Here is a 57,671-nt window from a genome sequence, read left to right on the forward strand (position 1 = left end):
GCACCGATCCCGGCTGAGCCTCAGGCACCGATCTCGGCCGAGTCTCAGGCACCGATCCCGGCTGAGCCTCAGGCACCGATCTCGGCCGAGTCTCAGGCACCGATCCCGGCTGAGCCTCAGGCACCGATCTCGGCCGAGTCTCAGGCACCGATCCCGGCTGAGCCTCAGGCACCGACCCCGGCTGAGCCTCAGGCACCGACCCCGCCTGACGCCCAAGCACCCGCCGGGGCCGAGCCCCAGGCTCCCACCCCAGTGGTATCCGGACCATCGGCGGCCGACCCGGCTACCGCACCGGCGCAAGGCGGGGCCGAACCGCCCGCACAACCCGGCGCCGCCGCCACGACGGTTGCGGCCGCCGCTGCGGCTGGGGCGGCGACTGCAGCCGCCGTAGCCGTGAGCGCCGGCAGCACCGGACCTGCCCCGGCGGGACAGCCGGCATCCATGGCGGCCGGACAAAGCCCAGCCGCGATCGGGCAAAGCCCAGCCGCGATCGGGCAAAGCCCAGCCGCGATCGGGCAAAGCCCAGCCGCGATAGGACAAAGCCCCACCACGCCCGGACAAGCCTCCACCGCATCCGCGCAAGGCCCCACCCAGCACCCGGCGACCGCCCTGACCCGCGACGCCCCGGTGATTGCCGACAACCGGGCCACCAGCGGGATGGCCGCCGGTGCCCCGCTCAGATCGGCCGAGGACGACCGCGAAGACCCCGAACGCCCGGAGTCCGCGGCCTTCCTGAGCGAGGACGACCGTTCCTGGGCCGAAAAGCAGCAGCAACAGCCTGCGGACGACTACGTGCCGGTGGTTCGCCCGGACGAGGAGGACGACGACATGTCCGGTTGGGACGACGCGGACGCGTCCTGGCTTACCGCGGCGGACAACCGATGACCGGGCGCGCCGTCTGGCGCCGGGCCACCCCGGCCGGTCAGGAGACGAGCGGGGATGACCGCCTGCGGTGCGGCGGCCCGGAGATGTCGGTCGAGGAGCGCTACCAGATGATGCGTGAGCGCCGCCTGGCCGCGAAGAAGGCGCCCGAGGAGAAGCCGAAAGCCAAGGACCACGACGACGAGGAGGACGAGCTGAAGGCGGCCGAGCGCTTCCGCAACGATCGATACGCCGTGAAGCTTCTCAAGCAGGACGACGACGCCTGGGGTGGCGGCGCCGACAACACTGGGACTCTCGGATGAGCACCGTCACCGTCAAGCGACCTCCGCGCGCGGCCGGGCCGGAGGCGCCCGAGGGGCGGATCGAGTTGCAGGAGCCGCCGCTGATGGCGGAGGAGGCCCCGCTCGACTTCCGGTCGTTCGCGATGATCGTGCCGATGGGTCTGGGCATGGGCGCCATGATGGCCATGTTCGGGCTCTACAGCCGGGCCCCGGTCATGTATGTCATGGGTGGCGCGATGGCGGCCGGCATGCTGCTCATGGGTGTCATGCAGATCGGCCGCGCGGCCAGTGACCGCAAGCGGAAGATGCGCGGCGAGCGGCGTGACTTCCTGCGCTACATCAACCAGTTGCGTAAGCAGGCCCGGACGGCGGCCGATCAGCAGCGGCGGCACGTGTTGTGGAACAACCCGCAGCCGAGCTGGTTGTGGTCGCTGGCGATGAGCAGCCGGTTGTGGGAGCGGCGCCCCAGTCACGACGACTTCGGCCGGGTACGGATCGGGTTGGGCCGGCAGAACGCCATGCTCACGTTCAGTCCGCCGTCGACCAAGCCGATCGAGGATCTGGAGCCGCTGGCCTCGATCTCGTTGCGGCGGTTCTCCGAGGCGTACCGGACCGTGAACGGCATCCCGATCTCGGTCGGGCTGCGCAGTTTCACCAGCATCGAGTTCGAGGGTCCGGTCGACCCGGCCATCGACCTGGCCCGGGCGATGGTGGCGCAGCTGGTGACCTTCCATGCGCCGGACGAGTTGCGGGTGGCCGTGCTGGCCGAGGAGGTGCACAGCGGCCCGTGGGAGTGGGTGAAGTGGCTGCCGCACAACGCGCACCCGACGGCGTTCGACGCGGCCGGGCCGGTGCGCCTGTTCGCGGGCACCCACGACGACCTGATGGAGCTGCTCGGTCCGGAGATCAACGACCGGGGCGACCACGACCGTACGGCCCGGCCCAGCGCCACCGAACCGTTGCTGGTGATCGTCGCGCACCTGGCCGAGTTGCCCGACAGTTCGCGGCTGCTGGGTGCCGGCGTACGCAATGTGGCTCTGCTGGATCTGACCGGTGACATGCCGGGCGGCCCGAAGGTGCTGCGGCTGACCATCGACGGGGACGAGGTGCGGTTCCCGGCCGGCGACACCACCGGCTCGGCCGCCCGGGACGCGCTCGGCCCGGCCCAGTGTGACGCGCTGGCCCGGATCATCGCGCCCCGGCGGACCAGCGGCACGCTCGACGTGGTGGACGAGCCGATGGAGTCGAGTTTCGAGCTGACCGCGCTGCTCGGCATCCGGGACGCGCACACGTTCGACGTACCGGCCCTGTGGCGTACGCGTCAGCCGCAGCGCAACCGGCTGCAGGTGCCGATCGGCGTGACCGAGGACGGCGAGGTCATCGAGCTCGACCTGAAGGAGTCGGCGCAGGGCGGCATGGGCCCGCACGGCCTGCTGATCGGGGCCACGGGATCCGGCAAATCCGAGCTTCTCCGTACGCTCGTGTGCGCCCTCGCCGCCACGCACAGTTCGGAGATCCTCAACCTGGTGCTGGTCGACTTCAAGGGCGGCGCGACCTTCCTGGGCATGGAGAAGCTGCCGCACACGTCGGCCGTCATCACCAACCTGGCCGACGAGTTGCCGCTGGTCGACCGTATGCAGGACGCGTTGCAGGGCGAGATGACCCGCCGCCAGGAGGTGTTGCGGGCCAGCGGCTACGCGTCGCTGTTCGACTACGAGAAGGCGCGCGCGGCCGGCGCCCATCTGGTCCCGTTCCCGGTGCTGCTGATCATCGTCGACGAGTTCAGCGAGCTGCTGTCGAGCAAGGCCGAGTTCATGGACCTGTTCGTCTCGATCGGACGTCTGGGCCGCAGCCTCGGCGTACACCTGCTGCTGGCAAGTCAGCGCCTGGACGAGGGCCGCATCAACCGCGTCGAGGGCCACCTGTCGTACCGGATCGCTCTGCGCACCTTCTCGTCGATGGAGTCGCGCTCGGTGATCGGCGTGGGCAAGGCCTACGAGCTGCCGCCCGAACCCGGCAACGGCTATCTCAAGCTGGACACGACCAACCTGGTGCGCTTCAAGTCGGCGTACGTGTCGGGACCGTATTCCGGAACCGGAACGCTCGGCGAGCGCCTCGACGACGACGTGCAGCCCGAACTGGACGTCGTTCCGTTCACCACGCGCCAGGTTGACGTCCGCCGCGATCCCGGGCGTCAGAAGCCCGCGACGCCCGCGCCGGTGGCCGACGAAACCGGGACGAGCCTGGTCGAGGTGTTGCTCGACCGTCTCGCCGCGTCCGGTCCGCCCGCCCGTCAGGTGTGGCTGCCGCCGCTCTCGGCCGCCCCGAGTCTCGACTCGCTGCTGCCGAGTGTCATTCCCGATCCCGTACGGGGCATGACGGTCGAGGAGCCGGACGCCCGGGGCCGGCTCCGCGTTCCGGTCGGCGTGGTCGACCGTCCCCAGGATCAGCTGCGTGAGCTGCTCATCGCCGACCTGAGCGGCGCCGACGGCCACGTCGGGATCGCCGGTGCCCCGCAGAGCGGCAAGTCCACCCTGCTGCGCAGCCTGATCCTGGGTCTGGCCTTCGCCAACACCCCGGAAGAGGTGCAGTTCTACGGGCTCGACTTCGGCGGCGGTGGTCTGTCGTCGATCGCGGGTCTGCCGCACATCGGCTCGATCGCGACCCGGATGGAGCGCGACCGGGTGGTCCGCACGATCCAGGAGATCGGCCAGGTGATGGAGCAGCGCGAGGCCGAGTTCGCGGCGCGCGGGCTCGACTCGATGCACGCCTATCTGGCCGCCCGCCGGCGGGGCGAGATCGAGGACCCGTTCGGCCACGTGTTCCTGGTGATCGACGGCTTCTACACGATGAAGCAGGACTTCACCGAGCTCGACTCCCGGTTCCAGGAGCTGGTCTCGCGCGGTCTGTCGTTCGGCATCCACGTGATCATCACGGCCACCCGCTGGTCGGAGATGCGCACCTGGCTGCGCGACCTGATCGGCACCAAGCTCGAGCTGCGGCTGGGTGACGCGATGGAGTCGGAGGTCGGCTCGCGCAAGGCGGCCACCGTGCCCAACCAGCCCGGCCGCGGCCTCACCGCCGACGGGTTGCACTTCCTCGGGGCGCTGCCCCGGATGGACGGCAGCTCCGCGGTGGACGACCTGGCCGAGGCGACCAAGTCGGTGACCGAGGAGATCAGCACCTTCTGGCCCGGGTCGCCCGCTCCCGGCGTACGGATGCTGCCGACCCGGCTGCCGGTGGAGCAGTTGCCCGTACCGGAAAAGGAATTCAAGGTCTGTCTCGGCCTGGACGAACAGCGGCTGGCCCCGGTCTGGCACGACTTCATGGCCACGCCGCACATGCTGGTCTTCGGCGACAACGAGACCGGCAAGTCGAACATGCTGCGGCTGGTGCTGCGGGCGATCCAGGAGCGCTACACCCCGGAGCAGGCCAAGGTGGTGCTGGGCGACTCGCGGCGCGACCTCGACACCGCGCTGCCCGCCGCCTATCAGGTCGGTTTCGGCTTCACCGGCGACAAGCTGTACGAGCTGGCCGGCCAGGCCTCGGTGTCGATGAACCGGCGGGTGCCCGGTCCCGAGATCTCCTCCGAGCGGATGCGCCGCCGCGACTGGTGGGAGGGGCCCGAGCTGTTCGTCGTGGTCGACGACTACGACCTGATGACCAAGGGCAGCGGGGCCGGCTCGACCCTGGATCCGCTGCTGCCGCTGCTCGCGCAGGGTCTCACCATCGGCCTGCACGTGATCGTCGCGCGCAGCACCTCGGGCGCCATGCGGGCCATGATGGACCCGGTCATCCGCCGCCTGTGGGAGCTGGGCACCGCGGCCACGCTGCTGTCGTACCCCAAGGAAGAGGGCAAGTTCCTGGGCGAGGCGCCGCCGCGCCGGCTGCCCCCGGGACGGGCCCAACTGGTGACGCGCCGCGGCGTGTCGTTGATGCAGACCGGCATCGTGGCATGAGAAGAGGACAGCGCGGATGACCACCGCCATGGACCGGCAGCTGTGCCGGATCACCGTCATCGGCCCGGACCGCCGGATCGACCTGGCCGTGCCGTCGGCGACCCCGGTCTCCGGGCTGCTGCCGGTGCTGCTGCAGCACACCTCGTCCGGCCGCCGGCTGGAGAGCGACGAGCCGGAGGGCGCCTGGGTGCTGCAGCGCCTGGGTCAGACGCCGTTCGAGCTGACCGGCACCCCCGAGAGCCTGGACTGGCTCGAGGGCGAGGAGCTGTACCTGCGGCGGGCCGAGGATCCGCTGCCCGAGCTGGACTTCGACGACGTCGCCGAGGGCATCGCGACCACCGTCAACCGTCGCTCCGACCGCTGGCAGCCGGAGTACCGGCGGGTGCTGTTCCTGGTGCTGTCGGTCGTGGCCATGGCCGTGCTGGCCGCCGTGCTCACCGACCGCGGTCCGGTGCTTCCGCAGGTCATCGCGGCGGGCGTGCTCTCCGCGGCATTTTTCACGGCTTCCCTGGTGTACGCCCGTAAGGTCCCCGACGGTGCCTTCGCGCTGCTGTTCGGCCTCGGGGCGGCGGCGTTCGCGGCGCTGGCCGCGTCGAGCGCCATGGACGGCGATCCGGAGGCCATCGTCGTGACCGGCCCGGCCCTGCTGGCGGCGGCGACGGCCGTGGCCGGGGTGGCCGCGGTGCTGCTGATCGCGCAGCGCACGGTGACCCCGCACCTGCCGTTCGCCCCGATGCTGGTCGTCGCGGTGACCGCGGCCGTGGTCGCGGGCGTGCTTCTGATGCAGAGCGGCTCGGGCATGACCGCCCCGCGCACCGCCGCGATCGCCGTCGCCATCGTGCTCGCGGTCATCGTGGTGTCGCCGCGGGCCGCGGTGAAGTTCGCCCGGCTGCGCGGTCCGCAGCTGCCGAAGACCGGTTCCGACATGACGTACGACATCGAGCCCGCCTCGTCCGAGGTGGTCCGCCGCCGCACCGACGACGCCGACACCTATCTCACCGTCGCCCTGGTCACGTCGGCGCTGGTGCTGCCCGTGCTGTTCCACTTCGCGATCCGCTCGCCGGGCTGGCCCGGCTGGACGTTCGTGCTCGTGGTATCGGGTGCAATCCTGTTGCGCGCGCGTACCTTCCTCGGTCTGTGGCAGCGGCTGGCCCTGACCCTGGCCGGTACCGTCGGCCTCCTCATGGTGATCATGCGACTGTCCTCGATGCTGTCCGGCGGCTGGCGCTGGGTGCTGCTGTCCGGACTGCTCGCGATCGTCGTGCCGCTGGTGCTGGCCGCGATGCGGCCCTGGCCCCGGCGGATGCTGCCGTTCTGGGAGTACACGGCCACCTTCCTCGACGTCGGCACGGGGGTCGCCGTCCTGCCGATCCTGGCGCAGATCCTGGGGCTCTACGCCTGGGCCCGCGGGCTCTTCGGGTAGGCCGCCGTGCAGACCCAGCGCGACCACGTCCACGCCCACACCTTCATGATGGGCCGGCTCAGTTCGGCCCTGGTCGAGGGCGATCCGACCGGCGCCGAGATCCCCGGCCGCCGGGCCCAGACCGGGCTGCTGGTCGGCCTGATCCTGCTGGTGCTGCTGGTCGGCGGGTTCGCGGTGTACGGCTGGATCGTCCCCGGGGGCAGCAAGGCGTATCGCCAGGCCGGCGCGATCCTGGTCGAGAAGGAGACCGGCAACCGCTACGTCTATCTCGACGGCGCGCTGCACCAGACCCCCGACCTGACCTCGGCCATGCTGATCCAGGGCAGCGCCGGCAAGATCAAGCTGATCTCCCGGAACTCGCTCAAGGACGTGCCCCGCGGCCTCCCGCTGGGCGTCGCCGGCGCTCCGCAGCAGATGCCCGCGGCCGACGCGCTGACCAAGGGCCCGTGGCTGGTCTGTTTGCCCGGCTCGGTGGTCACCGGTCGGAAGGTCAGCGGGCTGGGCGTCAACCTCGAACCGGCCACCCCGGCCACGCCCGTCCCGACGGGACAGTTCCTGGTCGTGCGCGGGCCCAACGGCGTCCCGTACCTGCTGGCCAACTATCTCAAGTACCGCATCGACGACGACGCCGTGCTGGTCGCTCTGGGTGCGGCCGCCATCAACCCGCCGTCCGCCCCGGCGATGTGGCTCGACTGGCTCGGCGACGGTCCGGCTCTGGCCCCGGCGAAGATCCCGGGCGCGGGTTCCGACGGGCCGCGGGTGGGCGGACGGGCGTACGCGGTGGGAACGCTCTTCCGCCAGGGCGATGACCAGCACTTCGTGCTCAAACGGGACGGCCTGGCCCCGATGAGCCGCACCGAGTTCCTCATCGCCGACGCCAAAACCCCAGGTCCGCCCGTACGCGTCGACCCGGCCGACGTGGTCGGCACCCGGCGCTCGGCCGACCGTTCCCTGCTCGACCGCCTGCCCGACCTCGCGTCGCTGAGCCTGGCCGACTCGGCCGGACAGGCCGTCTGCATGCAGCAGCGGCCGATCGCGCCCGAGGTGGTCGGCAGCATGGTCGTGCTCGCGCCGACCTGGGCGTCCGGCGTCTATGCCGACGGCCAGACGACCGTGCTGGCCCGCCGGGGCAGCGGCATGGCGGTGCTGCCGGTGCCGCTCGCGTCCAAGGTGGCCGCCAAGAAGATCTCCTTCATCTCGGACGAGGGCACCGCCTACCGGCTGGCCGACCAGACCACGGCCGCCTCGCTGAAACTCGCGAGCACCGCCCCCGTCCCGTTCCCCAAGGAACTGCTCGCGAGCCTGCCGCAGGGGCCCGTGCTGAGCCGTGAAGCCGTCACCAGCCTGGCGAGAGGATAGAAACCGTGGTGTCCATCCGAAGCCTGATGCGCGGCGACCGCAACCCCGGTCAGGGCGCGTTGCAGCACACTGTCGGCAACGCGGTCGTGCTGCACACCGAGGAGGCGATCAGCGCCGAGGCCCAGTCGCTGGCGTTGACCGTGGTCGAAGACCTCGAGAACGACGTGGTGGTGCTCGACCTGGGCGAGGGCCTGCCGATCACCTCGTGGGAGTCGATGGCCGGGGTGCTGCCCCGGCGGCGTCGCGGCATCCGGCTGATGGCCTGCGGCGAGCAGCGCAACGCGGCCGCGATGGCCGGGCAGTGGTTTGCCGAGCGGCTCGGCCGTACGGTCATCGCGCCCGACGGCGACCTGATCCGCGGGGCGGCCGGCGGGCTGTTCGTGCACTCTGTCCCGGGCAGCGGCTGGGTGCGTTTCCGGCCCGGCAAGCCGCCCGCCTGGCACGCCAAGCGCTACCCGACCCCGCTGTGGGACCAGGCGGTGACCGAGCGGCGGGCGTCCAGCTCGACCGGCGAGATCGAACCGCTGCCGGGCGGGGTGTGGATCCACGACACCCGCGAGCCCGAGGTCGTGGCCGGGCACCGCGAGCGGCTGGTGGCCGACGTGCCGTGCCAGCCCGAGGTGATGACCGTGCTGCTGGGCTGCCCCGGCACCCCGGCCCTCTCACTCGACGACGTGGTTCGTTTCTGGCGCGAGCTCGACGAGGAGAGCCGGACCCGGGCCCGCTTCGTGCAGTACGGCGACATCCGGCTGCCCGAGGGCGAGGCGTTCGGGCAGGCGCTGGCCGATCTGCTGGGCACGGCGGTGATCTGTTACACCGGCGTGCCGATCGGTTCGCCGGCCAAGTTCGAGATTCGCACCGTACGCGAGGACGGGGTGCTCGGCTGGCCCCCGTTCGCGCTCGAGCTCAGCTATCAGCCGCGCGCGCACCCCAACTCGAAGGGTCGCCGCCCGTCCATCCTGAGCCACCGCGGCCCGCTGCGCTGGGTCGAGGAGGTGGAGAACCGCGTCTACTGGTACGCCCCGGACGCGGTGATCGAGGTCGTGCAGGCCGGCCTCTGGGTGCGCCCGGCCGAGGAACCGCCGAACGCCGAGCGGGTGCGGGCCACGCGGCTCGACCCCGAGGGCAGCACGCTCATCTTCGACGACTCGCTGAAGGAACGCACCGGGCGCATGCGCGAGCTGGCCGAGGACCTGGCCGCCCGCGTCGACCCCACCCTGGGCGACGAGAGCGCGCTGTTCCCGGCCTCGGTGCTGGTGCCCGGGCAGAAGCCGGCCGGCCGGGCCGACGCGGTGCTGTCGGCGGCCCTGCCGGTGGCGCCCGAGCCGATGGCCCCGATCGAGGCGCCCGTGGCGGCCCCGGCGTTGCCCGCACCGCCCCTGTCGCCGGTCTCGGTGTCGCCGGTGGACTTCGCACCGCCCGTCGAGGCCCCGGCCCCGATCGCCGTCCCGGCAGCTGCCGCTCCCCTTGCGCCGCCGCCGGTCGCGCGCCCGTCCGTCCCGCCGGCCCCCGTCGCGCTGCCATCCGTCGCACCCGCACCCGCGCTACCCGTCGCGCCGGCGCTGCCCGCTTCCGCGACGTCGAACGTGCTCGCGACGTCGAACGAGGTCGCCGCCCCCGCGAGCGAGGTCGCCGCCCGCGTGACGCCGATCCAGCCGACGCCGTTGGCCGCGCCGCCCGTCCCGCCGGCCGCGGCGGTGGCGCCGGCCGAGCCGGTCGTCATCCCCGAGCCCGTCGTCCCCGCGATCCCGGCCGCCCTCATCCCGGCTCCGCCGAAGACCGCGCCGAAGACCCCCGCGAAGCCCGCCGAGCCGGAAGCGGCCGTCGACGAGGTGCGGCGCCAGCCGGTGCCCGCCGCCGCGGCCTCGGCCCTGCTGCCCAAGCGCCGCGCCCTCGACGAGGAACGCTCCTGGCTGCGCCGCACGCTCAGCCGCGAGTTCGACACGATGGCCAGCTCGGTCGCCCGCATCATGTCCGAGCACCCCGGCCTGCAGGGCTCGGGCGCGGTCAGCGCCGACGACATCCTGGCCGACTCGGTCGCCGTCCGCCTCTACCTCTCGCGCCGGGGCGCCGGCATCGACAACGGGCTGCGCTCGGGGGTCACCGGCCCGCATGTGCCGCTGGCCCGCTGCGCGGTGGCCGGCCTGTCCCGGCTGCCGTCGTTCCGCGGCACCACGGTCTATCGCGCCACCCCGGACGGCGCCGAGTGGGACCGTTACCGCGAGCGCAAGCTGGTCACCGACTGGTCGTTCGTCAACGCGCTGACCGGCCCGTGCGAGAGCCAGGAGGGCGACACCGACGTGCTGGTGTGGTCGATGACCGCCCGGCGCACGGCGCTGCTCGAACCGGACGGCGACGAGCGGGTCGAAGACCGGGTGCTCTTCCTGCCCGGCACCCACTTCAAGGTGCTCGAGCTGCGCGAGCCGTCCGGCGACGAGCGCGGCGCGGTGCTGATGCGCGAGATCGGCGCCAACGAGATCGGCGAGGACGGCCGGGTCGACCCCGACCGGGTCTCGCTCGACGAGCTGGCGGTCACCTCGCTGCGGCGCAGCATCGAGCGCTGGGCCACGGCCGACCCCAAGCGGCGGGTCGGGGCGGCCGCGGGGGAGCGGTTCGGGCTGTTGCCGGGCCTGGAGCGGGCGGGGGTGGGTGCGCGATGACCCGGCACCTGGTGGTCGGCGGCGGGCAGCCCGGCGCCTTCTCGACGATCGGCGCCGCCCTGGCCCGGGCCGAGGCGGGCGCGACCATCACCGTGCACACCGGCCGCTACGCCGAGAAGCTCGTGGTCGGCAACCGGGTCACGATCAGCGCGGCCGGCGACGGCCCGGTCGAGGTGCGGGTCGAGGAGGGCAGCGTGCTGGTCGTCCACGGCGAGGGCGCCCAGCTGCGCGGGGTCACCCTGGCCAGCGCCGACCCCAAACTGGCGGCCGTCGACGTCTACGCGGGTGAGGTCGCGCTCGACCACTGCGCGATCACCGGTGCCTCCTGGACGACGCTGCTGGCCCGCCTGGACGGTTCGCTCGCGCTGCGCGACTGCGAGGTGCGCAGTCCGTCCGGCGCCGGCGTGGTGGTCACCTCGGCCGCGCCCAGCACCATCGAGGACACGGTGGTCACCGACGTCGGCACCTCCGGGGTGGTGGTCACCGACAAGGGCCAGCTGACCCTGCGGCGGTGCGCGGTGCGCAACACCGGCGCCAACAGCGTCTGCGTCAACGGTGACGGCCGGCTCACCGCCGAGCAGTGCGAGATCAGCGGGGCCGGCAAACCCGCGGTCGTGGTCGAGCAGCAGGGCTGGGCCCGCATCCAGCGGCTCACCGTGACCGGCAGCGGCAACGTCGACCTCTTCCTGCGCGGCGACATCGACGTGCTGATCGGCGACTCCCGCTTCACCGGGGCCACGCTGCAGTCGGCGCACATCGCCGACCGCGCCGCGCCCCGGTTCGAGCGCTGCGTGTTCGACGGCGCCGGGCACACCGGCGTGCACGTCACCGGCAAGGCCAGACCGCGGTTCACCGGCTGCACGGTCGAGGGCGCGCCGGTCGGGATCAGCGTCGACGACGAGTCGGCGCCGCACTTCGAGAGCACCACGCTGCGCGGCGGTGCGGTGTTCGCCGGGGCGTCGTCGGCCGTCGTGACGAAGCTGCGCGCCGGCACGGGCGGCCTGACCGTCAAGGGCGGCGCCACGGTCGACGGCGGCGAGCTGGAGATCGAGCACAGCACCGCGCTCGACCTGGCCGAGGGCGCGAGCGCGACGATTCGCGACGCGCGGTTCATCGGTTCCGTCGTGCTGTCCGGCTCGTTCCTCGATCTGCGGTCGGGCATGGTGTCCACGGCCGGCATCCGGGTCACCGACGGGCAGCTGCGGCTGCGCGACACCGAGATCGCCGACGCGCCGGCCGACGGCATCGAGGCCGGACCGGGTGCGGTGGTGCTGGCCACCGAGACCCGGATCCGCCGGGCCGGGCGGCACGGCGTCGCGCTCGGCGGCGGCAGCCGGGGCGAGTTCACCGACTGCGAGGTGCTCGGCAGCGGCGGCGCCGGGTTCGACGTCGAGACGACCGAGCCGGTCAGGCTGACCCGTTGTGTGGTGCAGCAGAGCGGCGGCGAGCAGGTGCACAAGGCGGCCGGCGCCGACGTCACCGGCGAAGTGCTGAGCGCCGGTCGGGCCGCGACCACGAGTTCGGCCCCGACATCGCCGGCGCCGTCCTATTCGGCTGCGGCCGAGGAGCCGGACCAGGAGAACGCCGGCGAGGAGCCGCCGGGTGAGCTCGACGGACCGCTGCGCGAGCTGAACGGCCTGATCGGCCTCAGGGGGGTCAAGCAGGAGGTCACCGCGCTGATCAACCTGATCAAGATGGCCCAGGTGCGGCAGCAGATGGGCCTGCCGATGCCGCCGATGAGCCGGCACCTGGTCTTCGCCGGCCCGCCCGGCACCGGTAAGACCACGGTGGCCCGGCTCTACGGCTCGGTGCTGGCCGAGCTGGGCATCCTGAGCAAGGGCCACATGATCGAGGCGGCCCGGGCCGACCTGGTCGGGCAGTACATCGGCTCGACCGCGATCAAGACCACCGAGCTGGTCACCAAGGCCCTCGGCGGGGTGCTCTTCATCGACGAGGCGTACACGCTGTCGCAGGGCACCGGGGGCGCCGGGCCCGACTTCGGCCAGGAGGCCATCGACGCGCTGATGAAGATGATGGAGGACCACCGCGACGAGCTGGTGGTGATCGTGGCCGGCTACTCCGAGCTGATGGAACGGTTCCTCGAGTCCAACCCCGGCGTGGCTTCCCGCTTCACCCGTACGGTCGAGTTCCCCAACTATTCCGTCGACGAGCTCGTCACGATCACCTCGAACCTGTGCGGCAAGCACTACTACGAGCTGACCGACGACGCCGTCGACGCGCTGCGCGCCTATTTCGCCCGGGTCCCCAAGAACGCGACGTTCGGCAACGGCCGCGTGGCCCGCAAGCTGTTCGAAGCCATGATCAACAATCAGGCGTCCCGGCTGGCGATGGCCCCGCCGAGCAAGGACAGCGAGCTCAACCGGCTCACCGCGCTCGACCTCGCGCCCGAGCTCGAGCTGCTCGACAACCTGCCGGTCGAGCAGTCCGACCAGCCCGACGTGGCCGGCAACCCGGCCGCGGCGATCAACGCCACCCGCAGCTGGCGCCGGGTGTGCGGGCTGGTCGGCGCGACCTCGGTGCGCGACGCCGTCGGCGAGGCCCTGCTGCAGGTGTGTGAACTCCGGAACCGCCGACGGGCGTACGGGAAGAACGCCAATGTCTTCTTGACCGGGCCCCTCGGGAGCGGGCGCCGGGAGTTCGCCCGGCTCTACGCGGCCGGACTGTCCGAGCTCGACCTGGTGCCGGTGGGGCAGCTCATCCGGGTCAGCACCGGGCGCGAGCTGGCACCGCAGTGGCCGGGTCAGATCCGCAGCCTGGTCGAGGCCGCGATGGCCGACGCCGAGGGGGGCGTGCTGCTGGTCGACTACGCGGGGGACGACGGCACCGGCAGCGGTCCGGACATCGTGGCCGAGCTGGTCGACGGCATGCGGCGGGCGCCCGGCGACCCGGTCGTGCTGCTGCTGGCCGAGCCGGACGCGGCCCGCGAGCTGACCACGGCCGTACCCGCTCTGGACGAGGTCTTCGGCCGGCGCTGGACCATGCCCGCCTACACCGCGCCCGAGCTGGCCGAGATCGTCGTGCGGCACCTGGTGCGCCGGGGCCACGAGGTGCCCGACGACGTGCGGGCGGCACTGGCCGAGATGGCGTCGGGCCTGTCCGACCGTACGGTCCGGGCCGCGCACCTGCTCTCCTGGGGCCTCACCCGCACCGCGGCGTCGCGCACCCTCGCGCTCGCCGACCTGACCGTCCAGCGGCACAGCGTCGGCCTGGCCGCCGTCTCCTAGGAGGTTCCGTGCCGGGCATGGAGGAGTTCTTCGAGCGCGCGCAAGCCCTCGAGAAGCAGATGCGCGACGCCCAGGGCGATCTGGAGCGGTCGCTGGTCACGGGCCGGTCGGCCGACGGCACGGTGACCGTGCTGGCGACCGGGATGGGCAAGCTGCACGGCGTACGGGTGGATCCGTCGGTCTTCGATCAGCGCGACGCCGAAGCGTTGCAGCAGGCGATTGCCGAGGCCGTACGGGCGGCGGCGGCCAACGCCGGACGTCTGGCCGAGCAGAAGATGGGCCCGGTCGAGATCACTCTGCACTGACGCCGCACTCGGCCAGCCGCCGCTTGACCCGCCGGACGTCCCACCCGGCGCCCAGCTGCTCGAACAACTCGACCGCCTCGCCGCCGGTGCGGGCCGCCTCGTGCGGGCGGCGGCTGGTGGCCAGCAGCACCGCGGCGTCCTCGAGCGCGGACGCGAGCTCGGCCACCCGGCCCGCCGCCCGGAACTGCGCCACCGCGGCCAGCGCGGGCTCCGGATCGCCGGTGAGCAGCGCCCGGCACCGCGCGGCGGCGGTGAACGCGCGGGCCGGCCGCACCTCGCGGGCAGCTTCCTCGGCGCAGATCCGGCCGGCCTGCTCGGCGATGTCGCGGCGCCCGGCGGTCAGGGCCAGCCGGGTCGCGGCGGGCAGCCACTGGTGGCGCAGCATCAACGGGGCATACTCGGGCACCAGCAGCGGGCCGAGGATGTCGAGCGCCTCGTCCGCCCGGTCCTGCTGCTCGGCCACCAGGGCCCGCGCCACCAGCAGGAAGTCGCAGCTCTCCCGTTCCGCGTCACTGGCCGGCAGCGTCTCGGCCTGCTCCAGATGGGCCCGGGCCAGCACCGGGTCGTCGCGCCGGGCGGCGATCAGCGCGCCCACCCCGTGCAGCAGCATGCCGACCGCGCCGGGCTCGCGCAGGCCCAGATAGGTGAGCCCGGGCGCGTCCTCGGTGACCGCGCTGACCTCGGCCATCGCGTCGTCCCAGCGCCCGCGCCAATAGAACTGCACCGCCGCCGCGACCGGCAGGCCGGACTGCAGGCGGTGCCGGATCCCGTAGAGCGAGGCGGTCCGCAGGGTCTGCTCGGCCTCGTCCAGCCGGTCCAGGTTCTGCAGCGTGAACATGCGGTTGTCGAGCAGGTCGAGATACATGCCGGGCAGGTCGCGGTGGTCGACCATCAGCTCGAGGGCCCGGTCGACATAGGCCAGCGCCTGCTCGTGGTCACGCCGGATCGAGTTGGTCAGCCACGAGGTCTGCAGCGCGTACGCCGCCTCGTAGAGCCGCCCGCTCGCCAGGGACCGCTGGTGGATCGTGGTCGCGGTCCGGTCGGCGCGGTCCAGGTCGTCGAGCGATCCGCGGTGGAAGTTGGCCAGCAGCACACGGTGCCGGGTGTGCCAGATGGCCGGCGTCCGCGCGTCCGACATCGCCCCCTCGAGCAGGTGGATGGCCGCGGCCGGTTCGCCCCGGCGGAACACCATGGCCGCCAGCAGTTGGCGCATCTCGGCCCGGTCGGACGGGTCGGTGGCCAGGGCGGCCGCCTCGCGGGCCTCGTCGAGCGGCCACCGGTCGTACCGGAAATCGAGCCGGACCAGCGCGACCAGCAGCACCTCGCGCTGCCCGGGGGTGGCCCGGCCGCTGCTCAGCGCGGCGCGCAGCAGGTCGCCGGCGGTCTGCGGGGCCCGGCGGACGACCTCGGCGTGGTGGCCGACCAGCCAGGTGACCACCCACTCGTCGATCACCGGGGTCTCGGCCGCGAGCTGCTCGGCGACCCGGATGACCGCGTTCGGGCCGCCCCGGGCCAGCACCTCGGCCATGTGCCGGTGCAGCCCGGCCCGCTCGTCCACCGGAATGCCGTCGTGCAGTGCCTGGCGCAGGAACGGGTGCCGGAAGGCCAGGGCCGGGCCGGCGTCCACCACGATGTTCGCGCTGAGCGCCTCCTCCAGATCGCCGACCAGGTCGAACGGCGGCCGCCCGGTCACCGCGACCAGGTCGTCGACGGCGAACTGAGCGCCCAGCAGCGCGGCCATCCGCAGCACCTCGCGGGTGGCCGGGGAGAGCAGGTCGACGGTGGCATACATCATCGCCAGCAGCGACTCGGGTGCCTCCACCTCGATCGCGCCGGGGATCTCGGCCACCCCGTCGCGGATCCGGATCACACCGCGGCGGCGCAGGGCGGTGGTCATCTCGCGGGCGCAGAGCGGGTTGCCGCCGGATTTCGGCACCACGGTGGCCAGGTGGGGCCCGAGCGGGGCGCCGGCGAGGCGGACGACCAGCTGCTCGATCGCGGCGGGCGGCAGCGCACCGAGGCGGATCAGCCGCCCGTGCCGGGCCTGCACCCCGCGGCGCAGTTGGGCCAGTTCACGGCCGTCGGGCTCGGGCCGGGCCGCGCTCACCAGCAGCAGCGGCAGCCGCCGGGTCAAGGCGACCAGCCGGTCCCAGAACCGCAGGGTCGAGGTGTCGGCCCAGTGCAGGTCGTCCACGACCAGCAGGAGCGGCGCGATCGCGCAGGCCGCCCGCACGTAGGCCAGGAGCCGGTCGGCGGCCTCGTCCTCGCTGCCGGTCTGCAGCGCGACCGCCACCGCCGCGACCCGGTCGTCCGGCGAGGACGGTTCCAGCCCGAGCGCCCGGACGAGCACCTGGAACGGGACGTGCCGGTCGAGTTCGACCGTGATGCCCCAGGCGACCTGGCCGATCGACGCTCCGGCGTCGCCGAACGCGGCGGTCAGCAGCTCGGACTTGCCGATGCCGGGCTCGCCCTCGACGAAGACGGCGGCGCCCTGACCCCCGGCCAGTTCGTGCACCAGGCCGCGGAGCCGGCTGACCTCGCTCTCCCGGCCGACCGGCGGGGTCCCGTCGCCGAGCGCCCGGGTGACCTGGGGTGGCATCAGCGACGGCACCGGCCGCTCGGCCGCCGGGGCCCGCATCCGCTGGTAGGCCTCGGTGAACCCGGCGCTCGGCTCGACCCCGAGCTCGGTGCGCAGCGTGTGCCGGGCCGAGCGGTAGACCTCGAGCGCCTCGGCCCGGCGGCCGGCCCGGTCGAGCGCGGTCATCAGCAGCTCGTGCAGCGGTTCGTGCAACGGGTGGTCGCGGACCAGCCCGGCCAGTTCGGCCACCACGCCGTCGTCGCCCAGCTCGGTGAGCAGCCGGGCGCGCTGCTCGACGGCGGCCAGCCGGCGCTCGGCCAGGTGGGCCCGGGCCAGCTCGAAGCGATGACCGGACAGCCCGGCGTACGCCTCGTCGCCCTGCCACAGCCCGAGCGCCTCGTCGAGCAGCACCGCGGCCTCCTTACCGGTGCGGCCGGCCGCCTCCTCGCACAGGGCCGCGAACCGTTCGCTGTCGACGTCCTCGGGGGTCACGTGCAGCGCGTAGCCGGCCGGACCGGACAGCAACCGGTCGGCGCCGAGCGCCCGGCGCAGACCGGAGATGTAGGTGTAGACGCTGCCGGCCGCGGTGGCCGGCGGGGACGCGTTCCAGATCCCGGCGATCAGCTCGTCCCGGCTCACCCAGCGCCCGGCCGCCGTGGCCAGCAGGGCGAACAGCGCCCGCTGGCGGGCCGCGCCCAGGGCCGGTTCGTGATCGCCGAGCCGGGCCCGGACCGGGCCGAGCAATTGGACGGTGAGGCGCTCGCCGGTCATGTGCGGTCGCCGACCAGGGCCGGCTCGGGCGTGACGCGGGCCAGCAGCTGCCGGAGCGCTTCGGCCCAGGTCGGGGTGATCCGCTGTTCGCGCAGGGCACCCCGGGCGATCTCGGCCGCGACCTCGAACCGGCCGCGTTGCTCGTGCGACCGGGCGGCGATCCAGCGCATCTCGCCCTCCATCTCGGGATCGGTGGTGCGGGCGGCCACCCAGCCCGCCTCGGCCGCCGCGTTGCGCCGCTCGCGCAGCAGCAGCCGGGCCAGCCACGCGGTCAGCGGCAGGCGGCGGGCCGGGGCCAGGCCGTGGTGGGCGCGGACCCGCTGGAGCACGGTCACCGCGATCTGCGGCGACCGCCAGGCCAGCGGCTCGACCTGGACGGACAGCCAGGCCGCGATGCTGTCGTCGAGCGGGACGTCGCCGGCCAGCAGTTGCGCGACGACCAGCTCGGGCGGTCCGCCGGCCGAGGCGAGCCGGTCGGCGAACGAGCGGTGCAGCGCCGTCCGCAGCGCGCCGGGAGTGCTCTCGTGCAGGGTGCGGGCGACGACCCGGTGCCGGAACTCGGCCCTGTCGTCGTCGAGGATCAGCAGCCCGGCGTCGCGGGCCGGGCCGAGGGCCGCGGCCACCTCGTCCGGGTCGCGGTCGCCGGCGGTGGCCAGCTCGGACAGCACGCAGGAGACCGGTTCGGGGCCGGGCCGGGCCAGCGTCCAGGCGCCGAGGAAGGCCACGCCACGCAGGGCCATCCGGGTCGCCTCGGGCAGCGGCGCCAGGTGGGCCTCGACCGCGGCGGCCAGGCTCGCGCCGGTGCGGTCCTCGGCCAGGTGACGCAGGTAGTACGGGTTGCCGCCGGCGTCGTCGAGCATGCTCGTCAGCCGCCGGGGCTCGGGCGGTTCGGGGGCGGCGGCCCGGATCAGCGCGGTGGCGGCGCCGGGGTCGAGCGGGCCGAGCGCGATGACGTCGGCGGCCGGGCCGCGGGCCTGCCGGGTGGTGGCGACCAGCAGCAGCGGGACCTCGTCGAGGCCGGCGGCCAGGGCGGCCCACACCCGGACGGTGAGCGGGTCGGCCCAGTGCAGGTCGTCGGCCACCAGGATCAGGGGTGCCGCGGCGGCGGCGTCACGGACGAGCCGGGCCGCCCGGTCCACGATGCCGCCCGCGTGCTCGTCGGCGGCCAGGGCGACGAGGCGCCGGGCCAGGTCGGGGTCGGCGTCGGTGGCGCAGTCGAGCAGCACGCCCAGGGGCAACCGCTGGGCCAGCTCGTCGCCGACCGCCCAGCCGACCCGGTCCAGCCCGTCGAGCGCGGCCGCGACCAGCACCGTCTTGCCCGATCCGGGACCGCCCTCGATCCGGACGCTGCGGCCGCGCCCGCTCATCGCCTCGGTGGCGGCGCGGCGCAGGTGCCGGACCTCGGCGGTGCGACCGCTCAAGAACAGCCGCTGCCGGGCGACCGGGGGCCGCCGGGCCGGGAGGGGGACGTCGGGGGCCGGGCGGGTGGTGCCGCCGGTCTCCAGTTCGGCCATCCGCTCGGCCGTGGCCAGCCGCAGCTCGGTCAGCCGCAGGCGCTGGGCCGCGGCGAACGGTCCGGGCACCCCCTCGAGGGGTTCGGCCTCGTCCCAGAGGGCCAGGGCTTCCCGTACGGCGTCCAGCTCACCCGCCGCATCCCCGGCCGCCCGCCGTTCCCGGGCCGTCTCGCGCAGAGCCTCGAACCGCAGCACGTCGACCGATCCGGGCCGGATGTGCAGCTCGTAGACGCCGCCGCCCGAGGTGAGCAACTGTCCGGCGGCCCACCGGTCGCGGGCCGGTTCGAGGGCCTGGCGCAGCGAGGAGACGTACGTGTAGACGTTGGCGGTGGCGCTGGCCGGCGCGTCCTCGCCCCAGACTCCGGCGATCAACTGCTCCCGGGAGACCGCGCGTCCGGCGTGCAGAGCCAGCACACAAAGCACGGCCGTGCGGCGGGCCGAACCGAGGGCGAATTCCACGCCGTCGCGCGACGCCCGCACCGGCCCGAGCAGACGAAGGTCCATTCCCTCGTGCACCGCCGACATTTTCTGTTTACCTCGTCGCTAGGGGATCGCTCCCACTTCCTGGCCGCATAAAAACCGGTCAGGCACTCACCCCATGAACTGCGTCCTACATTCTTAACCGCCTTTCACGAGTTTTTACAAGGGCTTGCGCACGATGTTCGCTCGGGCGCCCACCGGGGGTAATCGGGGCAGCGAACCGCGAAAGCGCTTCCCCGGCGGCCGGTCGGCTGGTGCACTCGACAGGTGCCGGCCCGACCCGACATCCCCGCCGACCCCTTCGCGGGAGAGCTGTTCCGCTCGCTCGCTGCCGAGGGGCGGCTGCGGCTGGACCCGGGGCAGGCCGACGCGGCCATCGAGTCCCTGGAGCGCACGTTGGCCGAGGTGCGGACCCGGCTGCGTCTGCTGCAGCGCCGGCGGGAGGCGTCGCCCGGCGAGGCGGGCGAGCTCTCGGACCAGACGGTGGACGCCATCTTTGCTGATCAACTGGCCCCCGGACGTCTGGAACTGGCCACAGTGGAGATCCCGAAATACGTCGAGGCTTTACGGTTGGCACGCCGCCAACAGCCGTAACCGTGTGATTACAGCACCGTTACCCATCGATGAGCCTCATTGTGAATTCGGCTGCCTATTGACGCCGTGAAGGGGGCTTGGAGATTTTCTGAAGATGTCCTCCGTTGACTGGCCGCCGTCCCCTCAACGCAGACGGAGGTTTCGGTGGAACGAGTTCGGGTGGTCCTGCAGGCGTCGGACCCGCTCAGCCACGCGGGCCTCGCCAACCTTCTGCAGTCGGCTCCGGGCATCTCGCTGCTGCGCGCCACCGACCGCCGGGACGCGAACGTGCTCGTGTTCGCGTACGAGCAACTGACCGCCGACGTGGTGACGGTCCTGCGCCGCACGGCCCTGGAGACCTCGCTGCCGGTCGTGCTGGTGGTCAACGAGATCAACGAGAGCGAGCTGCTCACCGCGGTCGAGAACCGGGTGGTGGCGATCCTGCCCCGCGGCGCGGTCAGCGCCGAGCGGCTCGTGCATAGCGTGATGGCCGCGGCCACCGGCGGCGGCGTGCTCCCGCCCAACATGGTCGGCGAGCTGCTCAAGCACATCGAGCGGCTGCAGCGCGACGTGCTGGCGCCGAACGGGCTCAACGCCTCCGGCCTGACCCCGCGCGAGATCGACGTGCTGCGCCTGATGGCCGACGGCAAGGACACCACCGAGATCGCCGGGGAACTGTGCTACTCGGAGCGCACCGTCAAGAACGTCATCTACAACCTCACCCACCGGCTCAAGCTGCGGAACCGGTCGCACGCGGTGGCGTACGCGCTGCGGGCCGGAATGATCTAGCTTGTTGCGCAGACCCGTGCCGGTAGCACCGCTGGGCCGGCACACCGTCGGCCACGCGCTGGTGCTGCACGCGCGCGAGAAGATCGGCGCCGAGGCGCTGTCGATCGCCATGGCTGTCCCGGCCGACGAGGACAACGACATCGTCGTCCTCGACCTGCACGACGAGCTGCCGATGGGCCTCTGGGAGGCGGTCGGCCGCGAGTTGCCGCGCCGTCGACGTGGGCTGCGCCTGGTGGTCTGCGGCGCCGCACCGGACACGGTCGCCCTGGCCGGGCAGTGGCTCTCGGACCGGCTCGGCCGCCCGGTCACCGCGCCGCACGGGCACGTGCTGCGGGGGAGCGCCGGCACCCTCTTCGTGCACGCCGAACAGGACAGCGGCTGGGTGCGGCACCACCCCGGCCGCGGACCCGGCTGGGCCGGCAAGCGCTACCCGCGCCCGGCCTGGGACGCATCCGTGGCCGGCCTGCGGCCGACCGGCGCCAACGCGGTGGCCGAGCCGCTGCCGGGCGGGGTCTGGATCCGCGACAGCCGGGACGACGCCGCCGTGGCCGCCCACTGGCAGTGGCTGACGTCGGCCGTGCCGTGCCAGCCCGAGGCGATGACCGTGGTGCTGGGCTGTCCGGGCACGCCCGAGCTGCCGCTGGACGACGTGGCCCGGTTCTGGCACGGACTGCCCGAGGATGGCCGGCACCACGCGCGGTTCGTCCACTACGGTCCGGTGCGGCTGGCCGGGGCGCCGCTCGGACAGGCGCTGGCCGACCTGCTCGACGCCCCGGTCGTCTGCTTCACCGGCATCCCGACCGGCAAACCGGCCCGGCCGCAACTGCTGACCGTTCCGTTCGACGGGCGGCACGGCTGGGCCCCGTACACCCGGGAGCTGAGCTATCTGCCGCGCTCGGGCACCACGGTTCCGTTGGTGGTGAGCCACCAGCCGCCGGCCGTGCTGACCGAGGAGGTCGAGCCGCGGGTCTACCGCTACACCGACGACGCGGTGGTCGAGCTCGTGCAGTCCGGCCTGTGGATCCGCCCGCCCCGGGCGCCCCGGCACGCCGCGCGCATCCGGGCCCGGGTGGCCGACCCGGCCGGGCACGCGGTGGTCGTGGACGACGCCGATCCGGCGCTCGTGCCCCGCCTGCGCGAGCTGGCCCACGACCTGGTCGACCGGCTCGAGCCGGCCGCCCGCGACCGCAGTGTGCTGCACCTGGCCTCGGCCGTGGCCGGGTCGGCCGGTCGGTTGCCGGCCGCCGCGGCCCTCGTCGAAGCCACCGTCGAGATTCCCGTCGTGGCCGCCCGGCCGTCGGTGGTCTTCACGCCGCTGCCGGCCCCGGAGCCGCTGCCGGGCGTAGAGCCGCTGCCGGGCGTAGAGCCGCTGCCGGGAGTGGAGCCGCTGCCGGGCGTAAAGGCCCCGGATCCGCTTCGGCTTGTCGTGGCGGCCCTGGACGCGCCCACCGCCGCTCAGGAAGTGATCAAACCGCGCCGGGTCGCCTCGGACGCGGCCTCCCGCCGGTTGGCCACGCCCATCTTGCGGAGGATCGCCGAGACGTGATGGTGCACCGTCTTCTCCGACAGGTGCAGGCGGGCGGCGATCTCCGCGTCCGGCTCGCCACGCCGCAGGAACGCCAGCACCTCGGCCTCCCGCCGGGTCAGTGACGCCGGATGCCGCGCCGTCTCGGCCCGGGGACCGCGGGGCACGTCCCGCACGCCCAGGGCTCGCAGGCGGCGGCTGACGATCGCGGCCGCCGGCTTGGCCCCGAGACGCTGGAACTCCGACAGGGCCCGGCGGAGATCGCCCTCGTCGTCCGAGCCGGCCAGGGCCAGGGCGGCGTCGTACGGGCACCCGAGCCGGGTCCACTCAGTGGCGGCCGCCCGCTGCTCGCCGGCCAGTTGACGGGCGTACGGGGAAACGGTCTTGATCTTGATCTCGGGCCCGCCGGCCAGGCGTCGCAGCCAGGCCAGCTCGCCCGACACCCAGCGCGCGTCGCGTTTCACCGCCAGCGCGAAGGTGTCGTTCTCATCGGTGCTGGTGCGGCCGTCGAGCCAGGCCGCCTCAGCGCGCGCGGTCGCCACCGGAGCCAGATATTGCAGCTCGGTCTGCCCCTTGGCCAGGGTGAGCGCCTCGTCCAGCGCGGACCACCGGTGCGGATCGCCGCGGCGGGCCCGGGCCAGGCCGAGCACGGTGAGCGCCAGCAGGCGGAGCAGGGGCACCGACCGGGCCGACCGCAGCACGTATTCGGCGTCCTCGACGGCTTCTCCGGTGCGCCCGGAATCGAGGTGGAAGCGGGCGCGGTAGACCACCACGTAGTACTCCCAGGCCTCCAGCCCCAGCTTGCGGCACGCCTCCAGACCGCGGTCGAGCCAGGGCGCCAGGTGGTAGGCGCGGGTGCGGGTCATGGCCCAGCCGAGGTGGATGTAGGCCCGTCCGATGTGGTCGTCGAGCCCGGCCGCCTCGGCCAGTTCCAGGCTGCGGGACAGATTGTCCCAGCCCTCGGGCCGGCCGGTCAGCAGCTGCATGGTGCCGAGATTGTTGAGGCTGTGCACCTGCACCGTGGGGTCGGGGTCCCGTAGCGCCCGCTCGGCCCACGTCACCGTCTGCTCGAAGCGCTCGGCGTTCATGTGGGTCGCGGCCAGCACACTGCAGGCGTCGGCCAGTTCCGGTCCGGGTGGCTGCGCCTCCAGCAGGCGCAACGCCTCGCCGCCGATCCGGTTGGAGTCGCTGGTGCGGCCCAGGCACCACAACTCGCGGGACAGCTGCGACATCGCCGCGCCCCGCCGCACGTGGTCGCCGGTGGCCCGCCACAGTTCCACAGCCTGCTCGAGGGCGTCGATCGAGGCGTCCATCTGGTCGGTGAGGTAGCACTCGTACGAGCGTCTCTCGAGCAACTCGGCCCGCTCCTCGGCGGGCAGCGCGCCGCCGAACCGGAGCGCCCGCGCGTACTGGGCCGCGGCCTCGCGGTGCGCGCCGCTCGAGGCCGCGCGCCGGGCCGCGGCCGGAGCGAACCGGAGCACGGCGGCGGTGTCGCCGGCCGCCTCGGCGTGATGGGCGAGTGTGGCCGGGTCGCCGGGGGTCTCGAGGGCACGCCGGTGCAGGGCGACCCGGCGGCTCGGGGTCAGCGACTGTTCGATCGCCTGCCGCGCCAGTTCGTGGCGGAAGGCGACCCCGCCCGGGCCGTCCTCCACGATGCCGGAGTTCAGCGCCTCGCCGGGATCGTCCGGGGTCAGCCCGATCGCGATCTCCTCCAGCGCGGCCGTGGCCTCCGGGCTGAGCCGGGACGCGCGAGCCATCACCGCGTCCCGTACGGTCGCGGGAATTCTTTCCTCCGGTGTGGCCAGCACCTCGGTCACGAAGAACGGGTTGCCGCCCGTGGTGCGGTGCAGTTCGGCGGCGTCGACCCCGTACGGCTCGGCCAGCCCGGCGACGGCCGCGGCCGACAGCGGCGGCACGCTCAGACGCCGGGCCGTGGCGGTCTCGCCGAGCAGCCGGCGCAGCGGGTGGAAGCGGTCGAGCTCGTCGTCGCGATAGGTCACCACGACCAGGGCCGGGATCGTCTCGATGCGCCGGCCGAGCAGGCTCAGCACGTCGAGGGTGGCCTCGTCGGCCCAGTGCACGTCCTCGACCACGATGATCGTGCCGGGCGCCGCCTCGGACGCGCGGACGAGCGCGTCGGCGATCCGGTAGGCCCTGGCCCCGCCGTCGACGAGTTCGAGCAGCTCACCGCCGGTGCCCCGGGCCATGTCGGCGAACGGGCCCAGCGGACGCGGCGTGAACAGCGGGTCGCACGACCCCCACAGCACCCGGGGGCGGCCCGCGGCGAACCGTCGCAGCAACGCCGTCTTGCCGCTGCCGGCCTCACCGCCGAGCAGCACGAGCACGCCGTGCCCGGCCGATGCCGCCTCGCCCAGGGCGGCCAGCTGGCCGTCCCGTTCCGCCAGTTCACCCACCGTTCCACCCTGCCCGCCGGCCCGGCCGCCGTCGACGGTTGTGTAGGCAACCCGACCCGGCAACTTGGGTAATCGCTGCCGATCCGCCCACCGGTGCCCGCTCCTAGCGTTTGAGCAGGCCGGATGCCCCGGCCGGGAAGCGAGGAACGACCATGCTCCGCAGACTTCTGGCCCCGATCTTCAGCGCCGCGCTGCTGGCCGGGGTCGCCACTCCCGCGTACGCGTCCTGGTGCCATCACGACCTGGAACGCCTCAAGCACGCGACGGCGAAGTACAAGTCGGTCCCGGTGGCCGAGAAGGCCGGCTACGGCCGGTTCGTCGACGTCAACGGCATCGCCTGCATCGACATGCCAGGGATGGGCGCGATGGGCGTCCACTACGTCAACGGCGACCTGGTCGGCGACGGCGCGATCCGGGCCCGCACCCCCGAGGCCATGGTCTACGAACCCGACCACTCGGGCCGTCTCAAGCTGGCCGCCGTCGAATACGTGGTGATCAAGCAGGCCTGGGACGCCAAGCACAAGAAACGGCCTTCCCTGTACGGACACAGGTTCGACTACACCGCCAGTCCCAACCGCTACGGGCTGCCGCCGTTCTATTCGCTGCACGTGTGGGTCTTCAAGCACAACCCGGCCGGCACCTTCAGCATGTGGAACCCGCGCGTCACCTGCCCCGGCGGTCACATGGGACACCACGCATGATCCTCGCCGTCGTCCTGGCGCTGGGCGCGCCCGTCCCGGCCCACCTGGATCTGCCCGACCCGGCCCAACGGACGGTCGAGGTTCAGGTCATCGAGCACGATCCGGCCGCCGAAGCCACCCGGATGGCCGCGGCGGCCGGCCTCGGCGCGGCGGCGTCAGCGGCCGTCCTGCTGTCGTCCCGCCGGTTGCGCCGCTTGACCTTGACACTGTGACAAGGCCTTGACTGGGCCGCATGACAACGGCTCTGAGCGCCCCCGACTCGTCGACCCGGCTGCAGGCGGCCCTCGCGGCCGGCTCCCGGCCCGACCCCGCACGGCTCGAGCCCCTGATCGAGCGGTGCGCGGTCGAGCCCGACTTCTTCGTCCGCGACATGCTCACCTGGGCCCTGACCCGGCTGCCGCCCGAGCTCACGGTTCCCCGGCTGATTCAAGAGCTTTTCGCCGTACGGGCCCAGGCGCGCAGCCAGGCATTGCATACGCTCTCCAAGGTGGGGGACCGCAACACCTGGCCCGCGATCACGACGGCGCTGCTGCGGGACGCCGACGACGAGGTCGCGCGGACGGCCTGGCGGACAGCGGTGGCCCTGGTGCCGGACGAGGAACGGGAGGGGCTGGCGGTGGAACTGGCGACCCAGCTCGGCCGTGGCGACCGGACCGTGCGGCTGAGCCTGAGCCGGGCCCTTGTCGACCTCGGCGACGTCCTCTCGTCCGCGCTCGGTCCGGGGCTTGTCTCCGCTGACCCGGACGTGCGGGCGCACGCCCACGCCACACTCGTGCTGCTCCGCGACCCGTCGGCGGGCTTCGACGAGGCGCTGCACGAAGCCCGACGACATGCTGATTGGTGACGTCGCCCGCCGGTCCGGGGTGAGCACCCGGATGCTGCGGCACTACGACTCGCTGGGGTTGGTGCGGCCGACCGGTCGCACCAACGGCAACTATCGCGAGTACTCGGCCGACGACATCCGCCGGATCTTCCACGTGGAGAGCCTGCGCTCGCTCGGCCTGTCGCTGCGCCAGATCGCCCGCGCGCTCCAGGATCCCGGCTTCACCCCCGCGGCCCTGGTCGGCGACCTGATCCGCTGGACCGAGGACCGCCTCGAACGGGAACGCGAACTGCTCGACCGCCTGCGCACGGTCGACGCGTCGGCCCCGTCCGGCTGGGAGGACGTGCTGCGCATCGTCGAACTCATGCACGGGCTCGACTCGCCCGACGCCGCCCGCCGCCAGCAGGCCGTCCTCCACCCGGCCGCACTCCCGGTCGAACTGCTGGCGGGCGCGGTGCTGGCCGAACCGGACCCGAACGTCGGCGGCGCCCTGCGCTGGGCCCTGGCCCGAGCCGGCGGCGACGGCGTGGCCAGCCTCGCCACCGGCCTCCACTCCGACGACGTCGACGTGCGGCGGCGCGCGGTCCGGGCGATCGCCGACATCCCCGGCGACGAGGCGACAGCAGCGCTGGCCGATGCGCTCGGGGACGCCGACCCGGTCGTACGGGGAAATGCCGCTCTTTCCCTCGGCCGGCGCGGCGTGCCCGGGGCCGTGCCGGCGTTGGTGGCGATGGTCGTCGAGGGCACCAAAGACGTCGAGGCCTCCGAGGTGCTGGCGACGCTGCCCGCGACCGCCGAATCGATCCTGGACGCGCTGGCCCGCGAACTGGCCGCACCCGAGGCCGGAACCGCCGTGCGGATCCGCTTGACGCAGGCCTTGGTCGAGCTGCCCGACGCCCTCGGGCGCGAGCTGCTGCGCGAGCTGGCAACCGACGACGACCGGGCGGTCGCCCTGGTCGCCGCGGCCCTCAGCGGCCCGGCCGACAGCTGAACACCCCGGGCGTGAGCCCTCAGAGGTGCGGGCGCAGCAGGTCGGCCAGGTCGGTGCGGCCGATGCCGGCCAGGGCGTCCGGCAGCTCGGCCAGGCGGTTGCGGTTCTCCAGCCAGGCCCACACCTCGTAGCCCTCGTCGCCGGCCCGGAAGCGGCGTATCTCGTGGACGGCGATCCCGACCCAGTCGGCGAGGTCCTGCCAGTCGTAGGTGAGGCGGCGGACCACCTGGACCTTGATCGGCCCGGGCACCGAACCCGTCCGCGGGGGTGGCGGCGGTGTGGCCGCCGTGGGCTTCAGCAGGGTGCCGAGCAGGGCGAACAGCACCTCGGCGGAGGCCCGGGCGGCGAACGACTTGAACCGGTCGTCCTTGCCCATGTTCGCGTGGTCCATCACACCCTTGGCCACCAGCCAGTGCGGCACGCGCCGCTCGGCCGCGACCGTGGCCACGGTGGCGCCCTCCATCTCGATGGCCAGGATGCGGCGCTGGCTGGCCTCGAGCCGGTGCCAGATCGTCTCGTCCTTCATCACCGCGTTGCCGCTGGCCATCGGGCCCGCCATCACCTGGAACGGCAGGTGGTCGGGACCGTCGGCGGCGTAGTAGAGCTTCTGTTCGACAAAGGTCTGCCCGGCCGTGGTCAGGACCAGTTCGCCGCCGTCCCAGGCGATCAGGCCGTCGGACTCCCACTGTTCCAGCCGGTGCTGCCACGTACGGTTCGGGAAGTAGCGCGGCCGGGCCGGATGTTTGCGCGGCGACTCGCCCTTGTGGAGCCGTTCCAGGAACCAGACCTTGGCCTCGGCGTCGGTGGCCGTGCCGTGGCTGGGCAGGCCGGTCGGGTCGAACTCCTGCACCGCCCGCAGCCACAGACTGTCGAGCGGGAACTGGTGGTTGTCGGGGAGGAAGACGTCGTCCTCCCACTTGCCCTCGTCCCACTGGTAGGCCGGGGCGGCCACGATGACGTCTCCCGGGGCGGCCGCGCCGGGTTTGCCCGCGCACACCCCAGCCATCGCCAGGCAGGCCGGTTGCAGCTGGTTGGTCAGGGTGGTGGCGATCGGGCTGGTGCTCCGCCCGGCCATCGCCGGCGGCCGGGCCAGCGCCACCGACAGTCCGCCGGACGACGTGGTCGCGTACGGCTCCGATCCGCCCACCCCGCGGTTCACCCACCCGGACGAGCCCAGCACCTCCCGCACCGCGTCGTACTCCAGGGGCAGCGCCGTGATGACCAGAACGTCGACACTCATGCGGATTCCTTCACGTAGGGCCGACCGGCCGTCCAGACCCGGTCGAACTCGGCGACGAAGTGGGTGAACCAGCGGTGGTCACGGTCGGCGCGCAGCGGCAGGGCCGGCTCGGCGGTGCCGCAGCGGTGCGAGTAGATGTCGATGCGGGCCTCGCCCTCGGTGCTCTCCGGGTCGACCGCGATCAGCCCGAAGGCCGGCACGAAGTCGAGCAGCCGCACCTCGAGCCGGCCGGGCGAATTTTCGGCGTGCCGGGCCAGGGCGTCGAGCAGGTCGAGGGTGGGGCGCAGCCGGTGCTCGAAGATCTCGGGACGGTCGGGGATGGTGCTGCGCCGCGCGGCTTCGGCCATCGTGGTCTCGTCCGGAGCGATCAGGGCGATGCGGGCGGTGGCCCCCGCGTCGAGGCACTGCTGCAGGGCGGCGTAGTGGTTGCGTACGGTGCGGGCCAGGGTGACCCCGACGATCCGCACGTCGGCGGCCAGGCGCAGGTCGAGGTCGACGCCGGAGGTCGACGGGGCCAGCAGCCGGTCGGCGCCGGCGTGGTCGCCGATCTCGCGGCCGAGCTGGCGGACCGAGCGGGTGAGCCCGGCCAGCGCCGACCGGCCGTGCAGGGAGCCCGCCGCGAGCAGGCCCAGCGTGGTCAGGGTGGCGCCGCCGGTGATGGCGGGCCCGACGATGTCGAAGGCACCGAGCAGGCCGACGACGAGGGCGAGGGCGATGGTGGACACCAGATCGAGCTGACGTAGGCGAGACATCTTGCACCACCTCGGGGACGTCCGGAAGGAACCGGCACGCCGAGCCTACCCTCTTATTGTGAAGATGACAAAAACTATGCCGTACGGAGGATGGGCGGGTTCAGCGTGGTGGCCGCCCCGGCCCGGTAGAGCGCGGCCGGCCGGCCGGTAGCGGGCATGCGCTTGCCGCCGGTGGGCTCGACGAACCCGTCCGTGTTGATCACCTTGCGACTGAAGTTGCGCGGGTCGAGTGTCTCGCCCCAGACGATCTCGTAGACCGAGCGCAGGTCGCCGATGGTGAACTCGTCCGGGCAGAACTTCGTGGCCACTGTGGTCAGCTCCAGCCGGCGGCGGGCCCGCTCGACGGCGTCGTCGAGGATCCGGTCGTGGTCGAAGGCGAGGCTGCCCCGCACCTTGTCGACCGCGACCCAGCCGGCGCCGCTCGCGTCCGACCCGGCGGTCGGCAGCGGCAGGTCGGGCATGATCGCGAGGTAGGACACGCTGACCACCCGGCCGCGCGGGTCGCGTTCCGGTTTGCCGTAGACCGCGAACTGCTCGAGGTCGATTCGGTCGAGCCCGGTCTCCTCCTTCAGTTCGCGGGCCGCGGCGTCGTCGATGTCCTCGCCCTCGCGCACGAAACCGCCCGGCAGCGCGTGCCGGCCCAGAAAGGGTTTCTTGCCCCGGGTGATGACGAGCACCTGCAGTGCGGCCTCGCGGACGGTCAGAACGACGAGGTCGGCGGCTATCTCGAGCTGGGCGTGGTCCCGGGTCTTCACGATCTCAGCCTAGCTTAGTGTTGTTATGACAGAAACAGGATCTACCGCTTTTCTACCGGAACGCTTCACCGGTCCGGCCGATCACGGCGCGCACTCACCCCGTGACACAGTCGGGAAGTGATCTACCGAGTTCTGGGCGATCTCGAGATACGCGGTCCCGGCGGCCGCCCCGTCGAGTTGCCCGGCGGCCACCAGTTGTCGGTGCTGGCCGCGTTGCTGATGCGCCCCAACCAGCAACTGTCGGCCGTGGAGCTGTTGCGGGCCGGCTGGGGCACCACCAGCGTGCAGGTCGCGCAACTGCACAAGGCGGTCTCGGCCGCTCGCAAACTGCTCTCCTCGGCCGGGCGGCCCCGCGCGATCCAGACCCACAACCGTTTCGGGTACGAACTCCGGGCGGCCGACGACGATCTCGACCTGCTCCGATTCCGGCGTCATATCGCGCGAGCCGACGCCGAGCGGACGGCTCAGCGGACCGTGGCCGAGATCGACCATCTGCGTCACGCGATCCGTCTCTGGCACGGCCGGCGTCCCCTGGCCAACCTGCCCGAGCCCCCGTTCGCCGCGGACGTCGAGTCGCTGATCGCCCGCCGCAAACGCACCGCCGTCCGCCTCTTCGCCCTCGAACTCGCCCGCGGCGAGCACGCCGCCGTCCTCGACGACCTGGCCCAGTTCGCGGCCGAGGACCCGGCCGACGGCCAGCTCTGCCGGCAGCTGATGCTGGCGCTCTACCGCAGCGGCCACGCCACCGACGCCACCGAGGTGCTGGAACGTCACGAGGAGGCGATCGGCGGCAGCGCCGACCGGGAGTTGCGCCGGCTCGGCTATGCGATGGCGCTGCACAACGACGCCGCGGTGGCCCGGGCGGGCGATCCCTCGGTACGCGTACCGAGGGCGGCCCCGCTGCCCCGGCAGCTGCCACCCGCCACGGCGTCCTTCGTCGGCCGCGAGGCCCCGCTGGCCGAGATCCGGCAGGTGCTGCGCGAGGGGACGGCCACGGTCGTGGTGATCCCCGGTCCGGGCGGGATGGGCAAGACGGCCCTCGCCCTGCGGGCGGCGCACGAGTTCGCCGATTCCTTCACCGGTGGCCAGCTCTGGGCCGACCTGCGCGGCACGTCCGACCAGCCGGTCGACCCGGGGGAGGTGCTGGCCGAGTTCCTGCGCGCGCTCGGCGAGACGACCGTCCCGGAACGCCGGCGCGAACGCGTCGCCCTCTTCCGCTCACTCACCGCCGAGCGGCGGCTGCTGATCGGGCTGGACGACGCCGTCGCCGTAGCCCAGATCCGCGACCTCGTTCCGGCCGGCCGGGGTTGCGTCGTGCTTGTGACGACGCGCCGCCGGCTGCCCGGACTGGACGCGCCGGTCCACCACGTCACGCCGCTGACGGCGCTGGACCACGGCACGGCGGGCGCCCTGTTCCGGCACGTGGTCGAGTCGGCCCAGGTGGATCTGAGCGCCGAGGCCGAGGCGGTCGACGCGGTCGTGCGGCTGTGCGGCGGCCTGCCGCTGGCGTTGCGGATCGCCGCCCAGATGCGGGTCGAGGACTTCCACCGGCCCACCGCGGCCCTGCTGGAACGGCTGGCCGGGCAGGGGCCGGCCGGCTTCCAGCACGGCGACGACAGTCTGGCCCGCACGATCGGGGCCGGGCTGGCGCCGCTCGACGACCGGGCCCGCCGGCTGTTCCTCTCGCTCGGCCGGCTCCGGTTCCCGAGTTTCGGCGAGTGGACGGCGGCCGCGCTGCTGGAGGACACCGGGCCGGCCGCGGCGGCCGCGCTGGCCCACCTCGCGCTGGTCGGCATGATCGACCCGGAGAGTCCCGGTACGCGCTACGGCTTCCACGACCTCACCCGCGCCTACGCCCGCGACCGGGCCGACGTCGAGCTCCCGGCGCCGGAACGCACCGCCGCACCGGCCCGGGCGTGCCGGGCGCTGCTCACGCTGACCCGCCGGGCGCACGAGGCCCTGTACGGCGGCCAGTTCGACGTCGTCCACAGTGCCCTGCCCGACGTGCCGGTGCCGGAGAGTGAAGGGCGGGCGGCGGCCGAGAGCCCGCGCGCCTGGTTCGAGGCCGAGCGTCTCACCATCCGGGCCGCGGTCAGCCAGGCCGCCGACCTCGGGCTGGCCGACCTGTGCTGGGACCTGGCCGTCTCGGCGCACGAGTTCTATGCCCTCGGCGCGCACTTCGACGACTGGCGGGCCACCCACGAGATCGCCCTGCGGGCCTGCCGGCGGGCCGGGGAGCGGCGGGGCGAGGGCATGCTGCTGGTCTCGCTGGGGCAGCCGCCCCTGGTGGCCAGCGGCAGCGCCGGCGTGTCGGGACCGGCCGAACTCGAGCGTGCGGTGGCGTTGCTGGCCGAGGCCGGTGACTGGCACGGCCGGGCGGTGGCCCTGCGCACCCTGGCCAACGCGTTGCGGCGGCGCGGCGAGCTGACCCGGCCGCTGGACCAGTTCACCGAGGCGCTCGTGCACTACCGCGAGAGCGGCGACCTGATCGGCGTCCAGCAGACCCTGCGCTTCATCGGCCAGACCCACCTCGACCGGGGTGACCACGGGGCCGCCGTCGCCACCCTGCGGGAGGCCGAGCGGATGGCCCGCGCGACCGGGCAGCCGCAGGTGCTCGCGCCGACGCTCTATTGGAAGGGGCAGGCGCTGCTGGCCCAGGGCGACCGGGCGGGCGCCGGGAGCGCGTTCGACGAGGTCCTACGGGCGTTCCCGGACGGCGGGATCGGGCACGCGTACGCCCTGCACGGCCTGGGTGAACTGGCGCGGGCGACCGGTGAGCGGGAGGCGGCCGCGGCCCGCCTGGCCCGCGCCGCCGAGTGCGCCCGCGACGGGGGAGACGTGGTGCTCGAGGGCCGCGTGCAGCTGTCCGTGGCCGCGCTGGAGACCAACCGCGCCGAGCAGGAGATCGCGCTCGTCCGGGCGGTGGAACTGTTCCAGTCGTGCGGCGCCGCGCACCTCGAGGTCGAGGCCCAGGCGGCCCTGGCCGGGCTCTACGCGTCCCTTGCGGACCAGCCGGAGGCGGAGGCCGCGGCCCGGGACCGGATCCGCGAACTCTACGCGGACGTGCCACCCGGGGATCGCCGCTTAATGTCGTATTGACACTAAGCGGTCCGGGCCGTTAGTGTCATCTCGACAGTAAGAGGTTCTTACCGTCACCAGCGCGCACAGGCACGCGTGCGGGGGCCGGCCAGCTCCCGCGTCCTCCGCTCGGCCGGGCGGGGCGGGCACGCGTGCCCTCCACCCACATCCCGCTACCTTTTCGCGAAAGGAAAGGTCATGCGCGCACGTCATCGTCACTTCCTGCTGGCCCTGGTCTCGGCGGTCGTCCTGTCGCTCGTCACCCAGCCGGCCCCGTCGAGCATCCAGGCCGTCAGCTGCCCCGGCAGCACGAGCTGGGACAACATCCTGCACCGCTGCGTCTGACGGCGTTCCGCCGTGGCCGGTCCGCCAGGCCGGCCACGGCGCCCGTGCGTCCTGCTAGGAGCAGATCTCCGGCAGCTCCTGATCGGTGTTGGCGACCTCGGTCAGCTTGGCCGCGAGCGGCGCGAACAGTCGTGACGTCATCGCCTGGTCGAGCAGCCCGCGCACCGCCAGTCCGAGACGGGTCCGCGGATAGGCGAAGAGTTCGAGACCCGGCGGCAGCTTCTGGACATCGTCGACGAGCGGTCGCATCCATTTCTCGTACGCATCGAGAGCGCCGGGCAGATCGTCCGGCCGTTGCGAGACGTACGCGGAAAGCACGTAACCGCTCGTGAGCGCGAGCGATGCCCCGCCGCCGCCCATCGGGGTCACGCACCAGCCGGCGTCCCCGGCCAGCACGATCCGGCCGCGGCGCCAGGTGCTCATCCGGATCTGGGTGAGGTGGTCGATGTAGACGTCGTCCGACGAGTCGAACCCGTCCAGGATCCGGAGCGCCTCCCACCCCGCGTCGCGGTAGCGCTCGCGTACCCGGGCCAGGGCCTCGGCGCGGTCGAGCCCGGTCAGGTCCTCGGAGCGCGAATAGGACAGGATCGCCCGTGTGGTGCCGTGGTTGTCGGGCCGCAGGTGGATCTGACGTCCCCCGACGGCGTTGTGCCATCGCCACCGGTCGTCGTCCGCCGGCGTACGGGGAATGGTCCCGAAAACCATGGTGATGCCCAGCTCCCGCCGGTCCACCTCGGCACCGAAGATCCGGTCGCGGGTCGCCGAGCGAACGCCCTCGGCGATGACCACGAGATCGGCCGGCAGTGACCGCCCGCCCGCGGTGGTGACCGTGTCGTCGTCGACGTCCTCGATCGTGTCGCCGTAGATGAGCTCGACCCCGTCGGGCAGGTGGTCGAGGATCGTCCGGGCGAAGTCGCCCCGCAGCACCTCCAGCTCGGCCGTGGCGCCGTCCGGGCCGTTCGAGGGCAGTTCGGCCCGCACCTTCCCGTCGCCGTCGACCAGCACCGTGCCCGTCTCCGTGGTGTTCTGCGCCTTGACCGCCTCGAACAGCCCCATGCGGTCGAGCACCTCGCGGGCCACCCCGCGGACGTCCACGTTCTGACCGCCGTCGCGAAACTCCGGCGCGCGCTCGATGAGGGTCACCTCCCACCCGATGCGCCGGAGCCAGAAGGCGGCCGAGAGCCCGGCGATGCTGGCTCCCGAGATCACTGCACGTACGGTCATGGGTCCTCCGTAGCTTCATGCTTTACAGTGAAGCTACTTCACAGTGAAGGGATTCGCATGGCCGCCGTCGATCCGCTCACCGCCGACTGGTCGCCCGAGCAGACCGAGACGATGCACCGGCTGCGCGACTGGGCCGCCGGTTTCGCCGAACTCAACCAGCATCTGGCCGGGTGGATGGACCTGCCCGCCTCGGACGCCAACGCGCTCGGCCACATCATCTGGGCCGCCGAGGAGGGCCGGCCGCTGTCCCCGGCCGACCTGTCCCGCCAGATCGGCATGACCTCGGGCGCGACCACCGTGCTGCTCAACCGCCTCGAGACGGCCGGCCACGTACGCCGAAGCCGCGAACACGCCGACCGCCGCCGCGTCACCCTGCGCCCCGAGCCCGGCGCGCGCGAGCGGGCGCGAGCTTTCATGGCCGAGGCCGGCGCCGAGATCGCGCAGGTGCTGCTGAACACCAGCCCCGACGAGCTACGCACGGTGGCCACCTTCGTGTCCCGCATGACCGCCGCCACCGCCGCCGCCAACAAGCGCCTCGGCGCCGCAGCTCGGTCAGGACGTCCCGCCCGAGCTGCTGTCCGTCAGTAAGGAGCATGCTTCGGCTTGAGGTTCTGGACTTTTCGGGCCCGACCCGCTGGCGCTGGCGGCTGACTGACGCCGACGGCGGCCGGTTCCTGGCCGACCACGTCGTCGAACTGGACGAGGGCGACTGGCAGTACGAGGCGTTCACCGCCCTCGGCCAGTACCTGCTGCTGCACGCCGCCCCCGATCGCCGCCTGTCCGGCGAGGCCCAGCTGACCGCGCAGGTGGGCGAGTGGATCGGCGAGCGGGTGCTCGGCCCGGTGGCGCCCGCCCTGGCCAAGGCCCGGCGTCCGGTGCGGCTCGAGGTGCCGCCGGGCGCCGAGGTGCTGGCCTACCGCCCGTGGGAACTGGCCACCATCGGGGGACGGCCGCTGGCCCTGCAGAAGGTCAACTTCGTCATCGACCAGTTCGGCGGCACCCTCTCCGACAAACAACCGGTCGGTGACCGCCTGCGCATGCTGGCCGTGTTCAGCCTGCCCGAGGACGTCTCGGCGCTCAACCTGCGCCGCGAGCGGCACGCGCTGGCCCGCCTGGTGCAGGAGATCGCCGCCACCAACGGCCGGGCGGTCGAGTTGCGGGTGCTCCAGTACGGCGCCACCCGCACCCGCCTCGAGAACGTGCTGCTCGAGGAGGAGGGCTGGGACGTCCTGCACATCTCCGGCCACGGCCTGCCCGCCGGCCTGCTGCTCGAGGACGACTCCGGCCGCCGAGACCTGATCTCCAGCCGCGAACTCGTCGACCTGCTCGACCTGACCTCCGACCAGCTGAAACTGGTCACCCTGTCCACCTGCGAGTCCGCCGCGGTGACGGCGGCCGAGCACTTGCGCCTGCTCGGCCTGCGCCCACCCGACCCAGCCGCGGACCCTGCTGCTCAACCGCCGGACGAGGCCCTGCCCGCGCTGGCCACCGAACTCGTCCGGCGGCTGGACTGCGCGGTGCTGGCCATGCGCTATCCGGTGGTCGACGATTTCGCGATCGCCCTCGCCGACTCCTTCTACAACCTGGCACTCGGCAAGGGCCAGCCGGTGGCGCAGGCGCTGGGCCTCACCCTGCCGCGGGTGGTCCCCGAGACGCCGACGGCGTCGGCGCCCGCGCTGTCGGTCACGACGCCGGCCCTGTTCGGCCTGCGGGCGGCCGGCCTGAAGCTGGAGGTCCCGCCCGGCCGGCCGGTGGTCTTCCAGGCCGAGGAGCAGAAGCTGGCCGCGTTCCCACCCCAGCCACAACGTTTCGTCGGCCGGGTCGGGCCGATGACCCGGGCCACCGCCGCCCTGGCCCCGCGCAGTGGCCGGGCGGGCGTGCTCTTCCACGGCATGGCCGGCGCCGGCAAGACCGCCTGTGCGCTTGAGCTGGCCTACACCCATGAGAACGGCTTCGCCCGCCTGGTGTGGCACGTGGGCCCACCCGAGGGCGACGACATCACCGCCGCGATGACGGCCTTCGCGTTGGACCTCGAGGCGCAGTTGCCGGGCCTCAAACTGGCCCACCTGGTCGACGACACGGTGGCGTTGCAAGGCTTCCTACCGATGCTGACCGAGTTTCTCGAACGCAACCGGGTGTTGCTGGTGCTGGACAACCTGGAGTCGCTGCTTACTGAGAAGGGGGAGTGGCGGGACCAGCGTTGGGAGCTGATGGTGAACGCCCTCACCGGCCATCACGGGTTCTCCAGGGTCGTGCTGACCTCGCGTCGTCGGGCGGCATCGCTTCCGGTAACGGTGCTGGTGGAGCCGGTGCACGCGTTGTCGTTAACTGAGGCCGTGCTCCTGGCCCGTGAATGGAAGCACCTGCGCTCTCTTATCGACGGGGAGGGATCCGGGCTCAACGAATACCAGTCCCGAGCACTTGCTGCGCGGACGATGGCGGTCGTACAGGGCCACCCGAAGCTGATCGAGCTCGCCGACGGCCAGGCCATCGACCCGGCTGCGTTACAGGTCCGCTTGGACGACGCCGATCAGATGTGGATCGAGACCGGAACTCGTTTGGAGACGTTCCTGCAACGAGACGATGCATTCCCGTCCGACGACGATTACCTGCGAGTACTCGACGGCTGGACCAGGGGAATAACTAAGACCCTGCCCGATGCATCCGCGGCCTTGTTCGGTTTCCTATGTTGTCTGGAGCCGGACGACCGCGTCAGCAGTGTCGTCGAAGCGACCTGGACGTCATTCTGGCAACGCCTGAAGGGGCTCGACAAGCCTGCGCCGGACTTGGACGCTGCGACGATACCTCTGCTGGAACAAGCTCTGGTGGCGGTGGATCGTGTGCCGGAATCGGATGATCTCCGGAGCTTTGACCTCCATCCCGGTGTCGCCGAGACAGGCCGCGTCGCCGGCGGATCGGACATCGCAGTAGCCGTCGACGCTGAACTTGCCGACTTCTGGGTGACCGTTCTTGCGTCTGCTCGGGAGCGGGAGGTCGAAGACATGGGCGCGCTGATCCGACGGTCAGCGTTGGCCGCCGCTCCTTACCTCGTCCGCCAGCAGAGATGGGATGGAGTGCTCTACGCGATCGAGTCGCTTCTCAGCCGTGACTCGTCGCCTGCCGTGGTGGCCGCGGTGCTTCCGCATCTGAACAAGGTTCGCGAGAGCGTGAGCGGAACTGATCTGAAACTGCGTGCCGGTGGCATCCACGCCCGAGCGCTGAAAACCATCAGTCCCGCCCGGGCTGCCGCGGAGTTACGCCAGTTGCTCGACGATGCGGTCGCCGATCAGGAGTTTGCTGTGGCTTCGACCGCTGCCACTGACCTCGTGAATCTCTACGGAACCCTGGGCCACTTCGAGGAAGCCTTCAGGCTCACCGAGGAGAAGAAGGAACTCAGCCGCCAAGCCGGGTTCGGCCCTTGGACGCAACTTGGCGACGACGCACATGGTCTTCAAATCCTTGCGGCGCAGGGAAAGGGGGAGGAGGCGCTGGCCGCGGTGGAGAGACTTCGCGCACTGATGTCGGCGTTGCCGGAATCTTCCGATCAGCTCGAGTCGTCTGTGCCGTGGAATGTTCGTGAACTTGTTTTCGATGTGGGGCGCCAAGCTGCGGTAAGTCTGGGCCGGTGGGAGTTGGCGTTGGAGTTCGGCGCGGAGAATCTGACTTCCAAGAAAGGCAGAGGCGCGAGCGAGTCGGAGAAGGCGCGAGCGGTATTCAACGACTACTTTCCGCTCACGAGGCTGGGCCGGATCGATGACGCCCGAACGTTGCTGCGTTGGTGCCTGGTCGTCTTTGAATCGGAACACGACCTCGCCGAGATGGGCGGCGTGCTGGCCGCCTTGGCTGACGTAGAGGATGAATCCGGGCACGTCGATTTGTCGATCGAGCTGGAAAAGAATGCGTTGCGTTTGTCGTATGCAGCGGGAAACTCTGACGATGTCGCGAGCAGCCACGCCAACATTGCCACCTACTTGGCAAAGTCCGGCGGACCGTCGGAGCACGTTTGGGCCCACCGGCTGGCGGCACTGCTGATCAGGCACTTGGCCGGCGGCAGCCGCAATATCAGGAATCTGTTTGCATTCGCGCAGCATCTGACCGAGATTGCGGCGCCGCCCCTGACGGAGTTCATCGATGTCTGCCGCGTCGTCGATCAGATCGAGGGAGTTCGGCTGGCCGACCTGGTGGCTCGGCTGCCCGGGCATGCGATCGGTGGTCAGGCGGCGCTGGACGAACTGCTGGCCCAAGCCCGCGCAGTTCCAGTCGAGGCAATCAATCAAATTCGAGGGAATATTGCCTGGTGGGAGCCGGTAGTGGCGGGCCTGGTCGCTGCCGACCGGGGCGACGTCGAAGCTGCTCGAGCAGTCGCCGGTGCCTTGAATGAACGAGAGGCTGCCGAGGACTGGCGGAGGTTGGTCGCGGTGCTCCGCCGTGTCTCCGTCGGCGAGCGCTCCGAGGCCTTGCTCGACGGGCTCGACCTGGTCGACAAAGGGGTGGTGAAACGTGTTCTGGACGCTCTGGCCGGCGCGGTGGTCGTGGACCTCCAGGCTTGGCGTGTCCTGACTGAATCCGCAGGGGAGGCTGTGCTTAGCAGACTGATCGAGAGCATGGTCAACGCTGCGAACGGGGATACGGAGTCTCGAGCGTCACTGCAGCAAATGTTGGCCGGAATGAGCGAGGACCCGGAGATTGCGCCAACCATCAAGGTTCTGCGCGGGATACTCGACGGTAACCGTCAGCCGTCTCTGGCCCTGCTCGACCCGGCCGGCGTCGCACTGGTCACTAAGGTTCTCGATCGCTTGAACTCCTCTACGGCGGAGGAGGCAACCGGACCGGTGTCAGGACCGCCTGGCTGATCGAGGCTTTTCGGGATGGCGCTGGGTGGGTGCGACACACCCTGAATGAGTTGCTCCGGCGTTCCTAGGTTGGGGGCATGCGAATCCCCCGGATTTATCGCGGACGGCCGGTTCGACGGGGACGTGCTGCACCACGGGGGCTATCTGCTCTACCGGCAGGGGGCGACGCCCACGGTCGGGCGGTAAATCAGCACTAATACCTATTAGCGCATTTACATCGATGGTCGGCGATGTCATTGTCCGGGCATGTTGCGGAAAGCTCTCGCCGGCCTGCTGCCGGCCCTCGTCGTGGTGCTGGGACTGTCGGTGACACGGCCGGCCCTGGCCAACGACTTCACCGCCTGCGGGCTGGTCGACTCGACGACCGTGTTCGAGGTGCCGTCGGACACGCCGGCCGGTGAGGTCACCATGCGTGTGGGTTGCGCCAAGCAGGCCGGGGCCTTCCGGGGGCTGGCCGCGAGCGACAACGACGTCATCTTCCAGATCTGGGGGCATGGCACCGGCGCCTACGCGGACGCCTTCCACGACACCATGCAGAAGCTGACCGACGACTTCGGGGCGGCCCAGCAGCGAGGCACGTCGCTCAGCGAGTTCCTCGACGCGTCGTTCCGGATCGACGACCCCGTGCTCACGCCGGGCGGCGGTGCGACCCCGCTCGAGTTCGACGGCAAGCTGGCGACCGTCGGCAGCGTCCTGGCCGTCGTCGTGCCGGCCGGTGAGGTGCAGGCCAACGCCAACTGGTGGCAGAAGATGGTGGCGACCATCGGCGGCACGGCCATCGGCATCATCATCGGCGGGCTGTGCGCGCTCGCCGTGCCGGTGCTGCCCGCGCTGGCCCCGGTCTGCGGCGCGCTCGGCGGCTTCTTCGGGGGACTGTTCGTCGACCTGTTCAACTCGATGTTCGACGGGCGGCCGCTCGGCGACAAGGACGTCTGGGTCGAGGCCATCACCCAGGGTCTGCTCGGGGCGGGGCTGGGGGCCGCCGGGGGAGCGGTCGCGACGTGGGCCGAGCGGAACGCCATGCCGATCTTCACGGGTCTGCAGCACTTCCTGAAGAACTCGTACCGCGCCCTGCTGGCCTGGCTGCACTCGGGGTCGGGCACGCTGACGGCGCTGGCCTACATGGAGACCGAGCTCGAGGAGTTCGTGCCGGCCCTGGTCGCGCGGCTGCGCCGGGCCGTGGTGGAGACCAACGCGTCCGTACGCCTGATGCCGCTCGGCGATTCGATCACCGCCGGGCAGGAGAGCTCGGATAACAACGGCTACCGCGACGAGTTGTACGACGCGATCGACGCCCTCGGCACGGTCGACTTCGTCGGCTCGGCGCGGAACGGCACCATGGCCGACCCGGACCACGAGGGGCACCCGGGCTGGCGGATCGACCAGATCGACACGCTGGCCGACTGCACCGTCGAGCAGTACCAGCCGAACGTGGTCACGCTGATGGCCGGCACCAACGACATCAACCAGAACTACGACCTGGCCGCCGCCCCGCAGCGCCTCAAGAATCTGATCAACCAGGTGCTGGCCGACTCCCCGAAGGCGGCCGTCATCGTGGCCAAGTTGCTGCCCACCGGCAAGGCCGGCCTGCAGCCGCGGATCGACGTCTACAACCCGGCCATCTATCGGGTCGTCGCCGACCTGAAGGCCGAGGGCAAGCACGTGGTGTGGGCCGACACCAGCGACATCACGGTCAGCGAGGGCCTGCAGAACGACTCCCACCCGAACGACGCCGGGTACGCGAAGCTCGGCGCCGCCTTCTACCGAGGCTTCCAAGAGGTGATAAGCCGCAACTGGCTGCAGGCGCCGGCCGCGCCGAAGAAGTGCCAGAGCGGCAGCGGGGACGACGGCACCACCGCGCTCGGGGCCGGGTGGCGCAAGCTCGGCGTGATCGCGCCGGGTATGGGCCGGCCCGCGACGTACGACCGCACCGAGCTCGCCGAGATGAACGGCGACGCGCGGCAGGACTACGTGCAGATCCGCAAGGACGGCTCGATCCGGGTCGGCATCAACACCCCGGACCAGCCCGGGCAGCCCACCTGGCCGAACTGGCTGGGCGGCACCGGCGAGTTCCTGCCCGCGGGCGGCCGGGCGATGGTGCCGGTCGACCCGGACGCCGAGACGGTCGCCGACCAGATGCGGCTGGCCGACATCGACGGGGACGGGCGCGACGACGTCGTTTTCGTGGCCGGGAACGGGCGCATGGACGCGTACATGAACCTGGCTCTGACCGAAACCAGCCCGCCCGGCTGGACCAAACTGGAGAACTTCGGGCCGTTCACCGGCACGGTGAACCGGGCCAACATCCGGTTCGCCGACGTCAACGGGGACGGGCGGGACGACGTCCTGCGGGTCGGCAGCGACGGCGAGGTGCACGCCTACTACAACTTCGACCCGGACAACGGTGTGCTGCTGCCCAAGCCCCGCTGGGTCGAGAAGCTCAGCTGGGCGCCCGGGGTCAACGGCGCCTCGCTGGCCAACCTGAGGTTCGCCGACGTCAACGGCGACCGCCGGGCCGACTACCTGATGGTCGGGACCGACGGCAGCGTGCACGCCTATCTGAACAAGGGCGGCAAGGACGCGGGCGGCTTCGAGGCACACCTGAAATGGGCCAACGCCTCGAACTACCCGCAGAAGTACGTGCAGTTCAAGGACATCAGCGGTGACGGCAAGGCCGACTATCTGGTGGTCTACGCCGAGGGCGCCGTCCGGGCCTGGCTGAACCGGGGCGGCAACCTGTAAGCAACGGGCCCGCCGCCGGGTGACCGGCGGCGGGCCTGCACGCTACGGCTGCGTGGTGTAGACCGTGGGATCGCCCTGCTTCAACCAGATCTGCGGGGCGTCGATCGGGGTGAAGGCACGGTCCCCGCCCGGTTCACGGGTGTCCGGGACCGTGTCGCCGTTCGGCTGGTGCATGATGAAGTTGACCGGCTTGGTGTCGTCGACCAGCGGAATCTCGTACGTCGCCCAGCCGCCGTCGACACTGGCATGCGGCCACGGCTTGTCCCAGGCGATCTGGGCCAGCACCGCCGGGTCGACCGCGTCACCCCACAGGTGCAGACCCCAGCCGGTGTAGTCGCCGGCCGGCCGCTGGTAGTGCACGGTCGCCGTCGTGAGCGGCGGCCCGGCGTAGCGCACGGTCCGGATGGTGCTCGTCGTGCCCAGCGTGGCCCGGTAGCGGATCTGTGTGCCCGCGGCCAGGTTCAGCGGCGTGAGGTCGTCGAAGGCGGTGTACGCGGGGGACGAGTCGTCGCGGCCGATGGCAGTCCACGGGCCGCCGGCGACGCTGCGCTCGAACCGCACCACGTGACTGGAACGTTCCGGATCGGCGATCGCCCGCACCTCGACCTTGCCGCGCACGTTGGCGCCCTCGGCCGGTGCCTCGATGGTCAGAACCGGCGCCGGGACCCGGATGTCGCGCTCCCGGCTGGTGGCGGTGTGCCCGGCGTTGTCGAGCACCACCGCGCGATATTCCACGGAAGAGCCCGTGCGCAGTCCGGACACGTCGTGGAACACCTGGTAGGGCGCGTTGTCGTCGGTGCCGATCGACTGCCAGGTTCCTTTGCCCGTACGGGCGTAGAAGGTCACCTCGGCGAACGAGGAACCCGCGACAGAGGCCGAGACCTGCACCCGTCCTCGCGACTCGGCGGCCGGCGCCGGCGCGGCGAGCGAGATCGCCGGGGCCGCCTTGGACGCCGGGATCCGGCCGCTCGATGCGTAGACCACGGTGGACAGCGCCGGAACGGTGACGCTGAGCCGCCGATCGGAGGCCGACGTGACCGTGGACGGTCCGGATCCGTACACGCGCTCGAACCTGCCCCCGGAGATGTAGGTCGGCACGGCGACCGTCTTCGCGGCGGTCGAGTTGTTGAGTGCCACCACGAACTCGCGCTGCTGACCACGGTCGGTGCGGGAGAACGCGTACACGCCGGGGCCCGGGTCGGCGTAGCGGCTCTGGTGGGCGCCGTCGCGAAGCGCCGGGTACCTCTTGGCCAGCGCCGCGAGCCCGGAAATGCTCGTGTAGAGAGGGTGCGTGGTGACGAAGTTGTCCGAGGCGTGGGTGGCCGTCGTACCGAGCAGGTCGTCGTCGAGATATTCGGGCACCCGGCTGGCGAACATCGTCTGGCGGGCGTCCTGGTCGCCGCCCGGTCCGGTGAAGCCCTGCTCGTCGCCGTAGTAGATGACCGGGTTGCCGCGCGAGAGGTACATCAGCTCGTGGGCCAGCCTGTCCTTGGCGACCCAGGTGGCGTCCCCGGCGCCCGGGTTGTCGGCGGTCACGAAGCTGCCGATCCGGCCCATGTCGTGGTTCCCGAGGAAGGTCGGCAGCTGGTAGACGTTCGAGTCGGCGTCGGTGTACCAGTCGTCGGCCGCGAAGAACTTCTCCAGGGCGGCGGCCGGCTGCCCCTTGGAGGCGTAGTTGCGGGCCGCGTCCTGGAACGGGAAGTCGAGCACCGACTGCATCTTGTCGCGGGTGGTGAACTGCGAGGTGAAGCTCTTCGAGGTGTCGAAGACCTCGCCGAACATGAAGAACTCGGGCTTGCCGTGCTTCTTGGCGAAGGACAGCACCTCGGGGCCGAACCTCTGCCAGAACTCGTCGTTGACGTGCTTCATGGTGTCGATCCGGAAGCCGTCGACGCCGAAGTCGGCGATCCACTTCTCGTAGACGTCGATCATGCCGTTGACGACCTTGGGGTTCTCGGTGAACAGGTCGTCGAGGCCGAAGAAGTCGCCGTATTGCGAGTTCTCGCCGACGAACGTCGTGTCGCCGCGGTTGTGATAGAGCGTGACGTCGTTGAGCCAGGCCGGCACCTTGAGGTTCTGCTCGGCCGGGTCCAGCACCGGAACGTACGGGAAGGAGGTCTTGGGGTCGAGCTTCGGGAAGTTCGCCTTGCCCGCGTAGTCGCGGTCGTCGAACGGCTGGCCGGCGGCGGTCCTGTACGGCGAGACGTCCTTGGACACGTACGGCTGCCGCGCCCCCGACTCGTAGCCGATCACGTCGGCCGTGTGGTTGGTGATGATGTCGAAGTAGACCTTCATGCCCCGCTGGTGGGCGGCGTCGATCAGCGACTTGAGCTCGGCGTTGGTGCCCAGGTGGGGGTCGATCTGGGTGAAGTCGGTGATCCAGTAGCCGTGGTAGCCGGCCGACGGGCCGTCCTCGAGCTGCACGGCCTTGTTCTTGAAGCTCGGCGTGAGCCAGATCGACGTCGTGCCGAGGCCCTTGATGTAGTCGATGCGCCGCAGCAGCCCGGCCAGGTCGCCGCCGTTGTAGAAGCCCTTCTTCGTCGGGTCGAACCCGGACACCAGCGGGTCGGCGCCGAGTCCGCCCTGGTCGTTGGCGGTGCTGCCGTTGTCGAAGCGGTCGGCCATGACGAAGTAGAAGTTCTCGTCGGACACCGGCGCGCGTAACGAGTGGCGGCCGGGCAGACCACCACCGCCGGACGCGCTGGCCGGCGCGCTCAGAGCGCTCCCGGCCAGCACCGCGGACAAGAGGAAGGCGAACGTGCGGCGTATGTGCATCAGATCTCCTGCGCGAGAAGGATTTCCCCGATGGCGGTGGCGAGCGCGTCGTCCAGGTCGAGGGCCTGCAGGGCCGAGAGCCGGACGGTGAGCGGGCGGTCGGCCGTGGCGGTCTCGAGCACCTTGGTCTTGGTGCGGTACTCGATCTGGGCCCGGTCGAGCAGCGTGAAGACCAGCCCGGACACGTCGTTACGGCGCAGGCGGGGACGGGCGCCGACGCCGATCCGTAACGTGGCCGTGACTGGCACGTCATGGACTGTAATGGATGTCCGGGTGTCACCGCGCTCGATGTCGAACGGAGTGTCCACGCCGTCGACGGTTGCCACCGGATCGACGTCGGTCAGCGCCGGAAAGCTGACGGTCCAGCGCCGGGCAGCCGGTAGGATGCCGTCGGCGTCCTCGGCCGGGGCGACGACGAGTTCGCCGTCCGCCTGGCGGTAACGGAGCTGAGTCCGTACGGGAAAATCCTCTTGCAGCTCGAAGTCACCGTCCGCGCCGGCCACCACGAGTAACTCCAGGTGCCCGGGAATGACCGGATCGTTGCCGGGCACGGCCTGACCGTCGAGCGGGATGATCGCCCCGCCGGTCGCCAGCACCGGGATCGTGGTCAGGTCGCGATGCAGCAGAAGCGTGCGCCCGCCGTCGTAGACGAGGTCGGTGAGCACGTCGACCCACGTCCCTTCGGGCAGCCACGCCTTGACCCGGCCCAGTCCCGTGCGCCGGTCGGCCGGTGTCACGATCGCGGCGACCAGCAGCTCGGTGCCGAACTGGTACTGATCGGGCACCTCGTAGGCCGCGTCCTCGGCCGGCGCCCGGTAGTACATCGGCAGCGCCAGCGGATCGCGGCGGTGGTTCATGGCGTGCAGGTACGGCACGAGCCGGTGCCGCAGCCGCAGGAACGCCGTCATCACCGCGCGGGCCGGCCCGGGGTGCAGCCACGGCTCCTTGTGCAGGAACGGGTTCTTGGTCGAGTGCAGCCGCAGGACGGGGGAGAAGCAGCCGAACTGGACCCAGCGGGTGGCGAGTTCGTCATCCCGTACGCCGAACAGATGTCCGCCGATGTCATGGCTCCACCAGCCGTAACCGATGTTGGCCGCGGTCGCCGTGAAGTACGGCTGGAAGGCCAGCGAGGCCCACGACACGACGGTGTCGCCCGAGAACCCGACCGGATAGCGGTGACTGCCCGGCCCGGCGTACCGCGAGAAGGTGAGCGAACCGTGGTCGCGGAAGTGGAAATGGTTGAGCATCCACAGCGGGTCGATGCCGGCGATCCGCGAGTGCGGCCCCGACTGCCAGTCGAGCCACCAGAAGTCGACACCGCCATCCTCGAGCCCGCGGTGCAGCACCTCGAAATAGGCAGTGAGGAACGCCCGGTCGGTGACGTCGAACGCGATCGGCTCGCCGGCCGCCGGGTCTTTCCCCAGGGCCAGAGCCATTTTCCCGTACGCGTCCTCATAGGCGCGGACCCCGTCGGCCGGGTGCACGTTGAGCGTCACGCGCAGTCCTTCGCCGTGCACCTTGTCGAGGAACGCGGGCGGGTCGGGGAAGAGCTCCCGGTTCCAGGTGTATCCGGTCCAGCCGCTGCCGTACCGGGGGTCGACGTCGGTCACGTGCCAGTCCATGTCGAGCACCCCGACCGAGAACGGCAGGCCCTCGCGGCGGAACCGGTCGAGCAGGTCGAGGTAGGAGTCGGCGGTGTACTCGTGGAAGCGGCTCCACCAGTTGCCCAGCGCGTAACGCGGCACGACCGGCTGGGGGCCGGAGACGGCGTAGAACGCGTCGAGCGCCTCGCGGAAGTCGTGGCCGTAGGCGAACACGTACAGGTCGACGCGGTTGACGTTGTCGGCGCTGACCCAGCCGTCTTTCGTGAACAGGAACGAACCCGAGTCGTCGATGACCGCGTAGCCCGTACGGGAGACAACGCCCGGTCCGAGAGGGATCGCGCCGTCGGCGTTGTCCAGCGTGCGGGCGGTTCCGCCCAGGTCGTCCGGCGTCTGCCCGTAGCGCCAGACCGAATGGTAGTTGCTGATCCCGCCGCCGACGGCGAGGCTGAGCCCGCTCGTGGTGAACGGCCCACGGTCGTACGTGAGACGCAAGCGCGACGTGACCACCTCGAGCAACCCGTCGCTCTCGTGCCGTTGGAAGCCGGGCACGGGCAGTCGGCGGTTGACGGCAAAGGTGGACGCGCGGTCCTCGAACACGCCGTCGTCGGCGTACTCGAGACGGACCAGGCCATCGGTGAGCACGGTGATGCGGTATTTGTCGCCCTGGACGATCGCTGCCGGGTCGGCGACCGGGTTCGTCATGCGGCCCGCCCGGCGACCATCCAGCACGCCGCGGTGAAGGCGACTTCTCTTTCTTTCACGTACGGATCGAAGGCCGGCCGCACCACGTCGACGACCTTGGCCCGCGTCGCCTCGTCGACGTGCGGGAGGGCCAGGCCGACCGGGCCCAGGCGGCTGAAGTAGCCGACCAGCTCGGACTCGGGCATCGTGCAGGTGACGTCGACCGGCTCGAGGGTCACGCCGGACCAGCCGCTCTCGTCGAGGATCCGGCGGACCTTGCCCTGGTCGGCGAAGGCGAACTGGCCCGGTGCCTCGGGGTCGCGCGGCGGCAGGTCGGGGAGCAGCGGGGCGGCGGCACGCTCGGCGGTGGTCATGAACGGGTTGTCCTCGATGTCGCGCCACACCAGGGCTTTCAGTGTTGCTCCGGGTGCGGCGGCGTGGCGCAGGTTGGTGAACGCGCGTACGGGATCGTTGAAGAACATGACGCCGAAGCGGGACATGACGAGGTCGTACGAGGCGGGCTCGAACTCGTGCTCCTGGGCGTCGGCGCGGATGAAGGTCACGTCGACGCCCGCCTGCTCGGCTCGTTTCCGGGCCGCGGTGAGCATGGGTTCGGAGATGTCCACGCCGGTGGTGCGGGCTGCGCCTCGCCCCGCCATGGTCACCGTGGTGCCGCCCGTGCCGCAGCCCACGTCGAGCACGGTCGTGGCCGTCCGCGGCACGGCGTCGATCAGCACGTCGGCGAGCGGTTGATAGAGGGCGTCCATCACCGACTGCGCTTCGATCCAGGCGTTGCCGCTCGGCCCGTTCCACCGGGCGGCACCGTCGTACGTGTTCTTGTCAGTCATGCGCTCACTTTGGCACCTTCCCGCGGTCCTGTCGGTGTGAGCGCGGCCGCCACCACTACTCCGACGGCGGCGATCACGGCCACGGTGCGGAAGCCGTTCTCGAAGCCGGCCAGGGTCGAGCCGGCGATGCCGGCGGCGGCCACGCTGGAGACGACCGCGGCGCCGAGCGAGGCGCCGAACTCGTGGAACGTGCTGACGATGCCCGAGGCGATGCCGGCCTCGTGCGGGGCGACCTGGCCGAGCGCGGTGGCCGAGGCCACCACGAACAGGACACCCGTGCCCGCGGCGGCGATCACGACTCCGGCCAGCACGGCCGCGGTCTCCAGTTTCACCGCGGGGATTCCCATGCCGACGGCGGCAATGGCGGTGCCGGCGATCGCGAGTGGCCGTGCTCCCAACCGACCGATCAGACGGCCGGTGAGCTGGGCGGACAGCATCGTGGCGACAGCGACCGGGAGGAACAGCAGGCCGGTGGTGAGGGCGCCGAAACCACGGGCGCCCTGGAAGTAGAAGGTGCCCAGGAAGAACACGGCGACCATCAGGGCCGTCGCCAACAGGATCAGGAACGTGCCGGTGGCGACCGGGCGACGGGCCAGCATTCGTACGTCCATCAGCGGGGCTTCGGTGCGCTTCTGCCACCACACGAAGAGCAGGTATCCGATGGCGCCGGCCAGCAGCAGGAGGCCGGTCGTGGCGGTGAGCCAGCCGCGGTCGCCCGCCCCGATCAGCGCGAAGATCACGGCCGCGGTCGACGCGGTCACCAGAGCCGCTCCGAGTACGTCGACTCTTCCGTGAGCGTTCGGCTTGATTGTCGGCAGCATTCGGGTCAGGGCGGCGGTGATGATCAGGCCGACCGGGACGTTGACGAAGAAGACCCAGGGCCACCCCGGACCGGCCGTGATCAGGCCGCCCAGCAGCACGCCGAGCGCCGCGCCGCCGCCGCCGAGGGCCGACCAGACGCCGAGGGCCCGGTTCCGCTCGTCGCCGTCGAACAAGCCGATGACCAGCGAGAGTGCGGCCGGCGAGAGCAGGGCCGCGCCGACCCCCTGGGCGATCCGCCCACCCAGCAGCACCTCGGCCGAACCGGCCAGACCCGCCACCAGCGACGCCCCGGTGAAGATCAGCAGCCCGGCGAGCAGGACACGCTTGGCGCCGATCAGGTCGGCGATCCGGCCGCCGAGCAGCATCAGGCCGCCGAAGGTCAGGGTGTAGGCGCTCACCGTCCAGGTCAGCGCCGTGCGGCTCAGGCCCAGGTCGGAACCCAGGCTGGGCAGCGCGATCGCCACCACGGTGACGTCGAGGATCAGCATCAGCTGGGCGATCCCGAGGAATCCGAGAATCCGCCAGCGCAACGGATGGGGTGTCATGATCGACCTCCGGCTCTAAGTCGTACGTAGGTGTACGAGATAGCGCCGACGATAACTCGTATATTCCCGTACGAGATAGAGTGGGTGACATGGCTCCCACCGAGGCCCGCCCCCAACCTCGCCGCCGCGCCGACGCCGAGCGCAGCATCGCCCGCATCGTGGCCGCGGCCCGCTCCTCACTCAGCCGCGACCCGGACGCCACGGTCGACGAGATCGCGCTGGCCGCCGGGGTCGGGCGGATGACGGTCTACGGCCACTTCCGCACCCGGCCCGAGCTGGTCGAGGCCGCACTGGCCGAGGCGCTGCGGGTGGGGGAGGAGACACTCTCGGCGGTCGACCTGACCGGCGACCCGCGCGAGGCGCTGGCCCGCCTGCTGGCGTCGAGCTGGTCCCTGGTGTCGGAGTCGTCGGCGCTGCTGGCCGCGGCCGAAAAGGTGCTGCCCGAGGGCCGGGTGCGCGAGTTGCACGGCAGCGCCGCCGACCGGGTCGAGGCGCTGCTCGGCCGCGGTCAGGCCGACGGGGTGTTCCGCACCGACCTGCCGATGAGCTGGCTGGTCAACGTCATCCAGCACGTCCTGCACGGCGCGGCCGAAGAGGTGCGCGCCGGCCGCCTGGCCGAGCACGAGGTGGCCCGCGTGGTGACGCGCACGGTGTTGTCCATGCTGACCGATCGACCGGCCCACTAGACCGGCCGATCGGCAACGCCTTTACTCGCGGCCCGTCAACTTGCGGCCGCTCTGCTTACGGCCGCTTTGCTTACGGCCCCGCTTTGCTTACGGCCCCGCTTTGCTTGCGGCGGCTTTACTTGCGCCCGCGCAGCCGGGCCGCGAGCTGCGACAGTCGGCGCTGGTTCTCGGGCTTGCGCATCTCCTGCTGGGCCCGGTTGCTGAGCTGCGAGAGCCGCCGCTTGTTCTCGGGCTTGCGCATCTCGGCCTGAGCCCGGTTGACGAGCTGCTGCCCCTTGGGGCTGCGCAGGAACTGACGAATGCGGTCGGCGATCGATGCCATGAAGGTGTCCTCTCCCCGCCGCACCCGATGGCCGAACTCCCGCACACGAGACTCCGACCCCCGAACGCGGCGATCATGTCGTCACGTGGTGAGCCGAAGGTCTCGTCCACCTCGCAACCGTCACGAGGCCCGGGCACCGGGAGCCCGAAGACTCCGTACTGACGACAGCCGGCGGAGGACTACTCCCCTTCGCCCTCAAAGGTACCCGAGTTCCGACGCCCGCTGCGGAACGTGACGTGCCGACACCGCACCATCCGACCAGCGCGGACATAACCGACGAGAAGCCGGGAACCGACCCCGGTCGATCGTGCGTGGCAGCGTCGAACTCCGTACGCGGAAAACTGAAGCCGCGACCAGGGTCTGTGTCGAGTGGGGGCCACGCCGCAGCCCGGCCCCCACTTCGACACAGACCCTAGAAGCAACCGCAGATGCCCAGTCGCGAGATCACCCGTCCGCACGCCTCGCATGTCGGTGTGTTCGACCGGGCCGGCACATCCAGGGTTCGATGGGGATCCGGGTCCGGTGTGACCGGCGGTGCGCTTGGCGCGACCACGGGTGACACCGCGCGAGATGGTCCGAGCAGCGCTTGGCGGATGTCGTCCGGCGTGGTTCCCGGCCAGCCCACCCTGCGCACATGCGCGCCGACTTCGGCGAGTGAGGCTCGCGGATGTTTGGCCCGGTAGGCGCGCACTTCGGCCACGAGGCGGGCAGTGTTCCGGTCGACGGCGGCGTCGCCGGGTCTCGGGCGATGGGCCGGCCCGGACGATGGGACGGTCTTCTCGCCGCGCAGCGCGGCCCGAACATCGGCCTCGGTGGCTGCAGGCCATCCCTTTCGCCTGATGACCGCAGTCAGGGCGGCCACGCGCCAGCCGGGTCTCGACGCGTCGAGGGCACGCACTTTGCGAGCCATGGCTTCGGTCGTCGCGGACGTCTTCTGATGGAGCGCCGCTCGAACTGTCCCTGGAGTCGCTTTGACCCATCCGCGCTCCCGCAGATGAGCGGCCAGCTTCTTCGAATCGATGCCGGGGTTCTTTGCCATGGCTGACCTGGCGTCCTCCGCCAGCATCGCGCCCGGCTTGGAGCCCAGGGCCTCCGACACCCGGTCGGAACTCAATCCGGGCCATCCGAGCTTGACCCGGAGCGCATTCCTCAGGTCTCTGGGCTTGAGATGGGGCCGCCGGGTCAGGATGGCCCGCGCAGCCCGTTGCAGCTCGGCGGTGGTAGCCGGGTCGGTAGCGGACGGGCTCGTCGGAGTTTGCCTGGTGACGCCGTCCGGCCGCCCGCGCAACGGCGTTGCCGCTCGCGGAGCACGCCGATGTTCCGGCGCTTGGGGCCTGTGCAGATCGTCGAGCCAGCTGTCCGGTGTCCGGTCGACGGGCTCGTCGTTCTCCGCGTCGTGTCCTGGACCGCCACCCCGGCGCCCTGATGCGTCGCTGTACCAGTCGTCGATCGAACGCGCCACACAGCCTCCCGTCCTCGGCGGGCCTCTGCCGAGAATAGGTGATCTTGAAGCGAGGGCTCCCGGCAATGAGACGGAAATACCGGTACGGATACCGTGAACTGGTCGCTGGCCCGGGTGTGAAGAACCGATCGGTCGTTGTTGCTCGGGTTCCAGGACGTCCTCGGACACCTGGAACCCGAGCCCGATGAACGACGAGCAGGGCGCGCGACCGCCGTGTTCCGGAGGGGTCGCGCGCCCTTCTCAGTCGAGCCCCCTCAGCCGAGCAGTTCCCACTCGGCCATCTGGGTCGCAGCGCCGCCGTGGTTGGCGGTTATCTGCAGGCGGTAACGGGAGTATGCGGTCGTGTTGGGGATGACGAACGCGCGCGTCTGCCGGCGGTCGGCGAAGTCGAGGTTGGTGCGCGTGTCGATCGTTGTCCACGTGGTGCCGTCGTTCGAGGCCTGCAGCGTCCAGCTCTTCGGGTCTCGTTCGGCGGCGTCCTCGGCCGAGGTGAGCGTGTACTGCTTGACGGCCGCCGCCGTCGGGAGGCGGTATTCGAGGGTGGCGGTGTTCGCGAACGTCAGCCACTTCGTCATGGACGTGTCGTCGACGAGCTTGGCCGCGGTCTCGTTGGGCGGGTTCTCGCCGCTGGCCGTGATGGTGCCGCCGGTTGCCTTGTCGGCCAGCGGGCGCGGGGCAGCGCTGCCGGTGGTGAGCGACGGTGGCACGTCGTTGGCGCCGGTGCCCCACGACGACGGGTTCGGGCCCATCACGAAACTGAGCGTTCCGCCCGCCTGCAGATCGGCGTGGGTCAGGTAGTTCTTCGTGTAGGGGGCGCCGTTGAGTGTCGCCGATTGGATGTATCTGTTCGTGTCGCTCACTCCGGGCGCCGACACGGTGAACGAACGGCCGTTCTCGAGCGACAAAGTGGCCGACGGGTGCAGCGGTGCGCCGATCGTGTAGTCGGTGCTGCCCATCCGCGCCGGGTAGAAGCCGAGCGCACTGAACACGTACCAGGCCGACATCTGCCCGTTGTCCTCGTCGCCCAGGTAGCCGCCGCCGTTGCCCACGCCGGATCCGTACAACTTGGTGAGCACGTCGCGCACCCGGTTCTGCGTCTTCGCGGGCGTGCCGGCGTAGTTGTACATGTAGAGCATGTGGTGGATCGGCTCGTTCGGGTGCGCGTACTGGCCCATGTTCGTGTCGTACGCCTCGCGCATCTCGTGGATGACACCGCCGTACGAACCGGGCAGGTAGTCGCGTGAGGCGGCGAACACCGAGTCGATTTTCGCGGACAGTTGCGCGCGTCCGCCGTACAGGTTGGCCATGCCCTGCGGGTCCTGCGGCGCCGGCGTCGCGTAGTGCCAGGGCGCGCCCTCGGTGAACTCGTAGCCCCACTCGTTGGGTTTGAAGGCCGAGTCGGCCGTACGCCAGGAGCCGTTGGACTGCTTGCCGCGGAAGAACCCGGTCGACGCCGAATACAGGTTGGCGTAGTCCAGCGCCCGGTTCTCGAAGTAGGCCGCGTCCTCGGTGAATCCGAGCGCCCGGCCCAGTTGCGCGATGCCGAAGTTGTTGTTCGCGTCCTCCAGCGTCCACGAGGCGGCTTCACCCCGTACGTCGGTGGGCACGTACCGCTTGAACGTGGACACCTCGATGCCCTTGCGCCCCTTCGACCCGGAACCCGAGTAGACGGCCGCGTTCTTCACCATCGACGCGTACGCGGCCCGGTAGTCGAAGTTGCGCACACCCTTCATGTACGCGTCGGCGAAGGCCAGATCCTGGTTGGTGCCGACCATGATGTCGATGTAGCCCGGACCGGACCAGCGGGGTGTCCAGCCGCCGTTCTTGTACGCGTTGACGAATCCGTCCAGCATCTCGCCCGTACGCGTGGGGGAAAGCAGTGTGTACAGCGGCCAGACCGCGCGCGCGGTGTCCCAGAAGCCGTTGTTCACGTACATCTGCCCGTCGTGCACGGCGTTGTCGTACGGGCTGAAGTACTTGCGCACCCCGCCGACCATCTCGCTCATGTTGTTCGGGTACATGAACGCGCGGTACATGTTCGAGTAGAACGTCACCAGCCGGTCGGTCGACGCGCCCTCGAGTCGTACTTTGCCCAGCGTGCTGTCCCACAGGGCGGCCGACTCCTCGCGTACGGAATCAAAGGTCTTGGAACCGACCTCCTGGCTCAGGTTGGCCGTCGCCTGTTGCACGCTCATGTACGAAGTTGCCAGTTTGAGCGTTACCTGCTCGTTGGCCGCGGTGGCGAACCGGATCCAGTTCGTCACGCCCTGCCCGCTCACGCTCCCGGTGGCGGCGATCGGCTTGTCCACGGTCGCCGAGAAGTAGAGCCGCGGGCCCTTGTGGTCGAGGTAGCCGGTGATGGTCCGGGCGGCGGTGTTGACCGTCATCGAGCCGCCGACCTTGTCGATGGTGTCGAAGACGATGACCGCCTCGGACGTGGCCGGATAGCGGAAGCGCATCACGCCGGCGTGGTCGGTCGGCGTCATCTCGGCCGTGATCCCGTACGTGTCCAGCTGGGTCTTGTAGTAGTGCGCGTTGGCCACCTCGTTGCTGTGACTGAACGTGGACTTGCGCGCATCGGGCGTCGTCTTGACCGCACCGGTCATCGGCATGACTTGAAGTTGTCCGTAGTCGCCGATCCACGGGCTGGGTTCGTGGCTGACCCCGAAGCCCTGCACGGTGCTCGAGTTGTACGCGTACAGCCAGCCGTCGCTGTTGCCGTTGGTGATCGGCGTCCAGAAGTTGAAGCCGTTCGGCACGGTCGCGCCCGGGAACGTGTTGCCGCGCGAATAGCTCACGTCGGAGTTCGAGCCGCGCCGCGTGTCGACCAGATCGGACAGTCGCGCGGCCGGGGCGGCGGCCGTGATCGACAGGTCGTCGAGGTAGCCGCGGAACGTTCCAGTGTTGGCCGGTTGGTCGTAACCGAGCAGGATCCGGTCGACCGTCTTGCCGGCCACCTTCTCGCCGATCGCCGAGGTCACGTAGTTCCAGCGGTCGAACCCGAGGACAGACCCGTTTCCCTGGTACGAGGGGTGGAGCCGGACGCCGTTCTGATCGACCGCGCCCGACTCGCGCAGGTGGCTTCCGTCGGTGAAGACCAGGTCGACGGCCACGTCGAGGTGCCCGCCGGACTGCGGATAGAGCCAGTACGACAGCGTGGTCGACGCGGTCACCGGGATGTCCACATCGAAGATCCGGTTGTACGAGTAGGACGTCGTCGTGCTCGTGTCGTTGCCGGAATACATGAGCGCCGCGGTCCCGGTGTGGGCCGTCTCGTTGCGCGGAGCACTCTCCATCGCGGTCAGCGCGCAGCAGTAGCCGCTGATCCCGGCGCTGCTCTCGACGCTGTTCGACCAGGTGGGTTGCGTGTCACCACTCTCGAACCCGGTGGTGAAGTCGCCCGGGGCGGCGACCGCCGGCGGGGAGGTGACGGCCAGGCCGAGGCCGACGGTCAGTAAGACAGTGGCGAGCCAGGATCGTTTGCGCATGGCGAGACCTGCCGTTCGCGGGGGATGGGGGAGCGCGACGCAGACCCGGGTGCGCAGGTCGTTACGGGGATGTGTCCTGCCCACCCGTGACAACGTTGTCAAGTCTCGCGATAGTAAGCAGCCTCATGGATAGTCGTCAATGACATGCCATCGAAGGTCTCCGATCGTCCACTTTCGTCGTCGAGACCTTTACTTTCGTCTATGCGAGTCATAAGTTGCTCACATCAGACCGAAGTTTTGATTCTCCTGAGAAAAGTTCGTAACACGCGCGCGGTGCCGAGTGGCGGCTCAGGGTCGCGGCGGAACGGCTGCTCGACGGCGGGACGCTGCCGGCGGTGGTCACCTCTTCCGATTCGTGGGAGTCCCCGGCTGGGCCGGTGACGCGGAAGGACGCCCAATGAGCAATGACAACGTTGTCAACCGTGCCCTGCGCAGGTGGGGCCGCGGGATGACACCGGACCCTTCGGCGTTGGGGGACGCCAGTCCCGCCGAGCCGGGTGAACCCCATGTGCGGCGTCGGTCGCTGCTGGCCGCGGCCGGCGTTCTCGGTGTCACCGGGGGCGCGGTCACCGTGGCCACGACGACCCACAGCGAGCCGGCCAAGGCCGCCGAGGGAGTCACCAAGCGGATCACGATCTATGCGGTGGCGCTGCCCGGCAACCAGTTCGGCTACGGCCTGACCCCGGACACCGCGACCATCCCGGGCCCGATCCTCGAGATGTACGAGGGCGACACGCTCGAGATCACCCTGGTCAACACGACCAACCAGCGGCTCTCCATCCACCCGCACGGCGTCGACTACAGCACCGACTCGGACGGGGCGCCGTTCAACGCGTCGTTCAACGCGCCCGGCGAGACCCGCAAATACGTGTGGCGCTCGCACGAGATGACCGCGACCAGCGGGCGGCGCTTCCTGCCGGGCAGTGCCGGCTACTGGCACTACCACGATCACGCGATGGGCACCGATCACGGCACGGCCGGGCTGATCAAGGGCCTGTACGGGGCGCTGATCGTGCGCCGGCGCGGCGACATCCTGCCCGACAAGCAGTTCACCGTCGTGTTCAACGACCTGCAGATCAACAACAAGGTCGCCCCGAACACACCGATGTTCGAGGCCAACCTGGGCCAGAAAGTCGAGTGGATCGCGATCGGCCACGGCAACTTCTTCCACACGTTCCACCTGCACGCGCACCGCTGGGCGGACAACCGCACGGGCTATCTCGAGGGCCCGTCCGACCCCACCCACGTGGTCGACAACAAGGACCTCAACCCGGGCAACTCGTTCGGCTTCCAGGTCGTGGCGGGCGAGGCGGTGGGCCCGGGCGCGTGGATGTACCACTGCCACGTCCAGTCGCACTCGGACACCGGCATGGCCGGCATCTTCCTGGTCCGCAACGCCGACGGCACGATGCCGCCGGGCGCTCAGGAGGCGATCGACCGCTTCAACGGACACCAGCACGCGGCCGCAGCCAAGGCGGCGGCATCGGCACCGGCATCGGCAGAGACGCACGCACACGGAGGGACAGGCTCATGAGGTTCCGGCGATATCCGTCCGACCACCCCGACGTTGTCCACAGCGCCGACTTATCCACAGGCGCCGACGCGAAGATCGGCAAAACCCGCGACAATGATCGGCGGGGGTACCCCCTTGGGAGGGCGGGGTCTCGGCGCGGGTCTCGACGCGGCCGCAAACTGCTGATCACGGGGCTGAGCTCGATTCTGGCCCTCGGCGTGGTACCGCTGAGCACGGCCGTAGCCACCCCGGCCGCCGCGGCCGCCGCACCGGCCAAGCCGGGCGTGCTCGTCTTCTCGGGCGCGGCCGCCGGCCAGACCGACCCCGTAGCCAAAGCGACCGCCACCATCAAGGACCTCGGCGCCGCCCAGGGCCTCGACGTCACGTCGAGCACCGACCCCGCCGTCTTCAGCGCGAGCGGCCTGGCCCCCTACCGCGCCGTCGTCTTCCTCTCCGCTGAGGGTGTGACGCTCACCGGCGTACAGGAAACCGCTCTTAAAGGTTTTGTCAACGCGGGCAACGGCTTCCTCGGCATCGGTGACGCGGCCAAGGCTCAGCTCGACTCGACCTGGTTCACCGGCCTGATCGGCGCGCGACCGGCCGGGGCGATCCCGACGGCACATCCGGTCGCGGCGGTCACCGCGAGCGGCGAGAACCCGCCCA

The 57,671-nt window shown here is 71.4% G+C and carries 38 protein-coding genes (1 of these 38 running past the window's edge); 24 read left to right on the forward strand and 14 right to left on the reverse strand.

The window, feature by feature from the left end; all coding sequences use genetic code 11:
• The first annotated feature begins 627 nt into the window (after positions 1–627).
• Genes KOI35_RS32205 through KOI35_RS32240 form a run of 8 tightly spaced genes read left to right on the forward strand, consistent with a single transcriptional unit; the run spans position 628 to position 14,114 of the window.
• The gene (locus KOI35_RS32205; protein ID WP_215792458.1) at positions 628–885 is read left to right on the forward strand and encodes a hypothetical protein; all 258 of its coding nucleotides are present in this window, start codon (positions 628–630) and stop codon (positions 883–885) included.
• Positions 882–1,184, forward strand: a complete 303-nt coding sequence (locus KOI35_RS32210) for a hypothetical protein (protein ID WP_215792459.1) — start codon at positions 882–884, stop codon at positions 1,182–1,184. The genes KOI35_RS32205 and KOI35_RS32210 overlap by 4 nt, the downstream gene beginning before the upstream one ends.
• On the forward strand, positions 1,181–5,122 hold the full coding sequence (gene eccCa, locus KOI35_RS32215; protein WP_215792460.1) for a type VII secretion protein EccCa: 3,942 nt from the start codon (positions 1,181–1,183) through the stop codon (positions 5,120–5,122). Before KOI35_RS32210 ends, eccCa begins: the two co-directional genes overlap by 4 nt.
• Before the next feature lie 16 nt (positions 5,123–5,138).
• Entirely contained in the window at positions 5,139–6,545 is a 1,407-nt protein-coding gene (gene eccD, locus KOI35_RS32220; protein WP_215792461.1) for a type VII secretion integral membrane protein EccD, read from the forward strand.
• A 6-nt stretch (positions 6,546–6,551) separates the two neighbouring features.
• Positions 6,552–7,904: a type VII secretion protein EccB gene (gene eccB / locus KOI35_RS32225; RefSeq protein ID WP_215792462.1), complete on the forward strand. Its 1,353-nt coding sequence runs from the start codon at positions 6,552–6,554 to the stop codon at positions 7,902–7,904.
• A gap of 26 nt (positions 7,905–7,930) precedes the next feature.
• Positions 7,931–10,564 (forward strand): hypothetical protein, encoded by a 2,634-nt coding sequence (locus KOI35_RS32230; protein WP_215792776.1) that lies wholly within the window; start codon positions 7,931–7,933, stop codon positions 10,562–10,564.
• Positions 10,561–13,809 (forward strand): right-handed parallel beta-helix repeat-containing protein, encoded by a 3,249-nt coding sequence (locus KOI35_RS32235; RefSeq protein ID WP_215792463.1) that lies wholly within the window; start codon positions 10,561–10,563, stop codon positions 13,807–13,809. The genes KOI35_RS32230 and KOI35_RS32235 overlap by 4 nt, the downstream gene beginning before the upstream one ends.
• A 17-nt stretch (positions 13,810–13,826) precedes the next feature.
• A complete protein-coding gene (locus tag KOI35_RS32240) occupies positions 13,827–14,114 on the forward strand; it encodes a YbaB/EbfC family nucleoid-associated protein (protein ID WP_215792777.1) in 288 nt (95 codons plus the stop codon).
• On the opposite strand, the gene KOI35_RS32245 is transcribed toward KOI35_RS32240, so the two are convergent.
• Both KOI35_RS32245 and KOI35_RS32250 read right to left on the reverse strand, forming a co-directional pair.
• Positions 14,101–17,463 (reverse strand): ATP-binding protein, encoded by a 3,363-nt coding sequence (locus KOI35_RS32245; protein ID WP_215792464.1) that lies wholly within the window; start codon positions 17,461–17,463, stop codon positions 14,101–14,103. The genes KOI35_RS32240 and KOI35_RS32245 overlap by 14 nt on opposite strands.
• A complete protein-coding gene (locus KOI35_RS32250; protein WP_215792465.1) occupies positions 17,460–19,502 on the reverse strand; it encodes an ATP-binding protein in 2,043 nt (680 codons plus the stop codon). The genes KOI35_RS32245 and KOI35_RS32250 overlap by 4 nt, the downstream gene beginning before the upstream one ends.
• Positions 19,503–19,724: 222 nt before the next feature.
• Here KOI35_RS32250 and KOI35_RS32255 point away from each other — a divergent pair, with 222 nt between their 5' ends.
• The 3 genes from KOI35_RS32255 to KOI35_RS32265 all read left to right on the forward strand — a co-directional run bounded on the left by KOI35_RS32255 (position 19,725) and on the right by KOI35_RS32265 (position 22,365).
• The gene (locus KOI35_RS32255; protein WP_215792466.1) at positions 19,725–20,051 is read left to right on the forward strand and encodes a hypothetical protein; all 327 of its coding nucleotides are present in this window, start codon (positions 19,725–19,727) and stop codon (positions 20,049–20,051) included.
• 144 nt (positions 20,052–20,195) lie between these two features.
• Complete coding sequence (locus KOI35_RS32260) at positions 20,196–20,819, forward strand: helix-turn-helix transcriptional regulator (protein WP_215792467.1); 624 nt, start codon at positions 20,196–20,198, stop codon at positions 20,817–20,819.
• Between the two features lie 16 nt (positions 20,820–20,835).
• Positions 20,836–22,365 (forward strand): hypothetical protein, encoded by a 1,530-nt coding sequence (locus KOI35_RS32265; RefSeq protein WP_215792468.1) that lies wholly within the window; start codon positions 20,836–20,838, stop codon positions 22,363–22,365.
• Here the strand turns inward: KOI35_RS32265 and KOI35_RS32270 are convergent.
• The gene (locus tag KOI35_RS32270) at positions 22,275–24,758 is read right to left on the reverse strand and encodes an ATP-binding protein (RefSeq protein ID WP_215792469.1); all 2,484 of its coding nucleotides are present in this window, start codon (positions 24,756–24,758) and stop codon (positions 22,275–22,277) included. The two genes, KOI35_RS32265 and KOI35_RS32270, sit on opposite strands and share 91 nt — an antisense overlap.
• 152 nt (positions 24,759–24,910) lie before the next feature.
• Between KOI35_RS32270 and KOI35_RS32275 the strand changes: the two genes are divergently transcribed.
• The 4 genes from KOI35_RS32275 to KOI35_RS32290 are packed head-to-tail and all read left to right on the forward strand — an operon-like array spanning position 24,911 to position 27,273.
• Positions 24,911–25,459, forward strand: coding sequence for a hypothetical protein (locus KOI35_RS32275; protein ID WP_215792470.1), 549 nt, complete (start codon positions 24,911–24,913; stop codon positions 25,457–25,459).
• The gene (locus KOI35_RS32280; protein ID WP_215792471.1) at positions 25,456–25,671 is read left to right on the forward strand and encodes a hypothetical protein; all 216 of its coding nucleotides are present in this window, start codon (positions 25,456–25,458) and stop codon (positions 25,669–25,671) included. Before KOI35_RS32275 ends, KOI35_RS32280 begins: the two co-directional genes overlap by 4 nt.
• A 20-nt stretch (positions 25,672–25,691) precedes the next feature.
• On the forward strand, positions 25,692–26,303 hold the full coding sequence (locus KOI35_RS32285; RefSeq protein WP_215792472.1) for a HEAT repeat domain-containing protein: 612 nt from the start codon (positions 25,692–25,694) through the stop codon (positions 26,301–26,303).
• The gene (locus KOI35_RS32290) at positions 26,290–27,273 is read left to right on the forward strand and encodes a MerR family transcriptional regulator (protein ID WP_215792473.1); all 984 of its coding nucleotides are present in this window, start codon (positions 26,290–26,292) and stop codon (positions 27,271–27,273) included. The genes KOI35_RS32285 and KOI35_RS32290 overlap by 14 nt, the downstream gene beginning before the upstream one ends.
• A 19-nt stretch (positions 27,274–27,292) precedes the next feature.
• On the opposite strand, the gene KOI35_RS32295 is transcribed toward KOI35_RS32290, so the two are convergent.
• The 3 genes from KOI35_RS32295 to KOI35_RS32305 all read right to left on the reverse strand — a co-directional run bounded on the left by KOI35_RS32295 (position 27,293) and on the right by KOI35_RS32305 (position 30,020).
• On the reverse strand, positions 27,293–28,513 hold the full coding sequence (locus tag KOI35_RS32295; RefSeq protein ID WP_215792474.1) for a phosphorylase family protein: 1,221 nt from the start codon (positions 28,511–28,513) through the stop codon (positions 27,293–27,295).
• Positions 28,510–29,265, reverse strand: a complete 756-nt coding sequence (locus KOI35_RS32300) for a hypothetical protein (RefSeq protein WP_215792475.1) — start codon at positions 29,263–29,265, stop codon at positions 28,510–28,512. The genes KOI35_RS32295 and KOI35_RS32300 overlap by 4 nt, the downstream gene beginning before the upstream one ends.
• A 74-nt stretch (positions 29,266–29,339) precedes the next feature.
• Positions 29,340–30,020 (reverse strand): NUDIX hydrolase, encoded by a 681-nt coding sequence (locus KOI35_RS32305; protein WP_215792476.1) that lies wholly within the window; start codon positions 30,018–30,020, stop codon positions 29,340–29,342.
• Positions 30,021–30,137: 117 nt separating this feature from the next.
• Here KOI35_RS32305 and KOI35_RS32310 point away from each other — a divergent pair, with 117 nt between their 5' ends.
• On the forward strand, positions 30,138–33,119 hold the full coding sequence (locus KOI35_RS32310; protein ID WP_215792477.1) for an AfsR/SARP family transcriptional regulator: 2,982 nt from the start codon (positions 30,138–30,140) through the stop codon (positions 33,117–33,119).
• Between the two features lie 177 nt (positions 33,120–33,296).
• The gene (locus tag KOI35_RS32315; protein ID WP_215792478.1) at positions 33,297–33,443 is read left to right on the forward strand and encodes a hypothetical protein; all 147 of its coding nucleotides are present in this window, start codon (positions 33,297–33,299) and stop codon (positions 33,441–33,443) included.
• 54 nt (positions 33,444–33,497) lie between these two features.
• On the opposite strand, the gene KOI35_RS32320 is transcribed toward KOI35_RS32315, so the two are convergent.
• Positions 33,498–34,667 carry an FAD-dependent monooxygenase gene (locus KOI35_RS32320; protein WP_215792479.1) on the reverse strand — a complete coding sequence of 390 codons (1,170 nt, stop codon included), beginning with the start codon at positions 34,665–34,667 and terminating at the stop codon, positions 33,498–33,500.
• A 57-nt stretch (positions 34,668–34,724) separates the two neighbouring features.
• On the opposite strand from KOI35_RS32320, the gene KOI35_RS32325 reads away from it, so the two are divergent.
• The 4 genes from KOI35_RS32325 to KOI35_RS32340 are packed head-to-tail and all read left to right on the forward strand — an operon-like array spanning position 34,725 to position 42,262.
• On the forward strand, positions 34,725–35,255 hold the full coding sequence (locus KOI35_RS32325; RefSeq protein WP_215792480.1) for a MarR family winged helix-turn-helix transcriptional regulator: 531 nt from the start codon (positions 34,725–34,727) through the stop codon (positions 35,253–35,255).
• A gap of 5 nt (positions 35,256–35,260) precedes the next feature.
• Complete coding sequence (locus KOI35_RS32330) at positions 35,261–39,520, forward strand: CHAT domain-containing protein (protein WP_215792481.1); 4,260 nt, start codon at positions 35,261–35,263, stop codon at positions 39,518–39,520.
• 45 nt (positions 39,521–39,565) lie between these two features.
• Complete coding sequence (locus KOI35_RS32335) at positions 39,566–39,706, forward strand: Atu4866 domain-containing protein (protein WP_246614144.1); 141 nt, start codon at positions 39,566–39,568, stop codon at positions 39,704–39,706.
• Positions 39,707–39,766: 60 nt separating this feature from the next.
• Positions 39,767–42,262: a GDSL-type esterase/lipase family protein gene (locus tag KOI35_RS32340; protein WP_215792482.1), complete on the forward strand. Its 2,496-nt coding sequence runs from the start codon at positions 39,767–39,769 to the stop codon at positions 42,260–42,262.
• A 42-nt stretch (positions 42,263–42,304) separates the two neighbouring features.
• Here KOI35_RS32340 and KOI35_RS32345 read toward each other — a convergent pair whose 3' ends face one another.
• From KOI35_RS32345 to KOI35_RS32360, 4 genes are read right to left on the reverse strand one after another with little or no spacing between them, the layout of a single operon-like run.
• A complete protein-coding gene (locus KOI35_RS32345; protein ID WP_215792483.1) occupies positions 42,305–45,037 on the reverse strand; it encodes an alpha-amylase family glycosyl hydrolase in 2,733 nt (910 codons plus the stop codon).
• A complete protein-coding gene (locus tag KOI35_RS32350) occupies positions 45,037–47,343 on the reverse strand; it encodes a glycoside hydrolase family 31 protein (RefSeq protein ID WP_215792484.1) in 2,307 nt (768 codons plus the stop codon). The genes KOI35_RS32345 and KOI35_RS32350 overlap by 1 nt, the downstream gene beginning before the upstream one ends.
• Positions 47,340–48,170, reverse strand: coding sequence for a class I SAM-dependent methyltransferase (locus tag KOI35_RS32355; protein WP_215792485.1), 831 nt, complete (start codon positions 48,168–48,170; stop codon positions 47,340–47,342). Before KOI35_RS32355 ends, KOI35_RS32350 begins: the two co-directional genes overlap by 4 nt.
• Positions 48,167–49,537, reverse strand: coding sequence for an MFS transporter (locus KOI35_RS32360; protein ID WP_215792486.1), 1,371 nt, complete (start codon positions 49,535–49,537; stop codon positions 48,167–48,169). Before KOI35_RS32360 ends, KOI35_RS32355 begins: the two co-directional genes overlap by 4 nt.
• 89 nt (positions 49,538–49,626) lie before the next feature.
• On the opposite strand from KOI35_RS32360, the gene KOI35_RS32365 reads away from it, so the two are divergent.
• Complete coding sequence (locus tag KOI35_RS32365; RefSeq protein WP_215792487.1) at positions 49,627–50,223, forward strand: TetR/AcrR family transcriptional regulator; 597 nt, start codon at positions 49,627–49,629, stop codon at positions 50,221–50,223.
• A gap of 115 nt (positions 50,224–50,338) precedes the next feature.
• Here KOI35_RS32365 and KOI35_RS32370 read toward each other — a convergent pair whose 3' ends face one another.
• From KOI35_RS32370 to KOI35_RS32380, 3 genes are all read right to left on the reverse strand, one after another.
• On the reverse strand, positions 50,339–50,545 hold the full coding sequence (locus KOI35_RS32370; RefSeq protein WP_215792488.1) for a hypothetical protein: 207 nt from the start codon (positions 50,543–50,545) through the stop codon (positions 50,339–50,341).
• A gap of 412 nt (positions 50,546–50,957) precedes the next feature.
• Positions 50,958–52,007 (reverse strand): serine/threonine-protein kinase, encoded by a 1,050-nt coding sequence (locus KOI35_RS32375; protein ID WP_215792489.1) that lies wholly within the window; start codon positions 52,005–52,007, stop codon positions 50,958–50,960.
• Positions 52,008–52,261: 254 nt separating this feature from the next.
• On the reverse strand, positions 52,262–55,495 hold the full coding sequence (locus KOI35_RS32380; protein WP_215792490.1) for a GH92 family glycosyl hydrolase: 3,234 nt from the start codon (positions 55,493–55,495) through the stop codon (positions 52,262–52,264).
• A gap of 508 nt (positions 55,496–56,003) precedes the next feature.
• Here KOI35_RS32380 and KOI35_RS32385 point away from each other — a divergent pair.
• Positions 56,004–57,029, forward strand: a complete 1,026-nt coding sequence (locus tag KOI35_RS32385; protein ID WP_308121242.1) for a multicopper oxidase domain-containing protein — start codon at positions 56,004–56,006, stop codon at positions 57,027–57,029.
• 197 nt (positions 57,030–57,226) lie between these two features.
• A protein-coding gene (locus tag KOI35_RS32390; RefSeq protein WP_308121243.1) for a ThuA domain-containing protein crosses the window boundary here: on the forward strand, positions 57,227–57,671 show its beginning. It continues 3,401 nt past the right edge of the window; the window shows 445 of its 3,846 coding nt (coding positions 1–445); it begins with the start codon at positions 57,227–57,229; its stop codon lies off the right edge, out of view.

Origin of the sequence: Paractinoplanes bogorensis, assembly GCF_018829635.1 — a bacterium.
Lineage (GTDB): Bacteria > Actinomycetota > Actinomycetes > Mycobacteriales > Micromonosporaceae > Actinoplanes > Actinoplanes bogorensis.

What these genes read in the sequence shown, in the direction of transcription:
- KOI35_RS32290 (WP_215792473.1), top strand. Translation starts at nt 26,290, where the DNA reads ATGCTGATTGGTGACGTCGCCCGCCGGTCCGGGGTGAGCACCCGGATG.
- KOI35_RS32320 (WP_215792479.1), bottom strand. Translation starts at nt 34,667, where the DNA reads ATGACCGTACGTGCAGTGATCTCGGGAGCCAGCATCGCCGGGCTCTCG.
- eccD (WP_215792461.1), top strand. Translation starts at nt 5,139, where the DNA reads ATGACCACCGCCATGGACCGGCAGCTGTGCCGGATCACCGTCATCGGC.
- KOI35_RS32295 (WP_215792474.1), bottom strand. Translation starts at nt 28,513, where the DNA reads ATGAGTGTCGACGTTCTGGTCATCACGGCGCTGCCCCTGGAGTACGAC.
- KOI35_RS32370 (WP_215792488.1), bottom strand. Translation starts at nt 50,545, where the DNA reads ATGGCATCGATCGCCGACCGCATTCGTCAGTTCCTGCGCAGCCCCAAG.
- KOI35_RS32300 (WP_215792475.1), bottom strand. Translation starts at nt 29,265, where the DNA reads ATGTCTCGCCTACGTCAGCTCGATCTGGTGTCCACCATCGCCCTCGCC.
- KOI35_RS32240 (WP_215792777.1), top strand. Translation starts at nt 13,827, where the DNA reads ATGGAGGAGTTCTTCGAGCGCGCGCAAGCCCTCGAGAAGCAGATGCGC.
- KOI35_RS32285 (WP_215792472.1), top strand. Translation starts at nt 25,692, where the DNA reads ATGACAACGGCTCTGAGCGCCCCCGACTCGTCGACCCGGCTGCAGGCG.
- KOI35_RS32340 (WP_215792482.1), top strand. Translation starts at nt 39,767, where the DNA reads ATGTTGCGGAAAGCTCTCGCCGGCCTGCTGCCGGCCCTCGTCGTGGTG.
- KOI35_RS32335 (WP_246614144.1), top strand. Translation starts at nt 39,566, where the DNA reads ATGAGTTGCTCCGGCGTTCCTAGGTTGGGGGCATGCGAATCCCCCGGA.
- eccCa (WP_215792460.1), top strand. Translation starts at nt 1,181, where the DNA reads ATGAGCACCGTCACCGTCAAGCGACCTCCGCGCGCGGCCGGGCCGGAG.
- KOI35_RS32345 (WP_215792483.1), bottom strand. Translation starts at nt 45,037, where the DNA reads ATGCACATACGCCGCACGTTCGCCTTCCTCTTGTCCGCGGTGCTGGCC.
- KOI35_RS32210 (WP_215792459.1), top strand. Translation starts at nt 882, where the DNA reads ATGACCGGGCGCGCCGTCTGGCGCCGGGCCACCCCGGCCGGTCAGGAG.
- KOI35_RS32325 (WP_215792480.1), top strand. Translation starts at nt 34,725, where the DNA reads ATGGCCGCCGTCGATCCGCTCACCGCCGACTGGTCGCCCGAGCAGACC.
- KOI35_RS32350 (WP_215792484.1), bottom strand. Translation starts at nt 47,343, where the DNA reads ATGACGAACCCGGTCGCCGACCCGGCAGCGATCGTCCAGGGCGACAAA.
- KOI35_RS32245 (WP_215792464.1), bottom strand. Translation starts at nt 17,463, where the DNA reads ATGACCGGCGAGCGCCTCACCGTCCAATTGCTCGGCCCGGTCCGGGCC.
- KOI35_RS32315 (WP_215792478.1), top strand. Translation starts at nt 33,297, where the DNA reads ATGCGCGCACGTCATCGTCACTTCCTGCTGGCCCTGGTCTCGGCGGTC.
- KOI35_RS32365 (WP_215792487.1), top strand. Translation starts at nt 49,627, where the DNA reads ATGGCTCCCACCGAGGCCCGCCCCCAACCTCGCCGCCGCGCCGACGCC.
- KOI35_RS32380 (WP_215792490.1), bottom strand. Translation starts at nt 55,495, where the DNA reads ATGCGCAAACGATCCTGGCTCGCCACTGTCTTACTGACCGTCGGCCTC.
- KOI35_RS32355 (WP_215792485.1), bottom strand. Translation starts at nt 48,170, where the DNA reads ATGACTGACAAGAACACGTACGACGGTGCCGCCCGGTGGAACGGGCCG.
- KOI35_RS32360 (WP_215792486.1), bottom strand. Translation starts at nt 49,537, where the DNA reads ATGACACCCCATCCGTTGCGCTGGCGGATTCTCGGATTCCTCGGGATC.
- KOI35_RS32250 (WP_215792465.1), bottom strand. Translation starts at nt 19,502, where the DNA reads ATGTCGGCGGTGCACGAGGGAATGGACCTTCGTCTGCTCGGGCCGGTG.
- KOI35_RS32235 (WP_215792463.1), top strand. Translation starts at nt 10,561, where the DNA reads ATGACCCGGCACCTGGTGGTCGGCGGCGGGCAGCCCGGCGCCTTCTCG.
- KOI35_RS32275 (WP_215792470.1), top strand. Translation starts at nt 24,911, where the DNA reads ATGCTCCGCAGACTTCTGGCCCCGATCTTCAGCGCCGCGCTGCTGGCC.
- KOI35_RS32230 (WP_215792776.1), top strand. Translation starts at nt 7,931, where the DNA reads ATGCGCGGCGACCGCAACCCCGGTCAGGGCGCGTTGCAGCACACTGTC.
- KOI35_RS32330 (WP_215792481.1), top strand. Translation starts at nt 35,261, where the DNA reads ATGCTTCGGCTTGAGGTTCTGGACTTTTCGGGCCCGACCCGCTGGCGC.
- KOI35_RS32280 (WP_215792471.1), top strand. Translation starts at nt 25,456, where the DNA reads ATGATCCTCGCCGTCGTCCTGGCGCTGGGCGCGCCCGTCCCGGCCCAC.